This is a genomic window from Palleronia sp. (assembly GCF_042089775.1).
Lineage (GTDB): Bacteria > Pseudomonadota > Alphaproteobacteria > Rhodobacterales > Rhodobacteraceae > Palleronia.
This window is the reverse complement of sequence record NZ_JBELKF010000017.1, coordinates 1-55,352: the sequence shown is the minus strand read 5'-3', so window position 1 is coordinate 55,352 and position 55,352 is coordinate 1. Positions and strand designations below refer to the sequence as shown.

The window sequence follows — 55,352 nt, the reverse complement described above, 5'->3', positions numbered from 1 at the left end:
GTCGCAGGTGGTCAAGATGGTTGTGCTGCAGGGCAAGAACTACGACCCGGCCGAGGGGAACCACGAGTTCACAGATTGGGATCATCTGCGGCGTGTGGTCGGCGATTTCACCGGCGCGGTGGCTCCGGCCTGACCGAGGCCAGATGCGAAAGCGGTCCGTCGCGCGACGGGCCGCGTGTGTCAGCGATGCGCTTGCGGCGCGGGTGCCTCGTCATGCAGATCGCTGAGGGCGCGCGCCTGGTCCCCGTCGGGGTCTTCGTACTGACCGGCACGCAGGCTCCAGACGAAGGCGGTGAGGCCCAAAAGGCCGAGCGTCACCGACACCGGGATGAGAAAGGCGAGGACGTTCATCGAAACCTCCTGACCGCATTGAGCGTGACCGTGATCGACGACAGCGACATGGCGATCGCCGCGGCGAAGGGGGTGGCAAAGCCGGCCATCGCGAGCGGCACCGACACCACGTTGTAGAGAGCGGCCAGCGCGATGTTCTGGCGCATCCGCGCCATCGCCGTGCGCGCCGTGGCCAGCGTCTGCGGCACCCCGTCGAGTCCGCCGCTGAGCAGGATGACGTCGGCTGCGGACCGCGCGGCGTCGAGCGCGGAGCCGGGGGACATGCCGGCATGTGCCGAGGCCAGTCCTCCGGTGTCGTTCAGCCCGTCGCCGACCATCAGGACGTGCCGGCCCTCGTTGGCGCGGCGGTCGAGCCACGCGACCTTGTCCTCGGGCGAAAGGCGCGCCTCGGCCTCGTCGATGCCGGCGCGGGCGGCAATCTCGGCCACCGGGCGCGCGCCGTCGCCAGACAGAAGCGCCGTGGCATAGCCGGTGCGGTGCAGTGCCTCGATCGCGCCTGTCGCCTCGGGGCGCAGGGTTTCGCGCGTGCGGAACGGCACCGGCGCCTCGCCCTCGATCACGAGCCAAGCCGATGCGTCGCCCGCAGCACCACCGGCCCAGCCTTCGCGGCCAAGGCGCACGCGGCGGTTGTCCAACAGGCCCTCGACCCCCTGGCCGGGATGCTCGGTGGTGTCGGTCACCGGGGCAGGGGTAATGCCGCGCGCTTCGGCGGCGGCGAGAATGGCGCGTGACAGCGGGTGTTTGGACGCCTGCGCCAGCCCGGCCGCAACGGCGAGTGCGCGGTCGTCCGGCAACTCGGCAAGGGCCGGGGTGCCGGTGGTCAGGGTGCCGGTCTTGTCGAAGGCCACCGTGTCGATCTCGGACAAGCGTTCGAGCGCGGTGTCGGACTTCACGAGGATGCCGCCCCGGAACAGGCGTGCCGTGGCAACGGTCGAGACGGCCGGAACCGCAAGTCCCAGCGCGCAGGGGCAGGTGATGACGAGGACCGAGATCCCGACGTCGAGCGACCGCCAGAAGTCGCCCGTCAGGCCGAGCCAGCCCAGGAACGTCGCGGCGCCGAGGATGTGGACGAGCGGCGCGTAGATCTGTGCGGCGCGGTCGGCGATCCCGGCATAGCGGGTCCGCTGGCTTTCGGCCGTGGCGACGAGTTCCGCCATGCGCGCAAGCGCCGTGTCGCGGCCGGCGCGGTCGACGCGGATCGTGAGGACGCCGGTCAGGCAGGTCTCGCCACTGGTGACGGTGTCGCCGATGCCGGCAGCCTCGGGAAGGCTTTCGCCGGTCAGGGCCGAGCGGTCCATGTCGCTGCGGCCCGAGACGATGGTGCCGTCGGCGGGCAGCCGGTCGCCGGGGCGGACGCGGATCAGGTCTCCGGGGGCGAGGGCTTCGGCGGCCACCACCGTCTCGTGCGCGCCATCGAGGCGCACCGCCTGCGGGGCTTCGAGCGCGGCGAGGTCTGCGGCGGCCGAACGGGCGGCGGCGCGGCCGGCCCGGTCGAGGTAGCGCCCGATCAGCAGGAAGAAGGTCAGCGCGAGCGCGGCGTCGAACCACCCGGCGCGGTCGCTGTAGCCGAAAGCCGCGGCCAGCGATGCCGCGCAGGCAAGGATGATCGCCAGCGAGATCGGCACGTCCATATTCAGGCGCCGCACCGACAGGCCGCTCCAGGCCGAGGCGAAGAAGGGCTGTGCGGCATAGGCCACCGCGGGAATCGCGATTGCGGCCGAGATCAGGTGGAAGAGCTGCGCCGTGACGCCGGCGGCCCCGCTCCAGACCGCGACGGAGAGGAGCATGACGTTCATCATGGCAAAGCCCGCGACCCCGATCCGGGTCAGCAGGTCGCGTCGCGTGGTATCCTCGGGGCCGAGGCGCCCGGTGTCGAGCCGCTCAGCCCGGTGACCGGCCTGCGCGAGGGCGGTGATGAGGCTGTCCGTGCCGGCCCCCGGAGCGGTCACGAAGACCCGCTTGCGGGTCAGGTTGACCCGCGCCGCCTGCACCTGGGGCAGCGCCGAAAGGGTGCTTTCGACCGACGAGATGCAGAGGGCGCAGTGGATGTCGGGCAGGTGCAGCACATGGGTCGGCTCGGTCGCCGTGACGGGCGAGTCAGGCAGGGGGGCTGCCGCGCAGGCGGGGCAGGCGGCGGTCATCCCTGCACCCGGAACTCGACCGCCTTCTGGAACAGCGTTCCGTCGGGCGCGTGACCTTCGAGGTCGAGCCGCCAGAGGCCCGGCGCGAGGTCGAGCGGCACCGCGCCTCGCGTCAGGTCGAGGTCGAGGTCGTCGCGCGCCTCGGTCGGGCGCCCGATATGCGCAGAGATCGAATCCACCGGGGCCGGCGCGCCGTCACGGTCCAGGATCGCGACATTCAGGACACCGTCGGCGTAGCCCGCCTCGATCCGCCAGCCGAGCGCCTCCTGCGCGTTGCGGCGGGCGTCGAAGGACTGGCTGGCGACGTAGGAGTTGGCGACCTCGAGGCCCGGGAAGGTGCGCACGGCGTTGGTGGCCAGCGCCACGTTCACCGCAATGATGATGCCGAAGCCGCTGACAAAGATCGCGGCGACGTGGCGGCCCGTGAGCTCGGTCATTCGTTTTCCCTTCCGTTGAAGGAGGTGTCCACATGGGCGCGTTCGCCGCTGATCGTATCCTCGACCCAGAGGCGGAGCGCAGTCCGTTCATCCGTCGCGATCCCGGATTCAGGCGGTGCGGTCAGGTAGACGCGGACCCGTTCCTGCGCGTCCGCGGGCACTTCGACTACATTGCCGTCGCGGTTCTCGATGGCGAGGGCGACGTCGGTGGCCGCGGGGCCGGGGGCGAGCCGGAAGGGCCGCGCCTCGCCGTGCTTGTTGCGAAGCCGTACGTCATAGGCGTTGCGGATGCTGCCATCGGCAAGCGTGACGAAGGTGGGATTGCGGATCGGCGCGACGGTCATCTCGATCTCGGGGCGGATGAACAGCGCGAAGAGCAGGCCGACGCCCACGGCTGCCCAGGTGGCGAAATAGGCTATGTTGCGCGGACGCATGACGTGCCGCCATGCAGGGGCCGGAGCACCTCCGGCGGCCTCGCGCGGGGCATCGGACAGCGCCACGTAGTCGATCAGCCCGCGTGGGCGGCCGATCTTCTCCATCACCTGGTCGCATGCGTCGATGCAGAGCGCGCAGGTGATGCACGCCATCTGCTGCCCGTCGCGGATGTCGATCCCCATGGGGCAGACATTGACGCAGGCATTGCAGTCGATGCAATCGCCGGGGCCTGTGAGCGGAGCGGCCTTGGCGGCGGGAGCGCCGGGCATCGGGATGATGGGCGAGCGGCCGCCGATCTGCGGCCCGGCCACGCGCAGGTCGGCGGCGGCCTCGCGGCGGCGCAGGCCCTTGCCGCGCGGTTCGCCCCGCCAGTCGCGATAGGCGACGGTCAGGGTGTTGTCGTCCATCATGGCGCCCTGGATGCGCGGCCAGGGGCACATGTAGATGCAGACCTGTTCCCGCATGAAGCCGCCGAAGACGAAGGTGGTGGCGGTCAGGAGGCCGATCGTCGCATAGGCCACGCCGGGTGCGTCGAGGGTGACGAAATCGCGGGCCAGCGTCGGCGCATCGGTGAAGTAGAACACCCACGCGCCGCCAGTCGCCACGGCAATCAGGAGCCACAGCGCCCAGGTGGCGGACTTCAACCGGACCTTGCGGGCGGACCAAGCCTCCTTGTGGAGGCGCAGGCGCGCGTTGCGGTCACCCTGCACCCAGCGTTCCACCACGAGGAAGAGGTCGGTCCAGACGGTCTGCGGGCAGGTATATCCGCACCAGACCCGTCCCAAGGCCGATGTGAAGAGAAACAGGCCGAGGCCCGCCATGACCAGAAGGCCCGCGACGAAGTAGAATTCGTGGGGCCAGATCTCGATCCAGAAGAAGTAGAAGCGCCGGTTCGCGAGGTCGATCATCACGGCCTGGTCGGGCATGTTCGGCCCGCGGTCCCAGCGCAGCCACGGGGTCAGGTAGTAGATCGCCAGCGTTGCCGCCATGATCCACCACTTCATCCGGCGAAAGAAGCCGGACACGCGGCGCGGGAAGATCGGTTCGCGCGCCGCATAAAGGGATGTCGTCTGTTCGGACATGAGAGGACTTTCCTGTTCGCGCGTGTCTTCTGTCACCTTCGCGGGTCCGGAGCCTTGACGTGGATCAATCGCCCCGTGCTGTGATGGGCGCAGCCGGGGAGGGCGACGATGGTGACGATCCGCAGGGGAGAGGCGCGCGACGTGGCCGCGGTGCAGGCAATCGCGACGCGAGCGTTCGGCGGCCACGTTGCCGCGATCGGACGCCGGCCGGCGCCGATGGAGGCTGACTACGCCGTGCTGGTGGCGCTGGGCGAGGTGCTGGTCGTCGGGTCACCGCGTATCGAAGGTCTTGCAGTCCGGCGCTTTGACGGTGGTCGGGTCCTGGTCGAGATCGTGGCGGTAGAGCCGGACGCGGCGGGGCAGGGCCTTGGGCGGGCGCTGGTGGCGCGGTGCGAGGACGAGGGGCGGCAGCGAGGGTGCACCGTCGCGGCCCTCTATACCAACGCGAAGATGGAGGCGAACCTGCGGATCTGGCCGCGCCTCGGCTATGTCGAGGTCGCGCGCCGGGTCGAGGACGGATTTGACCGGGTGTTCTACGAGAAGCGGCTGGAATGAAGATGGGGCGGCGCCCTTTCAGACGCCGCCCCTGACAGGCCCTCCGCTCATGCGCGAACAGGGATGCGACCGGCCTTACTCGGAAACGTTCTCCTCGAAGGGGACCTCGTCGGGGTCCGAAGGGGCGGCGTCGGTCGCACCGGCGCCTCAGGGCACGTCGTTCTCGCCCACCGTCGGCTCACCGCCGCCGAGGCTGTGGACATAGGTGGCGACGGCGCGGACCTCGGCCTCGGACAGGCGCTCGCCCCATGCCGGCATGACGCCGAACGGCCCCTTCGAAATGACCTCGTTCAGTTGCGCGTCGGAGTCGCCATAGAGCCAGATCGCGTCGGTCAGGTTCGGCGCGCCCATCGTGCGGTCGCCCTTCGCATCGGCGCCGTGGCAGGCCGAGCAGTTCATCTCGAACAGCTCTCCGCCCGGTCCGGCGAGAGGATCGGCGCCCTCGGGCAGGGACTGCACGTGATCGACGAGGGTCGAGATCTGGTCGTTCTCGAGCATGTCTCCGAAGGCTGGCATCTGGCTGTAGCGGGCTTCCGGATCGGTCTCGTTGCGGATGCCGTGGCGGACCGTATAGGCGATGTCGTCGATCGTGCCGCCCCAGAGCCACTCGTCGTCCAGGAGGTTCGGATAGCCCTTGGCCCCCGCCGCGCCCGAGCCGTGGCACTGCGAGCAGTTGGTGCGGAACACCGCCCCGCCGGCATTGGTGGCGAAGGCGAAGAGCTCTTCGTTGCGGTCGATGGCGTGCAGGTCGGTGTTCACCAGCGAGGCGCGCATCGCGGCCTGGCTTGCATCAACCTCGGCGATGGCTGCCGCGACGTCGCTGCGCGTGGACCAGCCGAAAACTCCGCCGGTCGCGCCGTTGATCATCGGGATGGCCGGGTAGAGCACCACGTAGATCAGCGAGAAGACCACGGTGCCGTAGAAGGTCCACAGCCACCAGCGGGGCAAGGGGTTGTTCAGCTCTTCGATGCCGTCCCAGGAGTGCCCCGTCGTCTCGGTGCCCGTGACGGGATCGATGCGGCGCTTGTCGTCGCTCATTTTCGGGTCTCCAGCTTGGGGGAGCAGGTGCAGCCGGTGCGGTTGTGGGCGCACCCGGCGACGGACAGCGGCTCGGGCTCTTCGCGGAAGATGGCGCGGGCGGCGTCGTCGTGGATCGGGCGCGATCCGGGGCGGAAGGCCCACAGGCAGACGCCTCCGAAGAAGGCCGTCAGCGCCAGGAGCATCCAGCTGTCCGCGAACTCGCGCAGAAGGGTGTAGGTGTCGTGCATCTTGGGCCCTCCTCAGCGGGTCGCGTCTGCGGTGAAGGTGGAGAAGTCGACCAGCGTGCCGAGCATCTGCAGATACGCAATCAGCGCATCCATCTCGGTCAGGTCGTCGTTGCCGTCGAAATTGCGGACCTGCGCGCCGGGATAGCGTTCGAGCAGCCCGTCGATGTCGCCATAGGGATCGACCTGGACGCGGAAGTCGGTCTTGGCGGCCGCGATCATCTCGTCGGTGTAGGGCACGCCCACAAAGGCATGGGTTTCCAGCAGCTCGTCGATATGCTCGCCGTCGAGCCGCGTCCGCGCGAGATAGTCGTATTTGGGCATGACGCTTTCGGGCACGACCGTCTGCGGGTCGGCGAAATGGTCCACGTGCCACTCGTCCGAATACCGCCCGCCGACGCGCGCCAGATCCGGCCCTGTTCGCTTCGACCCCCACTGGTGCGGGTGGTCGTACATCGACTCGGCCGCCAGGGAGTAGTGGCCGTAGCGCTCGACCTCGTCCCGCATCGGGCGGATCATCTGGCTGTGGCAGACGTAGCAGCCCTCGCGGATGTAGACGTCGCGGCCCGCCAGCTCGAGCGGCGAGTAGGGACGCATACCCTCGACTTCCTCGATCGTGTTTTCCAGCCAGAACAGCGGCGCGATCTCGACGATGCCGCCGATGGTCACGACGAGGAACGAACAGACCAGCAGCAGCGTGGCGTTGCGTTCCAGGATCGCGTGCTTGTCGAGAAACTTCGAGTGGTGCGGCAGCTCGTTCGGGATTCCGCCGTCACCGGGTTGGGTGACCTTGGGATCGTTCTCGGGAGCGGGGATCTGGTCGTTTTCTTTGGTCATGGGTTCACTCCGCAGGAACGTGAGCGGTGGTGCGCTGAGCTTCGGGTCTGCGGATGGTCATCCACATGTTCCAGACCATGACGAGCGCGCCGGAGAGGTAGAGCACGCCGCCCAGGCCGCGCACGACGTACATCGGGAACTTGGCAGCGACGGTGTCGGCGAAGGAGTTGACGAGGAAGCCGTTCACGTCGACCTCGCGCCACATCAGGCCCTCCATGATGCCGGTCACCCACATCGAGGCGGCGTAGAAGACGATCCCGATGGTCGCGAGCCAGAAGTGCATGTTGATCGCGCCCATCGAGTACATCTGCCGGCGACCCCAGAGCTTGGGCGTCAGGTAATAGAGGCAGCCGAAGGTGATGAGGCCGTTCCAGCCGAGCGCGCCGGAATGCACGTGGCCGATGGTCCAGTCGGTGTAGTGGGACAGCGAGTTCACCGCGCGGATCGACATCATCGGGCCTTCGAAGGTCGACATGCCGTAGAAGGCGAGCGAGGCGACGAACATCCGTATGATCGGATCGGTGCGGATCTTGTCCCAGGCGCCTTCCAGCGTCATCAGTCCGTTGATCATGCCGCCCCAGCTGGGCATCCACAGCATGACCGAGAACACCATCCCCAGGGTTGCGGCCCAGTCGGGCAGGGCGGTGTAGTGCAGGTGGTGCGGACCGGCCCAGATATAGAGGAAGATCAGCGCCCAGAAGTGGATGATCGACAGCTTGTAGCTGTAGATCGGCCGCCCGGCCTGTTTCGGAACGAAGTAGTACATCATCCCCAGGAACCCTGCCGTCAGGAAGAAGCCCACGGCGTTGTGGCCGTACCACCACTGGGTCATCGCATCCTGCACGCCCGCGAAAACCTGCACGGACTTGCTGCCCCAGATGCTGACGGGGATGCTGAGGTTGTTGACCACGTGCAGCATCGCGACGGTCACGATAAAGGCCAGAAAGAACCAGTTGGCGACGTAGATGTGCCGCTCGCGCCGCTTGATGATCGTGCCCAGATAGACGGCGAGGTAGACCAGCCAGACGATCGTCAGCCAGATGTCCACGTACCACTCGGGCTCGGCGTATTCCTTGGACTGGGTGGACCCCAGCAGGTAGCCGGTCGCGGCCAGCACGATGAAAAGCTGATAGCCCCAGAACACGAACCACGCCGCGTTCCCGCCCCAGAGCCGCGCGGCGCTGGTGCGCTGGACCACGTAGAACGAGGTCGCGATCAGGGCGTTGCCGCCGAAGGCAAAGATCACCGCGCTGGTATGCAGGGGCCGCAGGCGGCCGAAATTGGCGAAACCCTCGGACCAATCGAAGTTCAGCACCGGGAAGGCCAGCTGGAAGGCGATGAAGACGCCGACGAGGAACCCGGTGACGCCCCAGAACGCGGTGGCGATGACGCCCGCGCGGATCGGCCCGTCGAGATAGACGTTCGCGTCGGCCGCGGCGCGCGGGGTGTCTACGCGCTGAAGCTCCCACAGGAAGACACCGCCCGCGACCAGCATGATGATGGCCGCGTGGACCGAATAGGCAAGATCGCGCCCCCAATCCGCGGCAATCGCCGCGAAGAGCGCGATCAGCCCGAGTGTGACGAGCCGGAAATACCCCATGAATCACTCCTGCAATGTCCCGACCCCGCAAGAAGCGGGGCATCGAGCGGGGCAGTCGCATGGCTGCAGGCAAGGTGCCTTGACATGGATCAACCCGTAAATTGACGCGGATCAAGGCGCTCGCGAAGGGCCGGGTGCACAGTGCGGCAGGATCGAATTCCAACTCTGGGGGAGCACAGGATGTCCTACAAGACCATCGCCACGGTCGTCATGCCGGATGCAGACGCGCTGGAGGCCGCCATCGGCTGCGCCGCTCGCTGGGGCGCTCACCTGGACGTCACCATGGTTGGTCGCAGCCAGATCGACATTCCGGCGATGATCTCGCCCGATCTTGCTGTCACGGGGGCGGTGTTCCTCGAGGAATCGCGAGCCGAGCTCGACAAGATGGCGCAGCGCATCCGCAAGCGCCTGACCCGCGAGGACATCGCCTGGGCGCTCGACGACGACAGCGGCCGCACGGCGGACTTCATCACCGGCCTGGTCCGGGCCATCCGGATGGCCGACCTCGTGATCCTGCCGCATCCCGGCGCCTCCAAGGGCGACACCGCGGTCAGCGTGCTCGAAGCGGTGCTCTACAACAGTCGCGTGCCGATCCTGCTGGTGCGGGGTGCCGACACGCCGACGCTGGAAAGCGCTGTGCTGGCCTGGGACGGAAACGATGTGGCGCTCGCCGCGATTCGTGCGGCGATGCCGCTGCTGAAGCAGTCCGGACGGGCAGAGATCGTGACGATCGACCCGCCGCACGACACGACGGGTCGAGATCTTGCCGTCATGCTCGAGCGGCAGGGTGTCGATGCGTCAATCGCGACCTTGCCGCGGGGCGGGCGTCGCATCTCGGAGGTGCTGTGTGATCATGTGCGCGAGCAGGGCGCCGACCTGCTGGTGATGGGCGCCTATGGCACGCGGCGTCTGCGCGAGGTGCTGCTGGGCGGCGTCACGCGCGATTTCCTCGACACCGCGCCGGTGCCGCTTCTGCTGGCGCGGTGAATTGGCCGTCCGTTCAGACGATGGGGCCGCCGTCATCATCTTCGGCGGCCTCGAAGGCGAGGGCGTCGAAGTCCGGGATCAGGATGTCGCGCCTGGTCGGCGTCTCGATCAGGCCGTCCTTGCGCAGGGCGGTGATCTGGCGGCTCGTCGTCTCGATGGTCAGGCCAAGGTGATCGGCCAACGCCTCGCGCGAGAGGGGCAGGTGCACCTTCGCATCATGCTCGAGGCTGAGGGCGCCGTGCGCGCCGGCCTGCCGTCGGGCAAGGCTGACGAGGAAGGCGGCGACCTTCTCGCGCGCGGTCATGCGTCCCAGAACCACCGCCCAGTCCCGGGCGGCGTCGAGTTCGTCCAGCGTCATCGTCAGAAGGCGGGCCGCGATATGCGGCGTGCCGCGAACCAGGCGTTCAAACGCGCTCCGTTCGAACCGGCAGAGCCTGACCTCGGTCAGGGCCTCGACGTCGAAGGGGGATTTCGCGCGACCGGGGCGGCCGATGAAATCCGAGGGAAGCAGCAGGCCGACCGTCTGGCGCCGCCCGTCTTCAAGCGTGCGCGAAATGGTGGCGCAGCCCGTGATGATGGACGAGAAATAGTCGAGCGTCTCGCCCGCCTCGGCCAGCCGGGTGCCGGCGGGGACGGTCCTGTAGCTCTTCACGCTTTCCAGCACGGCAAGCTCGTCGGCGTCGCATTCGGCGCAGACGGCGTTGTGGCGGATCGGACAGTTTCCGCAGGCGACGATAGGTGTAAGCTTGACCATAACCTGCCTGATATATTGAGTGTTGATTTCGATCAATGCGAGATCCCTGTGTCAGATGGTCGATGACAACATGACACAGGATTCCCTCCGCACCGCGCTGCTGACGGCCCGCGTACCCCGTTATTCCAGCTATCCACCGGCCGATCGCTTCACCGCGGAGGTCGGGGCCGGCGCGAAGGACGCCTGGTTGCGCGCCATCCCGGCCGGGTCGGCCGTTTCGATCTATGTCCACGTGCCGTTCTGCCGCCGGTTGTGCTGGTTCTGTGCCTGCCGCACGCAGGGGACCCGCAAGGACGAGCCCCTTGATCGATTCCTCGAGCACCTCGAGGTCGAGATTGCGGCGACCCGGGCGCGGCTGCCCGAGGGGGTGGAGGTTTCGTCCCTGCACCTCGGAGGCGGGACGCCGACGCTCTTGTCGCCGGACCGGATCGACCGGATCACGGCAATGCTGGGCGAGGCATTTCCGACCGGCTCTGCGCAGGAAGTCTCGGTCGAGGTCGATCCGTGCGAGTTCGACGCGCCCCGGCGCGATGCGCTGGTGCGGATGGGGCTGAGCCGCGCCTTCATCGGTGTGCAGGATTCCGACCCGATGGTGCAGGCCGCGATCGGGCGCGAGCAGTCGGCCGAGCAGACCACCGCCGCCGTCAGGTTGCTGCGGCAGGGCGGGGTGGAGAGCATCAGCTTCGACCTGCTCTACGGGCTGCCCTACCAGACCGAGGCGCGGCTGTTGCGCACCGTCGACACGGTTCTGTCGCTTGGTCCCGAGAGGGTGGCGGTGTATGGCTACGCCCATGTACCGTGGGTTGCGCGGCGGCAAAAGCTGATCCCAGAGGTGGCGCTGCCCTCGCCCGAGGCCCGTTTTGCCCAGGCCGACCTGGCGCGCACGCGTCTTGTCTCGGCCGGATACGTGCCGGTCGGCATCGACCATTTCGCCCGGCCCGGCGATAGCCTCGTCAAGGCGGCCGAAAGTGGGGGCCTGCGGCGGAACTTCCAGGGCTACACGACCGACACGGCCCCGGTTCTGCTGGGGCTCGGGCCTTCGGCCATCTCGCGCTTGCCGCAGGGCTACGTCCAGAATGCCCCAGCCTCTGACGCATGGCAAAGGGCGGTGCGTGCGCGCGGGCTGCCCGCCGCGCGAGGTATCGCCCTGACAGCGGAAACGGCGGCCGTGGCGGCGGTGATCGAGCGGTTGATGTGCGAGGGCGCCGCAGACCTTGCCGCCTTCGACGTTCCGCAAGCCGAGGCGCTCATGACCACCGCGGGCGAGGCGCTGGCGCAGTATCCGGGCGCAGGTTTGATGGACGGCAGCGTCCTGCGATTGTCGACCTTCGCTGCCGCGCGGCTGGTCGCGCACGTGTTCGACCGGGGCGGGGACGCGACCGCGGCGCGCTACAGCCCCGCCTGCTAACGGCGCGCTTCAGGCCAGCCTGTGCAGCACCTGGACGGCGAGTGCCGAAAGCAGGGCCGCGGCGGGAACTGTGATCGCCCAGGCGGCGACGATGGTCATGAAATGCGACCGGCGCACCAGCTTGCGGCGGCGGCGCTCTTCGCGGGCGAGCAGGCCGTCCTGCACGCGCGGTCGGCCCAGTTTTCGGTCGGCGCGCCATTCGCGGTAGAAGCCGACGCCGAAAAGCCCGCCGATCACGGTGTGGGTCGAGCTGACCGGCAGACCCAGCCACGACGCCCCGATCACGGTCACGGCCGCCGCGAGGGCCACGCAGCAGGCCCGGATCGGGTTCAGCTTGGTGATCTGCTTGCCGACCATGTGGATGAGGCGCGGCCCGAACAGGATCAGGCCAAAGCTGATCCCCGCGGCGCCGATCACCATGACCCAGAGCGGGACCGGGACCGCGAACGGCACGGTGCCCGACGCCTCGGCCCCGACGATCGCGGCCAGCGGGCCCACGGCATTGGCCACGTCATTGGCCCCGTGGGCAAAGGATAGCAGCGCCGCCGAAACGATCAGCGGCAGGCGGAACAGTGTATCGAGCGAGGCGCTCTCTCCGGCGCGCTCGACGAACGGGCGGGAGGCGAGCGCCGCGAGCAACCCCACCGGCAGCCCGACGATCAGTGCGCGACCCGGGCTCGACCGGACCGCGGGGTTCAGCCCCTTCATGGCGAGATAGGTCGAGAACGCCGCCGCCATGATGCCGATCAGGACCGGCACCCATAATCGCGCAGCCGCCACCCGGTCCCTGCGGTCGATGATCGCTGCATAGACCCCGGCCAGCACCAGGGCTGCGACGACCCCGCCCAGGATCGGCGCCGCCACCCAGCTGAGCGCGATGACCGCTATGGTGCTCCAGGAGACGGCCGCGACCCCCGCGGACGCCGCGCCGGCCCCAAGCACACCGCCCACGATGGAGTGGGTCGTCGACACCGGCGCGCCGATCCAGGTGGCGATGTTCACCCAGACCGCGGCGCCCAGCAATCCGCCCATCATGGTCAGGGTGAACGCTTCGGGGCCTTGGAAGCTGGCCGGACCGACGATGCCGCGCGAAATGGTCGCGACCACGTGCGACCCGCCCAGAAGTGCGCCGGCGCTTTCGCAGATGGCGGCGATTGCGATGGCGCCCGTCATCGAAAGCGCCTTGGCGCCGACCGCGGGTCCCATGTTGTTGGCGACGTCGTTGGCGCCGATGTTCAGCGCCATGTAAGCGCCGAACGCAGCGGCCAGCACGACGAGGCTTGAACCCGAGGGGGTGACGATCCCGGCGGCGAGCGCGGCGAGGGCGATCAGGAACAGCCCGATCCCCAGGCCCACCAGGGGGCGCGAGACGAACATCGCCGCGGCCTCGACCCGAGTGACGCGCTTCAGGTCCTTGTCCAGACCGGTCCAGCGCTCCGTTTCGCCCCGGTGGCTCACCGATCGGATCGCATCATGCGACGGAGATCAGAGCGTTGTCGGGGCGGAAGGCCGACAGGATGTCGGACAGCTCGGGCTCGTCCACGAGGCGTGCGGCTTCTTCGGGAGCGACCCAAACCCGCTCTCTCTCGTCGCGCTCGGGGAAGTCGTCGTCGAGGGACAAGGCGCGGAAGGCGAAGACGTCCACCTCGGTGTTGACCGGAACGCCGCCCTTGAGGCGCTTGCGGTAGCAGTAGCGGCCGACAAGCTCGCCCGGCCCCTTCAGACGGGCGCCGGATTCCTCCCAGGCCTCTTCGGCCGCGGTTTCGGCAGCGCTCAGCCCGGTCTTCGGCCAACCTTTCGGCAGAACCCAGCGGCGCGTCTCGCGCGAGGTCAGCAGCAAGACCTGCGGCACGTCATCCTTGATCCGCCAGCACAAAGCGGCGGACTGGTAGTAGGCGGGCCGCCGCAGCATCGGCAGAATGTAGTCGGTCACGATATCGTACAACATTTGACCTCACTCCGCCTGACTCTGCACCCTAAACAAGAAAGGATAGGTCCCGTCTTGCCGTAAGGCAATCTGGTTGACGTAGGGTTGACCAAGGTGGCGGCCCGAGGGCCATGCGCCTGCAGTTACGAACGTGTTGGACGCGGGACGGCGGTCCCCTACATTCCAGCGAACGCGCCTGAGAGACAGGCCAAGGTCAATGAGGCTCGACCCGATTGGTTCCAAGACTGCCGGAAAATCTCGAACGGTACATGCTGAACTCCAAGATCGCGCTCACGGTGTCCTCCGCCGAGGACGACGTGCCGCTGTCTCTGGCGAACCGGGGGTTCTGCAATCTCACCGGGTATGACCGCGAGGAGGTCGAGGGCCGCAACTGCCGTCTGTTGCAGGGCCTGGAGACGAGCGCCGAGTCACAGGCGGCGCTGCACGACTTCGTGCACGATCCGGCGCGGGATGACGGGCGCTTCGCGATCCTCAACTACCGCAAGGACGGCTCGACATTTCACAACCTCGTCTTCATGACGCGCCTGCGCAGCCGCGACGGGGCCGCACGTTTCATTCTGGCCTCACAGTTCGATATGACGACGGCGGAGCAGCGCAAGGCGCTCCGGTCGAACGACGAGAGGCTGTCGCGCAACCTGGCGGACTTGCAGGTCATGGGGCAACAGTTCGGCCTGGCGATGGAGGACTCGGCGCGGGCCATCTTCAACTCGATCGCCATGCTCGCACGGCTGAACCTCGATGAGTAAGGACGGCGTCGTCCACAGGCGACTGGAGATGCAGATGGACAGCAGCGAAAGCCGGGGCCTGTTCGTCGTGGGCGTCGGCGCCTCGGCGGGCGGCCTTGAGGCCCTGCGCGAAATGCTGAGCTGCGCAGGCCCCGACTGCCCGCTTGCCTTCGTCGTGATCCAGCACCTCGACCCCAACCACGAGAGCCTTCTGGCCGAGCTTCTGGCCCGGCATACCTCGCTGACGGTGCGGCAGGCGACCAATGGCGAGACGGTCGAGGCCGGGACGGTCCACATCATCCCGCCGGGCAAAGGGTTGTCGATCAAGGACCGCCGGCTGATCCTGACCGAGTTCGCCCAGCCGCGCGGCCTGCGTCGGCCGATCGACGACTTCTTCGAAAGCCTTGCCGGGGATCAGGCGCGCAACGCGGCCTGCGTGATCCTGTCGGGCACGGGGGCCGACGGCAGCGCCGGGCTGCGCGCGATCAAGGAGCTTGGCGGCGTATGTGTGGTGCAAGAGCCCGACACCGCCAAGTATGACGGAATGCCGACTTCGGCCCAGGCCACCGGGCTGGTGGATTTCGTCCTGCCGCCCGAGGCCATCGTCGAGTCCCTCCAGCAGTTCTTCCTGAAGGCGGGGGTCGACGGCGAGGGCGGCGAGCTTGCCCGCACCGTCGAGGAAACGCTTGACGAAATTTGCGGAGTGGTGCGGACCACGGCGGGGCACGACTTTTCAGGCTACAAGAAATCGACCCTTGCGCGGCGCGTGCAGCGGCGCATTCAGGTCCTCGACCTGCAGGACGCCGGCGCCTACCTGCGCCACATCCGGTCGAAGCCGGACGAGTGCGAGACCCTGTTTCGCGAACTCCTCATTAACGTCACACGCTTCTTCCGCGATACCGAGCATTTCGAGGCCCTGCGCCGCCACGTCATCAAGCCGCTGGTCGAGACGTCGGACAGCGAAGAGGTGCGCGTCTGGGTGCCCGGCTGTTCGAGCGGCGAGGAAGCATACTCCATCGCCATGCTCTTTGCCGAAGAGGTCCGGCTGCAACGGCGCAGCATCGACATTCAGGTGTTCGCCACGGATATCGACGAGCGGATGCTCCGAATCGCGCGGGACGGAGTCTATCCGCAGGCCGCGCTGGCCGACGTTCCCGAGGACATGCGCGACTTCTATACTGTCGCGCACGACGGGAATTTCCAGATTGCCTCGCGCATCCGGGACATGATCCGCTTTTCCGTCCACAGCCTCGTGCGGGACCCGCCGTTTTCGAACATCGACCTGCTGTCCTGCCGAAACCTGCTGATCTATTTCGACGATCAGTTGCAGGCTGCGGTCCTGCCGATCTTTCACTACTCGATCAGGCCGGGAGGCAAGCTGTTCCTCGGCCCGTCCGAGACCCTTGGCCGCAACAACCACCTGTTCCACCCGGTCGACCAGCAGGCCCGCATCTTCGAACGCAATGACGCGCGGCCCGAATACCCGCTGCAACTGCGCAGCCGGTCCGACCACCGCCGCACCCGCCGGCGCAGCGGAGGCGAGGATCGGCCGGCGACGCGGGTGGCGTGGTCCGACAATGCGGCGACCGAGCGGATCCTCGAAGCGTACGGCCCGCCCACACTGCTCGTGACGGGGCAGGGCGAGGTTCTGGCCTCGACCGGCAAGCTCGGTCGCTACCTCGAGATTACGCCGGGCGAGCGGGGCACACACTATGCCCCTTCGATTGCGCGGCCGGGTGTGCGCGAGGCGGTCTCGTCTGCCGTGCGGCAGACTGCGCAATCCCGGCGGCGCACGATCAGCCGCGACCTCATGGCGATCTCGGAATTCGGACGCCAGCCGTTCGACCTGATCGCGGACCCGCTGAAGGACGGCACCGTCCTGCTGGTCTTCCGCGAGCGCGACCGGTTCGAACCGGTGGGCGAGGACGACATCGAGGAGGTCCCCTCGGGCGACAGTCATGTCCAGAGCCTGGAGGACGAACTGCGGTCGACCCGCGCGCGGCTGCACACCACGGTCGAAGAGCTCGAGACGGCGAACGAAGAGCTGAAAAGCTCGAACGAAGAAATGATGTCGATGAACGAGGAGCTCCAGTCGACGAACGAAGAGCTTGCGACCGTCAACGACGAATTGAAGGACAAGGTGGACGAGCTGTCGGTGGCCAATGCCGACCTGTCGAACTTCTTTTCCTCGACCGCGCTGCCGCTGGTGGTGCTCGACCTCGACCGCAAGATCCGGAACTTCACCGACGCGATCCTTTCGATCTATCCCCTTCGCGCGGGCGACCGCGGCCGCCCCCTGTCCGAGATGACGTGCAACGTCGACGAGCCGGCCGATGTCCTCGACGCCATCGAGGACGTCGTCTCGGCTGGCGAAGTTCGGCGCCTGCAGGTGCATAACAGCGCCGCGCAACGCACGTGGGCGCTGATGGTCACGCCCTATCGCGACCGCGACGGCAAGATCGACGGCGTGACGCTGGTCTTCAGCGAACTGACCGAGGCGCTGCAGCTTGAGGACGACCTGCGCACCGAAGGAGAGCGCCTGCGCCTTGCGCTCGACGTTGCCGAGCTGGGCGTGTGGGAGCTGTCGCGCAACGGCCGGCACATCCATTTCGACCACACGGCGATGGGGCTGCTGGGGCTCGACTTTGAAGAGATGCCGCTCGAGACATTTCTGCAGCGGGTGCCGGCGGACAGGCGCGAGGCTGCGGACGAAACCCTGCACGAGGACAGCACCGTGCTGCCCTTCGGCCTGACGTTCGAGCAGGCCAACGGCCCCCACAGCCAGCGCAGCGTACGCATGGTCGGCCGTCGGATCGCCCGCAGCCAAGGACGGCGAACGCTGGGCGTGCTCTTCGACGTCACCGAGGCCGAAGAGGCCAAGCGCGTGCGCGAGATCATGCTGCACGAGATGAACCACCGGGTGAAGAACCTGTTCTCGATCATCTCGGGCATCGTCCGCATTGCCGGCATGTCGGCGGGGTCCGTGCGCGAGCTTGTCGACGGCGTCACCGCGCGGATCGGCGCGCTAGCCCGGTCCCACAGCCTGACCCACCAGGCCCCCGTAGGCACGGTGCTGACCCTGGGCGACGCGGTGCGCAGCGCCATCGAACCTTTCGACGGCCACGCCCGGATCGAGGTGGATGGCCCCCCTGTCGCGGTGACGCCCGAAACCCTGACGACCCTGTCGCTGATGTTCCACGAATTGGCGACGAACGCTGCCAAGTACGGCGTTCTGGGGCCCACGAAGGGGTGGTTGGACGTGACGTGGCGTTCTGGTGACGACGGGCAGGTCCAGCTCGATTGGGTGGAACACTACGACGCGCCGGTCGTTCACACAGATAACGAGGCTACAGGTTTCGGCTCAACGTTGATGCAGATGTCCGCGGCGCAGGTCGATGGGCGGATCGAGATCAAAAGGCGGCCCGAAAAGCGCAGGACTCGATTGATATATGAAAGACACGCTTAACATGACGCCCTCAGAGCGCGGAACGGTTCTTTTGTGTGAGGACGAGCCAATCGTGGCACTCGACGTGAAGATCATGATCGAGGAAGCAGGATACCGCGTCGCCGGCCCCTTCGCGCGTGTCGACATGGCGCTGGCCAAGGTCGACGGCGATTTTGTGGCCGCCGTCCTTGATGTGCGTCTGCGCGACGGAGACGTGTTCCCCGTCGCGGAACGGCTGAGAGAGCGGGGCGTGCCGCTGATTTTCCATTCTGGTCATATCATCGAGGACGACGTGGCATCGCGCTTTCCGCGCGCGCGCCACTGCCCGAAGCCGATTGACAGCCGCGCCATCCGCGCCGTGCTGAGCGAGCTGGCCGCCGCCCCCTAATTCCTTGCGCTGGACCGACAGGAAATCTGCCGAAGGCTCTTGACCTTCCCGTAACTGGAAGCCCCATCTGTTGCCCGTAACGCAACGACCGAGGCCCCCAATGAGCGCGCCTATCGTGACAATCCGCGTGCAGGATCTGTCCTGTGCATCCTGTGTCGGCCGTGCCGAACGGGCCATTCTGTCCGTGCCGGGCGTCCGTTCAGCCGAGGTCAACCTCGCCACCGAAACCGCGCGGGTTGAGCCCGGCGAGGCGGCCTTGCCCGACATCGCACACGCCCTCTCCGAAGCGGGCTATCCGGCCGAATCTACGACGCTGGTGCTGGACGTGGACGACATGTCCTGCGCGTCGTGCATCGGTCGGGTCGAGCGTGCGCTAAAGGCCGTGCCGGGCGTTCTGGACGCGCGGGCGAACCTCGCCTCGGGCACCGCGTCAATCGACATCCTGACCGGCGCGACCACGCCCGAAACTCTGGCCCGCGCAGCCGGCGAAGCGGGCTATCCCGCCCGACCGCAAGCGACGAGCGAACCCGACGCCCCCGATCGCAACGCGGCCGAGGCGCACACGCTCGCGCGGGACGCCATCATCGCAGGCGCCCTGACTCTGCCGGTCTTCCTGGTCGAGATGGGCGGCCATCTGCTTCCGTCCTTCGGCCACGCGCTTCACGGGGTCACGGGGCTGTGGGTCGCGGAATTCCTGCTGATCACGCTGGTTCTCGCGTGGCCGGGTCGGCGGTTCCTGACCAAGGGCCTGCCGGCGCTGTTGAAGGGCGCGCCCGACATGAACTCGCTCGTCGCGCTCGGCACGCTTGCCGCATGGGGCTATTCCACCGTCGCGACCTTCGCGCCCCGCCTGCTGCCGCCCGGCAGCGTCGCGGTCTATTACGAGGCGGCGGGCGTGATCGTCACGCTGATCCTGCTGGGCCGCTGGATGGAGGCGCGTGCCAAGGGCCGCACCGGCGCCGCGATCCGCACGCTGATTGGCCTGCAGCCCCGCACCGCGCGGGTTGAGCGCGACGGCCGTATCGAAGAGGTCCCGCTGGCCGATGTCGCGCCCGGCGACCGCGTGCTGGTTCACCCAGGCGAGCGCCTGCCGGTCGACGCCGAGGTGATCGAGGGGCGGTCCTTCGTGGACGAGTCGATGCTGACGGGCGAGCCGCTGCCGGTGGAAAAGGCCCCCGGCGCGGTGGTGACGGGCGGTACGGTTAACGGCACCGGTGCCCTGACCCTGCGCGCGACGGCCGTGGGCGAGGCGACCGTGCTGGCCGGCATCGTGCGAATGGTGCGGGACGCGCAAGGTGCCAAGCTGCCGATCCAGGGCGTCGTGGATCGTGTCGTCCGCTGGTTCGTGCCGGCCGTGCTGGGCGTGGCGGTGCTGACGGTTCTGGTGTGGCTCATGGTCGGGCCGGACCCGGCGCTCGGCTTTGCGCTCGTCTCGGGCGTGTCGGTCCTGATCATCGCGTGCCCCTGTGCGATGGGGTTGGCGACGCCGACCTCGGTCATGGTCGGGACCGGCCGCGCGGCTGAACTGGGCGTGCTGTTCCGCAAGGGCGACGCACTACAGCGCCTGCAAGAGGTGGCCACCGTCGCCTTCGACAAGACCGGCACACTGACCGAAGGGCGCCCCGAACTGACCGACCTGATCCCGGCCGAGGGGGCAGACGCCGACCGGACGCTGGCCCTTGCGGCGGCGGTCGAGCGGTCGTCCGAGCACCCCATCGCCCGCGCCATCCTGCGCGGCGCCGAGACGCGCGGGCTGCCTGTTGCCGCGCCCGAGGGGTTCGAAAGCCTCACCGGCCTTGGTGCGCGTGCGCGTGTGGACGGCGCCGACGTCTTGGTCGGGGCGGCGCGGCTGATGGCGCGCGAGGCGGTCACGACCGACACGCTGGATGCGGCTGCGGCTGGCATCGCCGAGGCCGGGCGCACGCCGCTGTTCGTTGCTGTGGACGGGCAGATCGCGGCCGTCATCGGCGTGGCCGACCCGGTCAAGCGCGGTGCCCGCGAGGCAATCGTGGCGCTGAAGGTGCGGGGGCTGCGGGTGGCGATGATCTCAGGCGATGCCGAGGCGACGGCGCGGGCGATCGCGCGGGATCTCGGGATCGACGAGGTCGCGGCCGAGGTCATGCCCGACGGCAAGGTCGACGCGCTGATCGGCCTGCACGGACCCGTGGCCTTCGTCGGCGACGGCATCAACGACGCCCCCGCGCTGGCGGCGGCCGATGTGGGCATCGCCATGGGCACCGGGACGGACGTCGCCATCGAGACGGCGGACGTGGTCTTGATGTCCGGCGACCCGGCGGGCGTGGCGAACGCGGTCGAGGTCAGCCGCCGTACCATGCGCAACATTCGCCAGAACCTGTTCTGGGCCTTTGCCTACAACACCGCTCTGGTGCCGGTCGCGGCCGGTGTGCTTTGGCCGGTGACAGGGCACCTGCTGTCGCCCATGTTGGCCGCCGGCGCCATGGCGCTGTCGAGCGTCTTCGTCCTGACGAACGCGCTTCGCCTCAGGACCATGCGCATCGGCGCCCCGACACCGAAGGACCGCCCCCGCACCGCAGCCCCCGTCGCTGCCCCCGCCGAATGAGGAGCACACGATGAACATCAAGGAAGCCGGGGCCCGCGCAGGCCTGCCCGCCAAGACCATCCGCTACTACGAAGAGATCGGCCTCGTCACGCCGCCGCGCGATGCGAATGGCTACCGGGCGTTTCGCGAGGCGGACGTGCACAAGCTGGCCTTCCTCGGCCGCGCCCGTGCGCTTGGCTTCACCATCGAGGATTGCCGCACGCTCCTGTCCCTGTGGGAGGACGACAGCCGCGCTTCGGCCGACGTGAAGTCGCTCGCCCGCGGGCACCTGACCGAGATCGACGCCAGGATCGCAGCCTTGCAGGATATGCGGGCGACGCTGTCGGACCTGGTGGACCGCTGTGCCGGCGACCACCGCCCCGACTGTCCGATCCTGCAAAGCATCGCCGGGGCGTGATCCTTCAGCCGATATAGCCCTCGGTCGTCTGCCGCGCCGACGGCTTCGTCGCGAGGCTGACACCTACGAAGAGGATCGCCGCGACGGGCAGGCCGAGCACGCCGGCGTTGAGGCCCCAGAGGGCGTTGCCAGTCGCGTACATCCACCCGACGAACGCGGCCCCGCCGATGATCGAAGCGAGCGCTCCGGCCGCCGTCCCCCGCCGCCAGAAGAACGCGCCGACGATGGCCGGCACCGCGACCACCAGCCCGGCCGAGGCGGCGACGGACAGGATCGCGATCAGCGAGATCTCCATCGCCGCAAAGATCAGCGCGAGGATCGAAATCGCCGGGATCACGATCTTGCCGACCTTCAGCTGGCTGGCATCCGCCGTCCCGCCGCCGAGGTTGCCCCAGACGTCGCGGGCAAAGATCGACGATAGCGTCAGCAGGATCGAGTCGATGGTCGAAACGGCGGCGGCAAGGATGCCGATCATCACCGCCACGCCCAGGACCGGCGGCACGAGGTCGGACGACAACAGCCGAGCGGTGGCGCGGTCGGCGTTGTCGAGATCGGGGAAGGCAACAAGCGCCGAAAAGCCCCAGACGACCGAGATGACGGTGTAGACCAGCCCGAAGCAGAGGAAGATCAGCAGCATCCGCCTCAGCGCGCCGAGCGAGGCCGGCATGAACAGGCGCTGGCTGACCTGCGGGTTCGAGATCGAGAAGAAGAACCACGGCAGCGTCAGGCCAAGGAAGGTCGTGAAGCTGAAAAGGCCGGGACCGGGAACCTGCAGCATCTCGGGGCGCGTCTCGGCGATGGTGCGGAACATTGTGAAGAAGCCGCCAAGCTCGGACACCACCAGCACGCCCACGATGAGGGACGCGACCATCATCACCAGCGCCTGAAGGCTGTCGGTCCACACGACCGAGCGGATGCCGGCGACGAAGGCAAAGACGATGGCCAGCACGGTCGCCAGCACGATCCCAACGGCGAAGGGGATCGCGTCGCCGGTCATCCCCGCCAGCAGGTAGCCCACGCCCGACAGCTGAACGGCCGAATAGGGGATCAGGAACACGAGGCTCACGACGCCGGCAGCCACGGCGACGAATGGAGAGCCGTAGCGGTGGCCCAGCATCTCCCACGGGGTGACGAAGCCGTGGCGCTTGCCCGCGCGCCAGAACCGTCGACCGAAGATCGCGATGAGCGAGACGCCGGCGAAATAGACGATCTCGAATCCCAGTGCGCCGACGCCGCCGCGATAGGTCAGGCCGGCCAGCCCGACCATCATGAAGGCCGAATATGTGGTGGCCGAGTAAGACAAGGCCGACAGGACTCCGCCAAGGGTGCGGCCGCCAAGGAAATACTCGGACATCGTCGCGGTGACGTCGCGCGGCCCCCGGCGCGAGATCCAGGCGACGACACAGGCAAGGACGACATAGATGACGACGCCCCAGAGGACGAGAGAGGTGCTCATTCGCCGTCCTCCCACCCGCGGGTCGCGAAGATGTTGAGCACGATCACCGCGAGGCCGGCGAGGATCCAGAAGAGGAAGCTGCCCCACCACGCGGCGACCTGACCCAACAGCAGGTAGGGCAACGCGTAGCAGGCGAGAATGACGACGCCGACAAGGGCGAGGGCGATTCTACGGGACATCGGTCTGCGTTGCACTCCGGTTCTCACGGTATCGGGAACCGACTTAGCGACAAACGGCGCAGCTCGCTAGGCCTTGGGGAAGGGATCAGATCGCCTGGAAAAGGTCGATGAACATCCTTAGCGAGGTCACCAGCAGGAACAGGCCGAAGGTCAGGCGCAGCGCCCGGCGCGGGATGCGGTGCGCGATGGCGACGCCGACCCGCGCGAAGAGCACCGTCAGGGGGATGATGATGATCGCCGCGGCAAGGTTCACATAGCCCAGCGACAGGGGCGGCAGCCCTTCGTTCCCGATGCCGGTGAGGACGTAGGTGATCGCGCCGGGCAGGCCGATGATGAAGCCGATGGCAGCAGAGGTGCCGACCGCGCGCCGGATCTCATAGCCGAGGAAGCTGAGGAGCGGGACGCAAACCGTACCCCCGCCGATGCCCATCATGGCCGAGATCGCGCCAGCGAACACGCCGAAGACCGCCCAGACCGGTTTGGAGAAGCTGCGCGGGCTGTCGATCTCTCCGCCGCCGCGCAGGATCATGTCGGCTGCGACGACCAGGGCCACCACGGCGAAGACGGCGATCAGCGCAAAGCCCGATACCAATCCGCCCACGACGCCGCCGATCACCACGCCGACCAGGATCGACGGGCCCCAGAGCTTGAGGAGGTCAAAGTCGATGGCGCCGCGGCGATAGTGTCCGAAGGACGAACTGAGCGAGGTGAAGATGATCGTGGCGAGCGACGTGCCCACGGACACCTGCATAACCTGGGCCGGATCCATCTCGGTCAGGGACAGGGCGAAGTAGAGCGCGGGGACGATGACGATCCCGCCGCCGACGCCGAGAAGCCCGGCCAGCACGCCGCCGAACACGCCGGCAAGGACGGCCGGCAACGCGATGGTCGAAACGAGTGTCGCCAGTTGTCCGTCCATGTCGGCCCTTTCCCGAGTTGCCATCGCCGGCTGCGAAGGTGTTCCTCGCCCTTCGGGGATAGCGCGTCAATCGGCGATCTTGCCGACGCCCTCTCCACAAACGAAGAAGCGCCGCGGGGATAACCACGGCGCTTCTTGAAAAGCTGCGGGCAATTCGATCACCCGCGAATTCTGATCAGGCGGCTTCGGCCTGTGCGGCGTTGCGACGCTCGCTCTCTTCGCGGCTGAGCGCGACAGAGGTCCGGACGCCCTTGCGCACGAACTCCATCAGGCCCGACACGACACGCTCGTTCGGATCGATGCCAGCGCAGCTGAGAACTTCGCGACCATCGCGCGAGCGTGCCCAGCGGGCGATCTGCTCGGGACCGTTGCCATATTTCTTGTCGTCTGCGATCGCATCGTCGAGCGCAGCGAGAACGACGGCCGCAAACAATTTCCGCGCGCGATTGCCTTGCTCGTGGTTGAATGCGGTTCCATCAACGAAGTCGGCCATTCGTCGTTCCTTGTTTTTGGTCTTAGCGGTGGACGTGACGCGCCTTATGAAAGATTTGCGACACGATGTGTTATGCGTTTTCGGAATACCCCATATGCCCGGTTCGCAAGGCAAGGGCGTTCAGCCCGGGATGGCCGTGTTGCGCGGCTTCTTGGCTGCAGATATAGGCATCGCCTTGAAGTCATCAAGCTCGCCCCAAGGTTTTACCCATGCCCAAGATTAACGGAAACGAGATCCGGCCCGGCAACGTCCTGGATCACAACGGCGGTCTGTGGGCCGCCGTCAAGGTCGATCATGTCAAGCCCGGCAAGGGCGGTGCCTTTGCCCAGGTCGAAATGCGCAACCTGCGCAATGGCTCGAAGCTGAACGAACGCTTCCGGTCCGCCGACAAGGTCGAGCGCGTGCGCCTCGAGCAGAAGGACCAGCAGTTTCTCTACGAAACCGACGGGATGCTGGTCTTCATGGACAACGAGACCTTTGAGCAGGTCGAGCTGCCCGCCGAGATCCTGGGCGAGCGTCGCCCCTTCCTGCAGGACGGCATGACGATCCAGGTCGAATACTACGACGCCGAGGCGCTGAACGCGACGCTGCCGCAGAAGGTGCAGTGCAAGGTCGTCGAGACGGAGCCGGTGGTGAAGGGCCAAACGGCCGCGAACTCGTTCAAGCCGGCGATCCTCGACAACGGCGTCAAGGTCATGGTCCCGCCCTTCGTGGGACAGGACGAGGACATCATCGTCGACACCACCACGATGGAATACTCCGAACGCGCGTGAACCGGCACGGGGCCTGATCGTCAGGCCCCGCCGCCCTCGCGCGCGGCTGCGGCCAAGGCTGATCTGGCCTGTGGAAGGCAAGCTGCGGTCTCCGTGCTACGCCTTGCATCGCCTTCGCGATCTGAGCATCGTCATCCCGACCCGCTCCTCTGGCCCGCAACGCGACCGCCGCTATACCCTGCGGGTTTGGCGCCGGTGAAGGGGGCGGGGCCTCAGCCCTGCCACGACACGCGCGCGTCGCCGGCTTCCATGCCGGTGCCTGCGCGATCGAACCGCAGCCAGGCCAGCCCGCGGCCGCCTGACTGGGTGTAGAGTGTGCCGACCGCTTTGCCCTCGGCCGTGATCGGCGTGCCCACGGGGGCGTCGCCCTCGACGTCCACCGTCACGAGCCCCTTCTTCAGCTCGGTCTTGTGTTTCATGCGGGCGGTAACTTCCTGCCCCACATAGCAGCCCTTGCGGAAGTCCACGCCGTGAAGCCGCTCGAACCCCATCTCGAGGATGAAGCTATCGTTCGGAACCAGCTCAACGCCGCTTTCGGGCACGGTCAGGGCAACCCGCAGCGCGTCCCAGGCGGTGCCGTCGTCGGCCCCCTCGCGGTCGATGCGGCGCCAGCCGAGGTCGGTGTGGCGCGGGTCGGGCAGGGCGCCCTCGGGCGGGGTGCCGGTGCCGCGCGACACGGCAAGGTCCGTCAGCTCGATCGCCAGCTTGCGGCGCAGGCGGTACATGGTCAGCCGCTGGGTCAGCGCCTCGGCCATGTCCTCGGCCACGTCGATCAGCAGCGCGTCGCCTCCGTGCGAGACGAAGAAGTCGAACAGGTACTTCCCCTGCGGCGTCAGGAGGGCGGCATAGCTCAGCCGGTCGGGCTTGGTGACGTCGTTGGTGACGAGGTCCTGCAGGAAGTCAGTGCGCTCGGTTCCGGTGATCGAAATGACGCGGCGGGACATGGGCGGCTCCGTTCATGGGTCGCGCAACAGGTCGTCGTGCAAAGGCGATAGGTCAAGATATTGACGGCCTCACGCGGTGGTCCTACGCCTGCCCCATGAGTCTTTCCAACGGTCGCCCCTACATCGCAATCCCCGGTCCCTCGGTCCCGCCCGAGAGCGTCATCCGTGCCATGAGCCGGGGGTCCGTCAACATCTACGAGGGCGAGGTCGTCGACCTTACCCTTGCCTGCGAGCGCGACCTGTCCGCCGTCGCGCGGACTACCGCGCCGGTGGCAATCTACATTTCGAACGGCCACGGGCTGTGGGAAGCGGCGCTGGCCAACGTCCTGTCCCCGGGCGATGCGGTGCTGGTGCCCGCCACGGGTCGCTTCGGCTATGGCTGGGCCGAAAACGCGCGCCGCCTGGGCGCCGAGCTGCGCATGATCGACTTCGGCCTTGCCAGCCCGATCGACCCCGAGCGCGTTCGCGAGGTCCTGCGCGACGATGCCGACCACAAGATCCGCGCCGTGCTCGCGGTCCATGTCGACACGGCGACAGGCGTGCGCTCCGACATCGCAGCACTGCGCCGTGTGCTGGACGAAGAGGGACACCCGGCGCTCCTGATGGCGGACACGATCGCCTCGCTCGGCTGCGACCGGTTCGAGATGGACGCGTGGGGCGTGGATGTCCTGCTTGCGGCCAGCCAGAAGGGGCTGATGACCCCGCCGGGCATCGGGTTCCTTTGGGTGAACGACAAGGCGCGGGCGGTGCGGCAGCGGCTTGGCGATACGGTCAGCCCATATTGGGATTGGGCGCCGCGGCTCGACCCGCAGATGTTCTATCACCGCTTCGGAGGCACCGCGCCGACGCATCACCTCTATGCCCTGCGCGCTGCGCTCGACCTCATAGTGGACGAGGGGATTGAGGCTGTCTGGCACCGTCACGTGGTCCTCGCCGATGCCGTGCGTGCTGCCTGCACCCGCTGGGGCGAGGGCGGTCCGCTGCGGATGAACGCCCCCGAAGGCGCGCGCAGTAATGCCGTGACGTGCCTGTATCTCGGGCAGGACCGGGCCGACCGTCTGCGTGCCTGGACGCATGCGCAAGCCGGTGTGACGCTGGGGCTGGGGATTGGCATGGCCGAGCCAGGCAGCCCCGACGCCGGTGGCTGGTTCCGCATCGGCCACATGGGCCACGTGAACGCGCATATGGTGCTGGGCACGCTTGCCGTGATCGAGGCTGGCCTGACCGCCTGCGACATCCCCCACGGCGACGCCGCCGTGCAGGTCGCGGCAGAGGTCTGTGCCGCGGGATGATCGTCCGTGACGCGCGCCCCGAGGACATGGTGGCCGTGCAGGCGATCTATGCCAGCGAGGTGCTGCGGGGGCTGGCCAGCTTTGAGGAGGTGCCGCCCGGCACGCCAGTGATGGAGGCGCGCCGGCAAGCGGTCGTCGCCTTGGGGCTGCCGTGGCTGGTGGCCGAACGGGACGACCACGTCGCCGGCTACGCCTATGCCAGTTCATACCGTCCTCGGCCGGCCTATCGCTATGCGGTCGAATGCTCGGTCTATGTCGACGCGGCGGCGCGGGGCCTGGGCGTCGCGCGGACGCTGATGTCCGAGCTGATCGCCCGCTGCGAACGGGACGGGTGGCGGCAGATGATCGCAGTGATCGGCGATAGCGGAAACGTTGCCTCAATCGGCCTGCACGCGGCGATGGGGTTCCGCAATGTCGGCACGCTTGAGGCCGTCGGCTTCAAGTTCGGGCGTTGGGTGGATTCGGTCCTGATGCAGCGGGCGTTGGGGGCGGGAGCGTCGACCGGCCCTTAGGCGCCCATGCGGCGCCCGAGCAGGGTTATGCCCTTATCGGCAAAGTACGACACCCCGAGCGCGCCCAGAAGACCGAGGATGACCCAGACGGCGACCAGCGCGATGAACACCAGCGGCGCGAGGGACACCAGGAAGGCCTTCGTGAAATCGGGGGCGGGTTGTCGATCCATGGGCGTAATCTCGTGCGGGGCGCGCGCGTTGTCATGTCAAACCCGCTATGCGCCCTTGGTTCAGCGCTTGCGGTAACGCCTCTGCGAGGACGTCCAGATCCACGGGCGTCCCGCACGAGACGCGCAGGCACCGGTCCAGCGGCGCAACCCCCGGCATCCGCGTGAAGATCCGCGCCTCGGCCAGCGCGGCCAGAACGGCGCGCGTCCGCGCCCCGTCTCTGCCGAGGTCGAGCGCCACGAAGTTCGTCGCCGAGGGGAGGGCGGTCAGCCCGTTCTCGGCCCCGATCCGGACGATGCGGTCACGCGCGTCCGCGATTTTCGCCTGAACCTCTCGTAGGTAGGGCTGGTCCGACAGCGCGGCGAGCGCACCTGCCTGGCTGATCCGGCTGAGGCCGAAATGGTTGCGCACGCGGCCGAAGGCGCCGATCAGGGTCTCGTCGCCGATGGCATAGCCCACGCGGCACCCGGCCATCCCGTAGGCCTTCGAAAAGGTCCGCATCCGGATCACGCGCGGGTCGGCGGGGTTGATCGGAGGGGCCGTATCTTCGTCGGAACACTCCAGATACGCCTCGTCGAGGATCAGGAGGCAACAATCGGGCAGGTCCTCGATCATCCGGGCGATGCGCTCGGCCTTGTGCCACGTGCCCATCGGGTTGTCGGGGTTCGACAGGTAGATCACCTTTGCGCCGGTTTCGTGCGCGGCGGCGATCAGGGCGTCGGGGTCTTCATGGTCATCGCGGTAAGGCACCCGGTGCAGCCGGCCGCCGTAGCCCGTGACGTGGTAGTTGAAGGTCGGATAGGCACCGTCGCTCGTCACCACCGGGTCGCCCGGCGCGACCGTCAGCCGGACCAACGAGCCCAGAAGCCCGTCGATCCCGGCGCCGATCACGATGTTTCCGGGCGCGACACCGGTATGCGCAGCCAGCGCATGACGCAGGTCGTGGCTTTCGGGGTCGGGATACATCCACGCCTCGGCCGCGGCCTGCTGCATTGCCTCGATCGCCTTCGGCGAGGGGCCGAAGACGCTTTCATTGGCGCCGAGCCGCGCCCTGAATCTCGCACCTGCGGCGCGCTCCTGCGTTTCGGGGCCGACGAAGGGCACCGTGGCAGGAAGCGACGCCGCAAGCGCGGTCAGGCGCGGGTCGGTCATATCTCGGCCAGCCGCGCCTCGGCGTCGCGCAGACGCGCGCGGTCGGCGGCCTTCTCATTCAGCAGGGTCTCGGTCTCGACCACGACGTCCTCGGGGGCGCTTTCGCGGAACTTGGGGTTCTTGAGCCTCCCTTCGAGGCCGCGAATATCCTTGTCGAGCTTGCCGAGCGCCTTCTCGATCCGGGCCTTCTCGGCCTCGACATCGATGATGTCCGCCAATGGCAGCGCGAAGGAGCCGCCCTGCACCGGCAGGACCATGGCGCCCTTGGGCGCGGGGCCCTCGCCGACCTCGCCAAGCCGTGCCAGACGCTCGATCAGGGCGCGGTTGCGCTCGAACGCGGTGCGGCCCGTTTCGTCCAGTTCCACCAGCAAAAGCGGGGCTTTCAGGGAGGCCGGCACGTTCATCTCGCCCCGGACCGAGCGGATCTGCTCGATCAGGCCGATGACCCAGGACATCTCGCGGTCGGCGTCAGGGTCGATCATGTCCGAGGCCGTGTAGGTCGGCCAGTCGGCATGGACGAGGCGGGTGTCGCGGTCGGCCTGGCCCCACAGCTCTTCGGTGACGAAGGGCATGAAGGGGTGCAGCAGGACCAGGCACTGGTCGAGGACGAAGCCCATGACTTCTCGGGTTTCTTCGGCCGCGTCGCCCTCGAACAGGGGTTTGGCCAGCTCGACATACCAGTCGCAGACCCGGCCCCAGACGAAGGCGTAGAGCGTGTTCGCCGCGTCGTTGAAGCGGTAGTCGTCGAGCGCCTCCTGCACCGTGTCGCGGGTGCGGCCAAGCTCACCGAGGATCCAGCGGTTGGTCGTCTGAGCGTCGTGATACTTCTGTAGGAGATCCGTATGACTCTTGTCGGAGCCGTGTCGGACGCCGTTCATCTCGGCAAAGCGGAAGGCGTTCCAGATCTTGGTGCCGAAATTGCGATAGCCGGCGACACGGTCCTTCGACAGCTTCAGGTCGCGGCCCATGGCGGCCATCGAGGCGAGCGTAAAACGCACCGCGTCGGTGCCGTATTCGTCGATCAGCGTCAGCGGATCGATGACGTTGCCCAGGCTCTTCGACATCTTCCGCCCCTTCTCGTCGCGGACAAGGGCGTGGACGTAGACGGTGTGGAAGGGTTTCTCGTCCACCATCGCGTATTGCATCATCATCATCCGGGCGACCCAGAAGAAGATGATGTCGAACCCGGTGACGAGGACCGAGGTCGGGAAGTATTTTTGCAGCGCCTCGTTCTGCGCGTCCGTGTCGGGGTCGCCGGTCCAACCCAGCGTGCCCAGCGGCCAGAGGCCGGAGGAGAACCAGGTGTCGAGCACGTCGGGGTCGCGCCAGACCGGATAGATCAGCTTGGTGGAGTCCTGGCTGACATTGTATTCGGCCAGCGAGGTAGCCAGCGCATGGACGGCGGCCTCGCGGTCCTCGACCTCGACCACGCGCGCGGTGTTCAGCGGGTGGGGCAGGCTGGCGAGGTCGTCGCGGAACGGATCGACGATCCCGTCGAAGGCGGCGGCGCAGTGGTGACGGTCGCCGGTATGGACGAGGTGGTCCTTGGTCAGGAGCGACAGCAGCTCGACCTCGTCCAGCGCGTCGTCGCCCTCGTCGTCGCGGAAGCTCGACGTGTGCAGGTCGATGCCGTACCAGACCGGAACCCGGTGGCCCCACCAGAGCTGGCGCGAGATGCACCACGGCTCGATGTTTTCCAGCCAGTGGAAATAGACCTTGGCGTCACGCTCGGGGAGGATGCGGGTGCCCTCGGTCGACTCCGCGGGCCGCTGCTGGCCGGTGCGGACGGCGTCGATGGCGGGGCCGACGATCTGCGCGGCGTCCACGAACCACTGGTCGGTCAGCATCGGCTCGATCACCACCTTGGAGCGGTCGCCGAAGGGCTGGGTGATCAGCTTTTCCTCGACCAGCGGGACGAGGTCGTCGCTGCGGATCTCGCTGCCTTCCTCGGTCTCTTTCGGGGCCTTGGCGGCCGCCTTTCCAAGGCGCGGGTCGGTCGTCTGGACCATGACGGCGAGGCCTTCGGCCGTGATTTCTTCCACGACCTTCGCACGCGCCTCGTAGCGGTCGAGGCCGCGATAGGCGTCGGGGACGAGGTTGATCGGGGTCGCGTCGGCGGGCGGGGCGATCTCGCCACGGGCGATGCGGCCGGCCATCTCGGCGGCCTCGGCATAGGGCAGGCCGTCCTCTCGCATCCGGGCGCGGGTGTCCATCAGCGCGTAGAGCGGGATGTTGTTGCGGGTTGCGACGCCGTAGTCGTTGAAGTCGTGCGCGCCGGTGATCTTGACCGCGCCCGAGCCGAAGGTGGGGTCGGGATATTCGTCGGTGATGATCGGGATCAGGCGGCGGTGTTCCTTGGGTCCGACCGGAATTTCGCAGAGTTGTCCGACGATTGGGGCGTAACGTTCATCCGATGGATGAACTGCGACGGCGCCGTCGCCCAGCATGGTTTCGGGCCGGGTGGTCGCGATCGAGATGTAGTCGCGCTCTTCCTCGAAGAGGGTGTTCCCGTCCTCGTCCTTCTCGACATAGGTGTAGGTGGCACCGCCGGCGAGCGGATACTTGAAGTGCCACATGTGGCCCTGCTGGTCGATGTTCTCGACCTCGAGATCCGAGATCGCCGTCTCGAAATGCGGGTCCCAGTTCACCAGCCGCTTGCCGCGATAGATGATGCCCTTGTCGTAGAACTCGACGAAGGTGCGGATCACGGCGGCGTGGAAATCCTGCTGCCCCTCGCGCGCGTCCGGGTCGCCCGGCGCGCCGCCCATGGTGAACGCCTCGCGCGACCAGTCGGCCGAGGCGCCGAGGCGCTTGAGCTGCCCGATGATCGTGCCGCGTGACTTCTTCTTCTGCTGCCAGACGCGGTCGAGGAACGCCTCGCGGCCCATCTCGGTCCTTGTGGGTTCGCCGTTGGCGGCCATCTCGCGTTCGGTCACCATCTGGGTGGCGATGCCGGCGTGGTCGGTGCCGGGCTGCCAGAGCGTGTCATAGCCCTGCATCCGCTTCCATCGCACCAGGATGTCCTGGAGCGTGTTGTTGAAGGCGTGGCCCATGTGGAGCGAGCCCGTCACGTTCGGCGGCGGGATCATGATCGAGAACGTCTCGGCGCCGGGTTTGGCGTTCGCGCCTGCGGCGAAGCAGCCTTCACGCTCCCAGAGTTCGTAGATGCGGGATTCGGCGCTGGCGGCGTCGAAGGTTTTCTCCATCGGCATGGGATCATCCTCGGTCTCGGGTCGCGAGGTGGATAACGCCTGATCCGGGCGAGGGAAAGCCGCCTTCAGCGGGTCAGGCATCGCGGGCGAGCATGGCGCAGGTGTCGCGGTATTCCTGCGCGAGACGGTCGCACAATTCGGCGGCGGGGAGGATGTCGTCGATGGCGGCGACGCCGTGGCCCGCGGACCAGATGTTCTTCCACGCGCGGGCTTCGTTGCCCATGTCCATCGGGCCGTGGTCGGGCAGGTCGTCGGGATCGAGACCGGCGGCGGTGATGGAGGCGCGCATGAAGTTGGCGTTCACGCCCGAGACCCTTGGCGTGTAGAGGATGTCGTTGGTTTTCGAGCCGACGACCATGTCCTTGTTCGCCTGGCTCACCATGCTTTCCTCGGTCGCGATGAAGCGGGTGCCGAGATAGGCGAGATCCGCCCCCATCGCGCGGGCGGCGGCGATATGCGCGCCGGTCGAGATCGCGCCGGACAAGGCGATGGCTCCGTCGAAGAACGAGCGGATCTCCGGGATGAAGCCGAAGGGCGACAGGGTGCCGCCGTGCCCGCCCGCGCCCGCGCAGACGGCGATCAACCCGTCGACGCCGGCCTCGACGGCCTTTTCGGCATGGCGGGTCTTGATGACGTCGTGGAACACCTTGCCGCCATAGGAGTGCACCGCGTCCACCACCTCTTTCACCGCGCCGAGCGAGGTGATGACCAGCGGCACCTTGTGCTTCACGCAGAGTTCGAGGTCGGGCTGCACCCGCTTGTTGGACCCGTGGACGATGATGTTGACGCCGTAGGGGGCTGGGTTCTCGACCTGGGACAGGCGCTCTTCGATCTGGGTCAGCCAGTCGCCGAAGCCTTCGGTCGTGCGCTGGTTCAGGGCGGGGAAGGTGCCCAGGATCCCTGACCGGCAGCATTCGACCACCAGATCGGGCCCCGACGTCAGGAACATCGGGGCCGCGATGGCGGGAATGCGAAGATTGTCGAATGGTTGCGGCATGGCGTCCTCCCTCGTTGCCGCCATCTAGCGGTGCGGGCGGGAGGACGCCAAGCCCGACGCGGCGTCGGGTTCCTGGTCGGGCGGGTTCAGTCGTCCCAGTCGGGCGCCATGTTGTCGGGCGAGATCAGGCGGCCGTTCCCTTGCCGCAGACCGTCGATGCGGGCGATCTCGTCGTCCGACAGCTTGATCTGGGCCGAGGCGAGGTTGTCGGCCAGGCGGTCCTTGTTCGCCGTCTTGGGAATGGCCACGCCGCCCTTGGCGAGGATCCACGCCACCGAGATCTGCGCGGGGTTCGCGTCATGCGCCGCGGCGATCTCTTTCATCGTGTCGTCCTGCAGCACGTTGCCGCGGGCGAGGGGGGAGTAGGCCTCCCACGGGATCTGCATCGCGTCGAGCGCGGCCATCAGGTTGCGCTGGTCGACGAAGGGGTGGAACTCGACCTGGTTCGCGGCGATCGGGTGGTTCATCACCGACTTCGCCTCTTCGAGATGCGCGATGGTGAAGTTCGACACGCCGCCGAACCGGACGTGGCCCTCGTCGATCAGCGCGTCGAGCACCGGGAGCGTTTCCTTCAGCGGGACGGATTTCGAGGGCCAGTGCAGGAGCAGCAGGTCGATATGGCCGACGTCGAGCGCCTCGAGCGACTCTTCCGCGGCCTTGCGGAAGTCGTCGGCGGCATGGCGGTCGGGCATGATCTTGGTCGTCAGGAAGATCTCGTCGCGGGGCACGCCGGAGGCGCGGATGCCCTCGCCGACCTCGGCCTCGTTGCCGTAGGCCTGGGCGGTGTCGATGTGGCGGTACCCCTCCTTCAGCGCTTGTTCCACGATCTCGGCGGTCTTGCCGGCGTCGGTCTGGAACGTGCCGAGGCCGAGGTTCGGAATCCTGGCGGGGCCGATGTGCTTGATGGGCATGGATGTCTCCTTGATCTGTCGGCGACGGAACGCGGGCCGACGGGGCCAAGGTTCCGTCAGGCCTCGACCCAGGCGTGGTCCTTGACCGCCTGCATCGCCACGTAGGTCGACGTGTGTGCGACGTGGGGAAGGGTCGAGATCCGCGCGGCCAGCACCTCGCGGTAGCGCACCATGTCGGCGGTGCGCACCTTCAGCAGGTAGTCGAAATGCCCGGCGATCAGGTGGCATTGTTCCACCTCGGGGATGCGGCGGACGGCCTCGTTGAAGGCGGCGATCGCGGCCTCGCGCGTTTCGGTCAGCTTGATCTGGATGAAGACGACGTGCTCGCGGTGCAGCCGCACCGGGTCGATCGTGGCGCGGTAGCCGGTGATCACGCCCTCGGCCTCGAGCCGCTTCAGCCGCGCCTGCACCGGGCTTTTCGACAGGCCGACACGCGCGGCGAGATCGGTGATGCTGAGCCGACCCTCGGTGCCCAGAATCTCGAGAATGGCGTGGTCGAACCGGTCCAGGCCGTCCCCCTTCATTTGCATTGTCCGAACCCCCATCTTTGGTCTATCCGCCCTCGAATCGTGGGGCCAACGGTCTGACATCCCGTCACTATCGCCCTAGGTAATGCCGATGAACAAGGTTGAGGAGCGTCCTGATGCCCCGCGATACAATGGTGCCCCCGGCCATTCTGCCGATGAACCCCTATCCCGATCCCGACGCCGTGCTGCAGGCGCTGATCGGCGAGGCCAACCTCGATAGCTCGGACCGCGAGGTGATCCACGAGAAGGCCACGAAGCTGGTCAAGCGCCTGAGGACCGAGGGCGACCCGGGCCTGATGGAGGTGTTCCTGGCGGAATACGGGCTGTCCACCGAAGAGGGCGTGGCGCTGATGTGCCTCGCCGAAGCGCTGCTGCGCGTGCCCGACGACGTGACGATCGACGACCTGATCGAGGACAAGATCGCCCCCGGCAAATGGTCCGAGCACCTGGGCAAGTCGTCCTCTCCGCTGGTCAACGCATCGACCTGGGCGCTGATGTTCACCGGCCGGGTGCTGGACGAGCGCGACACGCGGCCGCTCAGGGCGCTGCGCGGCGCGGTCAAGCGCATGGGCGAGCCGGTGATCCGCCGCGCCACCGACCAGGCGATGCGCGTCATGGGCCGCCAGTTCGTGCTGGGCCAGACGATGGACAAGGCCATGGAGCGCGCCGCCAGGATGGAGGCGAAGGGCTACACCTATTCCTACGACATGCTGGGCGAGGCAGCCCAGACCTATGTCGACGCCGAGCGCTACCGCAAGTCCTACGAGGGCGCGATCGAGAAGATGGCGAAGCGCGCCACCAAGGGCGACATCGCGACGAATCCGGGGATCTCGGTCAAGTTCTCGGCGCTGCATCCCCGTTACGAGGTGGCGCAGCGCGAGCGCGTGCTCGAAGAACTGGTGCCCGTGGTGCGCGACCTCGCCGCGCAGGCGGCGAAGCTGAAGATCGGCTTCAACGTCGACGCTGAAGAGCAGGACCGCCTGACCCTGTCGCTCGAGGTGATCGAGCGGGTGCTCGAGGATGAGCGGCTCGTCGGCTGGGACGGCTTCGGCATCGTCGTGCAGGCCTACGGTCCCCGCGCGGGCGCCGCCATCGACTGGATCGCCCAGACGGCCGAGCGGCTGGACCGCAAGCTGATGGTGCGCCTCGTCAAGGGCGCCTACTGGGACACAGAGATCAAGCTGGCCCAGCAGGAGGGGCTGCCGCTCTTTCCGGTCTATTCGCGCAAGCCCGCGACCGACGTGAGCTTCATGGCCAATGCGCGCAAGCTGTTGCGCTACCGCGACCGGATCTACCCGCAATTCGCCACGCATAACGCCCACACGGTGGCGTCGGTGCTGCACATGGTCAAATCCGAGGGCGCCCGCCGCGACGAGTTCGAGTTCCAGCGCCTGCACGGCATGGGCGAGTCGCTCTACGACATCGTGATGGCGGACGAGAACATCCGCTGCCGCATCTACGCCCCCGTCGGCGCGCATCGCGACCTGCTGGCCTACCTTGTGCGGAGGCTCCTGGAGAACGGCGCGAACTCGTCCTTCGTGAACCAGATCGTCGACGAGGACGTCCCGGCCGAGCAGGTGGCCGAAGACCCCTATGCGGCGCTGGGCTACTCGGCGCCGGTCACGCCGGGGACCGAGATCTTCCTGCCCCAGCGCAGGAACTCGCGCGGGTGGGATCTTGCGAATCCCGGACACCTCGAAGAGATCGAAAACGCCCGCGCCGCGTTCCGGACGCACCGCTTCGAGGCAGCCCCCCTGCTGGCGGGCGAGGCGCAGCCGCACGATCCGATCGAGCGGGTGAACCCCTCGGACCCGTCGGACGTGGTGGGCGTGACCCGCTTTGCCAGCGAGGCCGACGTGGAGACCGCGTTCACCGCGGCGCGCACCTGGACCGCGTCGAAGGAAGAGCGCAAGGCCGTTCTGATGCGCGCGGCGGACCTCTATGAAGAGAACTTCGGCGAGATCTTTGCCGTCCTTGCCCGCGAGGCCGGCAAGACGCTGCCCGACGCGGTGGCCGAGCTGCGCGAGGCGGTGGATTTCCTCAACTACTATGCCGAGCAGATCGACACGCTGGACAGCGAGCCGGTAGGCCGGTTCGTCTGCATCAGCCCGTGGAACTTCCCGCTGGCGATCTTCACCGGCCAGATCGCGGCCGCGCTGGCCGCGGGCAACGCGGTGCTGGCCAAGCCGGCCGAGCAGGCGCCGCTGGTGGGCGCGCTGGGCGCGCGCCTGCTGCACGAGGCGGGCGTTCCGCGCGAGGCGTTGCAGCTTCTGCCGGGTGCCGGCGACATCGGCGCCAAGCTGACCTCGGACTCGCGCCTCGACGGGGCGGCCTTCACCGGCTCGACCGAGGTGGCGCGGCTCATCAAGTGCGCGATGGCCGAGAACGCGCGTCCCGCGGCACCGCTGGTGGCCGAGACGGGCGGGCTGAACGCGATGATTGTGGATTCGACCGCGCTGCCCGAACAGGCGGTGCAGGCGCTGATGGAATCGGCCTTCCAGTCGGCCGGTCAGCGCTGCTCGGCCTGTCGCTGCGTCTATGTGCAGGAGGACATCGCCGATAGTTTCCTCGAGATGCTCAAGGGCGCGATGGACGCGTTCTACCCGGCCGAACCGTGGATGCTGGCCTCGGACAGCGGGCCGCTGATCGACGGCGACGCCCACGAGGAAATCGGCGGCTATGTCGAAAAGATGCGCGCCCGGGGCCGGCTGATCCACCAGGGCTACGCCCCGCGCAAGGGCCACTTCCTTGCGCCCGCGCTGGTCCGGGTGAAGGGCATGCAGGAGATCGAGAAGGAAGTCTTCGGGCCGGTGCTGCACGTGGCGACCTTCAAGGCGAACGACCTCGACCGGGTGATCGACGCGATCAACTCGAAGGGCTATGGCCTGACCTTCGGCCTGCACACCAGGATCGACGACCGCGTGCAGCACGTCACCGACCGGATCAAGGCAGGCAACCTCTACGTCAATCGCAACCAGATCGGCGCAATCGTCGGCAGCCAACCCTTCGGCGGCGAGGGGCTGTCGGGCACCGGACCCAAGGCGGGGGGGCCGTTCTACCTGCCGCGGTTCCAGAAGCCGGTGGCGCCTGAGCCCCCGCAAAGCCCCGTCGACCTGCCGGGGCCCACGGGCGAGTCCAACCGCCTGTACCTGAGCGCCCGGCCCGAGGTCCTGTGCCTCGGCCCGAGCGAAGAGGACAAGGACGCGCAGATTGCCGCGGTCGAGCGTCTGGGCGGTAAAGCCCGCCGTGGCGACTTCGACCGTGGCCTCTCGTCCGAGCCGGCCTTCGGGTCGGTCCTGTGGTGGGGCGACGACGAGACCGGGCGCGACATCGCCCGCCAGCTCGCGCGTCGCGAGGGGCCGCTGATTGCCCTGCAGATGGGCCAGCCCATCGTGGGCGACGTGTTCCACGAGCGGCACCTGTGCATCGACACAACCGCCTCGGGCGGCAACGCCCAGCTTCTGGCCGAAGTCGCCGCGAACGACCCCCGCGCGAAGGGCGAGGCGCCGTCGACCGGGCCGAAGGTGCCAGGCGTCGAATGACATCCCCGCGCGCCCTGCTTGATTGGCGGGGCGCGCGGTCCACCTCTGCCGCATGTTCCCGATCCGCGACCACAACCCCAGCCGCCGGACCCCCTTCGTGGTCTATGCGCTGCTCGTGGCGAACGTGGTCCTCTACTTCGCGTCGGTGCCCTACCTGAACAGCCCGCAATTCCTGACGGACTGGGCGGTGATCCCGGCATTGTCCTATCCCGCGACCTACGTGACCTCGCAATTCCTGCACGGCGGGTTGCTGCACCTCGGGGGCAACATGCTGTTCCTGTGGATCTTCGGCGACAACTTGGAGGATCGGATGGGGCACGTCATGTTCCTCGGCTTCTACCTGCTCTGCGGAGTGGCAGCCGGGGTTGGGCAGACGCTGGCCGATCCCGTGTCCGTCGTGCCAATGATCGGCGCGTCGGGGGCCATCGCGGGGGTGATGGGGGGCTACCTGCTGCTGTTTCCACGGGCGCGGGTCGACGTGCTGCTGATCTTCATCATCTTCTTCCGCATCTTTCCGGTGCCTGCCTGGATCGTGCTGGGCCTCTGGTTCGCGATCCAGGTCGCGTCGGGGGCGGCGATGCCGGCAGATATGGGCGGCGTCGCGTATTGGGCGCACGCGGCGGGGTTCATCACGGGGCTGGTCCTGACGCTGCCGGTGTTCCTGCGCCTCGGCGGGCCGGTCTTCTGGAACCGCCACCACGGCCTGCCGCCATACCCCGAGGCCGAATATCGCTGGCGACGGTCCCCCATCCCGCGGGCGGGGCACAGGCGATGAAGGTGCGGGCGACATGCCATTGCGGCGCGGTGCAGCTTGAGGCGGTGCTCAGCGAGGGGCTTGACGCGGCGCGACGCTGCGACTGTTCGTTCTGCGCGCGGCGGCAGGGGGCGAACGTGTCGGCCCGGGCCGAGGATGTGCGGGTGGTGCGGGGGACCGAGGCGCTGTCGCTCTACCAGTGGGGCACGAAGACGGCCGAGCACTGGTTCTGCCGGATCTGCGGGATCTACACGCACCACAGGCGGCGGTCGGACCCCGGCGAGTTCGGGATCAACGTGGGCTGCATCGAAGGCGTTGATCTGCGCGCGCTGGAGCCGATCCCGATGACCGACGGCCGCAACCACCCCAGCGACGCCTGAGCGTCAGGCGTTCGCGCGCAGCTCCCTGGCGAAGGCCTCGAAGACATTGGCGTTGCCGGCGATCACGGTGCGCGAGGTAAAGACATCCTCGCCCGCCAGCGCCTCGGCGAAACCGCCGGCTTCGCGCACGATCAAGAGGCCGGCGGCGACGTCCCAGGGCTCGATCCCGCGCTCCCAGTAGCCGTCGTAGCGGCCGGCGGCGACGTAAGCCAGGTCGAGGCTCGCCACCCCGAAGCGGCGCACGCCCGAGGTCGCGGGCAGGATGCGGCCGAGATCCCGAAGCTTCAGCGGCAGTTCGGGCTTCGATCCCCAGGGCAGGCCGGTGGCGAAGAGGCTTTCGATCATCCGCGTGCGGCCCGAGACGCGCAGGCGCTGGTCGTTCATGAAGGCGCCTGCGCCACGCTCGGCCCAGAACATCTCGTCCTTGGCGGGGTCGTAGATGACGGCCGACACGATCTCGCCCTTGTGCTCGAGCGCGATCGAGATCGCCCAGTGGGGCAGGCCGTGCAGGAAGTTCGTCGTGCCGTCGAGCGGGTCGACGATCCAGCGGCGGGTCGGGTCCTTGCCCTCGACCGGCTTGCTTTCCTCGCCGACCCAGCCGTAGTTCGGCCGCTCGGTCGTCAGGATGTTGCGGATCGTCTCTTCGGCGGCGGTGTCGGCGCGGCTGACGAAGTCGCCCGTGCCCTTGACGGAAACCTGCAGGTTCTCGACCTCGCGGAAGTCCCGCACGAGTTGACGGGCCGCGGCGCGCGCGGCCTTGACCATGATTGTAAGATTGGCGCTGCCCTGCATCGTCGTCCGCCTTCCGTGATCAGTCCCGCGCTATAGGCCCCGCAGGAACAAATGCCAACCGCTTGTCGTATGTATCACGTGGCAGACCTTTTTGCCGAAGGAAGACCGACGGTGCAGCACATCTGGACATACCACGCCGCGATCCCCCGAAGCCGCCGCAGCGGATTCGAGGCCGCTGCAAAGGACGCCGCGCAGCAGTTCTACGATGCCGGGGCCATAACGGTTCACGACGCGTGGGAGGCGGACACGCCGAACGGTAGCTTCACCTCGTTTCCCGCAGCGCTGGGGAAGACCGAGGACGAGGCCGTCGTGTTCGGCTACGTCATCTGGCCGGATGCCGAAACGGCCGAAAAGTGCATGGAGATCATGGGCAATGATCCCAAGTGGTCCTGCATTCCGTTCATGGAAGGCGACGGGAAAAAGCTGCTCTGGGGCCAGTTCGGCCCCATTGCCAAGACCTAGGCCATGCCGCTTTGCGTGGCCGCGGCCGCCCGGCGGATGGCGGCGATGTTGTCGTGATAGGCCTGCGGGGCGGCGACCGAACCGCCCTTGAATACCGCCGAGCCCGCGACCAGCACGTCCGCCCCGGCCCGCGCCACGCGCGGCGCAGTTTCGGTCGTGATGCCGCCGTCGACCTGAATGTGGATCGGGCGGTCTGCGATCATCGCGCGGATGCGGGCGATCTTGGTGGTCATGTGAATGAAGCTCTGTCCGCCGAAGCCCGGGTTGACCGTCATCACCAGCACGAGGTCCACCAGATCCAGCAGGTTTTCGACCGCCTCGGCCGGGGTGCCGGGGTTCAGGGCGACGCCCGCCCGCATCCCCGCGTCGCGGATCGCCTGCAGGGTGCGGTGGATATGGGGGCCGGCTTCGACATGGGCGGTCAGGCGGTCGGCGCCGGCCTCGGCATAGGCCGGGATCGAGGGGTCCACCGGCGCGATCATCAGGTGGACGTCCATCAGCGTCTTCACATGGGGGCGGAACGCCTTCACCGCCGGGGGTCCGAAGGTCAGGTTCGGGACGAAGTGGTTGTCCATCACGTCGACGTGGACCCAGTCGGCGCCGGCATCCTCGACGGCGCGGATTTCGCGCCCGAAATCGGCGAAGTCGGCAGAGAGGATCGAGGGGGCGATCTTGATGCTCATGGTGTCAGGTCCTTGTGCCGGAGAAGCGCGAGGCCCAATCCTCGCGCTGGTCGTCGGTGATCTTGGCAAAGAGGTTCTCGGGCACGTCGAACGCGTGACCGGCGGGCAGGGCGGCGAGCGCCTGTTCCACGTCGTTGGGCCAGGCCGCGTCGGTGCGCATCGCCTTCAGCATCGCGTCGGCCGCGTCGGGGATGAAGGGCTGCGACAGGATGCCGTAGAGGCGGATCAGGTTCAGCGACAGGCGGATGATCGCGGCGGCGCGGTCCGGGTCTTCCTTGAAGGCGGACCATGGGGCGGTGCGTTGCAGGTACTCGTTGCCCACGACCCAGATCGCGCGCAGCTCGGCCGCCGCTTTCCGGATCTCGATCGCGTCCATGAGGCGCGTGTATTCGGCCACGCGCGTGGTCAGGTCGGCGATCACCGCCTCTTCCTCGGGGCCGTAGGTGCCGCCTTCGGGGACAGTCTCGTCGAATTTCGAGCGGCAGAACTTGGTCACGCGGCTGACGAAGTTGCCCAGCACGTCCGCGAGGTCGCGGTTGGATGCGGCTTGGAATGTCTCCCACGTGAATTCGGAGTCGCCGTTTTCGGGGGCGTTGCGCAGCAGGTACCAGCGCCAGTAGTCGGCCGGCAGGATCGACAGCGCCTGGTCCATGAACACGCCGCGGCCCTGCGAGGTCGAGAACTGGCCGCCATCATAGTTCAGGTAGTTGAACGACTTGATGTAGTCGACGAGCTTCCAGTCCTCGCCCGTGCTGTTGGCACCCATGATCGTCACGGGGAAGGAGAGGGTGTGGAACGGCACGTTGTCCTTGCCCATGAACTGGACATAGCGCACGTCGTCGGCGCCATGCTCGGTGCGCCACCAGCGCTGCCAGTCGGCGTCGCCCAAGCCGTTGGCGTCGGTCCATTCCTTGGCGCAGGCGATGTATTCGATGGGCGCGTCGAACCAGACGTAGAAGACCTTGCCTTCCATGCCCGGCCATTCCGCGTCGCCCTTCTTGACCGGCACGCCCCAGTCGAGGTCGCGGGTGATGCCGCGGTCCTGCAACCCGTCGCCATCGTCGAGCCACTTCTTGGCGATCGAGGTCGTCAGGATCGGCCAGTCTTCCCGTGTGTCGATCCAGTTGCGCAGGTCGTCGCGCATCTTGGATTGCAGCAGGTACAGGTGCTTGGTCTCGCGCACCTCGAGGTCGGTCGAGCCCGAGATGGCCGAGCGCGGCTCGATCAGGTCGACCGGGTCAAGCTGCTTGGTGCAGTTCTCGCACTGGTCGCCGCGCGCCTTGTCGTAGCCGCAGTTCGGGCAGGTGCCCTCGATATAGCGGTCGGGCAGGAAGCGGCCGTCGGCGTTGGAGTAGACCTGCGTTTCGGTCCGCTCCTCGATCAGGCCGGCCTCGTAAAGCTTGGCGGCGAAGTGCTGGGTCAGCTGGCGGTTCTGCGCGCTGGAGGAGCGGCCGAACTTGTCGAAGGACAAGAGGAACCCGTCGCTCAGGTCCTTCTGGGTCTGCCACATCTCGGCGCAATATTCGGCGACCGGCTTGCCGGCCTTCTGCGCGGCAATCTCGGCGGGGGTGCCGTGCTCATCGGTGGCGCAGAGGAACAGCACCTCGTCGCCGCGCCCGCGCCGGTAGCGGGCATAGAGGTCCGCGGGCAGCATCGAGCCGACGAGGTTCCCGAGGTGCTTGATGCCGTTGATATAGGGGATCGCCGAGGTGATCAGGACGCGGGACATGGGGGCCTCGTTTCAGGTGTCGCGCCCGTTTAGCCCCAAGGTGCGACGATATCCAGCGTTTGACCGGGGCGGGGCGCGGCATAGCTGCTGAGCCATGAAACATGCACTCGTCACAGGCGGCGCCAACGGGATCGGCAGGGGGATCACAGCCCACCTGCTGGACCTTGGCTGGGCCGTCCACGCGCTGGATCGCGACGCCAGCAGCCTCGCCGATCTTCCCGATCACGAACGTCTGTCGCGCGTCGAGGCGGACGTCTCGGACGAGGCCTCCGTTCAGGCTGCGGTCGAGGGGCTGGAGCGGCTCGACCTGCTGGTGTCGAACGCCGGTATCGCAAACCCGGAAAGCGGTCCGGTCGAGGATCTGGCGCTCGAGGATTGGAACGCGTGGATCGGGACGAACCTGACAGGCAGCTTCCTGATGGCCAAGCACACGGTGCCGCTGCTGCGGGCGTCGAACGGGTCGATGATCCTGATGTCCTCGACCCGCGCCTTCATGTCCGAGCCGAATACCGAGGCCTATGCCGCGACGAAGGGCGGGCTGGTGGCGCTGACCCACGCGCTTGCGGTGTCGCTGGGGCCGGCGGTCCGGGTGAATGGCATCGCGCCCGGCTGGATCGTGACGGGAGACTTCGCCAGCTTGCGGGACGTGGATCACGAGCAGCATCCTGCGGGCCGGGCGGGCAAGCCCTCGGACATCGCGAAGGCGGTGGAGTATCTTTCCGGGGCCGAGTTCACCACCGGCCAGATCCTGACCATCGACGGCGGGATGACGCGCAAGATGATCTATGCCGAATAGCCGCGCGCTGGTGATCGGCGCGTCCGGCGGCGTCGGGGCGGCGGTGGCGGACGAGTTGACCAAGCGGGGCGCCGGGGTCACGCGGCTGTCGCGACGTGCGGACGGCTTGGACCTGACGGACGAGGCGTGCGTCGCGGAGGCGATCGGGGCGCTGGACCACTCGTTCGACCTTGTGTTCGTGGCGACCGGGGCGCTGACCTCGACCCGCGCGGCGCCAGAGAAGTCGCTGGCGGAGCTGGGTGCGGAGGAGCTGATCGCGCAGGTCCGGTTGAACGCGCTGGGGCCGGCGCTGGTACTCAAGCACCTCAAGCCGCACATCCCGCGCCGCGAGCGGTTCGTCTTTGCCGCCCTGTCGGCGCGGGTGGGGTCGATCGGGGATAACGGGCTGGGCGGATGGTATTCCTATCGGACGTCGAAGGCGGCGCTGAACAGCCTGCTGCATGGCGCGGCGGTCGAACTGGCGCGGACCCACCGGCAGGCCATCGTCGCCTGCCTGCACCCCGGGACCGTCGCGACCGACTTCACCGAAGGCTACGACCGCAACAAGGTCGGCCCCAAAGACGCCGCCGCCAGCCTGATCGACGTGATCGAAGGGCTGACGCCGGCGCAATCGGGCGGCTTCTTCGACTATGCGGGGCGCAGCATCCCCTGGTAGCGCGGCTCAGGCGGCCAGCGCCGATTGTTCCTGCATCGCCTCGGCCGCGATCTCGAAGCTGCGCATCCGGTCGGCATGGCCGTGGATGTTGCCGGTCAGAATCACCTCGTCGGGTCGGTGCCGTTCGAGGATTGCCGCGATCTGGTCGGCGACCTCGGACTTCGTGCCGGTGGCGGTGATGCGCAGCGCGTGGTCGACGGCCTGCGTCATTTGAGTGCCGATCGCGGCCTCGATGTCATCGACCGGGGCGGGCAGCTTGCCCGGCTGGCCGGTGCGCAGCCGGGCGAAGGCCTGCTGCATCGACGTCCGCATCCGTACCGCCTGCTCGCGCGTGTCGGCGGCGAAGACGTTGATCGCGATCATCGCGTAGGGGTTGGGGTGCGCCTCGGACGGCTGATAGCTTTCGCGGTAGAGGCGCAGGGCGTCCTCCATCGCGTCGGGGGCGAAGTGCGATGCGAAGGCGTAAGGCAGGCCGTTCTGCGCGGCGAACCCGGCGCCGAAAAGCGACGATCCCAGGATATAGAGCGGCACGTTCGTTCCTTCGCCCGGCACGGCGATGATCGGGTCGCCGGGCTGCGCGGGGCTGAATAACTGCTGGAGCAGGGCGACGTCCTTGGGGAAGTCGTCGCGGCCGGGGCGGTAGAGCGCGCGCATCACGTTCATGTCGCCGCCCGGCGCGCGGCCAAGGCCAAGGTCGATCCGGCCGGAATACATCGTCTCCAGCGTGCCGAACTGCTCGGCGATGGCCAGCGGCGCGTGGTTGCCCAACATGATGCCGCCCGCGCCGACGCGCATGGTCTTGGTGGCGCCCGCGACGTGGCCAATCAGAACCGAGGTTGCGGCCGAGGCGATGCCGGGCATGTTGTGATGCTCGGCCAGCCAAAAGCGGTGGTAGCCCAAGGCTTCGGCATGGCGGGCAAGGTCGACGGTGTTCGCGATGGCCTCGCGCGCATCGGAGCCTTCGGCAACGGGCGACAGGTCGAGTAGGGAATAACGCATGAGACTGCTCCTTTTCCCGACATATGGGGCAGGGGCAGGGCGGTCGAAAGGGGTCAGCCGTCCTCGCTCGGGTCGACGTCGGCCGCCGGTTCGGCCTCGACCTCGGCGGCGGGCTCGGCCCGCGCTGTCAGCGCGCCCGAGACCCAGGTGCCCGACTCTTCCTCGCCCGAGGCATAGGTCAGGGTGCCTTCGCCCTGGCGCTGGCCGTCGACGAACGCGCCGCGATAGACGTCGCCGCCCGAATAGGTCGCCACGCCTTCGCCCTGGATCTCGCCGTCGGTGAACTCGCCCTCATAGACCGTGCCGTCGGGGAAGGTGATGCGGCCCTGGCCGTCGCGCTGATCCTCCGCGTACTCGCCCTGGTAGACGGTGCCGTCGGGGTAGGTGGTGGTGCCTTCGCCCTGGCGCATCCCGTTCTCGAACTGGCCCTCGTAGATCGTGCCGTCGGGCAGCGTCAGCACCCCGCGCCCCGAGCGGGCGGCATCGGCGAACTCGCCCTCGTAGACTGCGCCGTTCGGATAGGTCGCGGTGCCTTCGCCCTGGATCACGCCGCCTTCCCAGGCGCCGTCGTAGATGGTGCCGTCGGGATAGGTAATGGTGCCTTGCCCCTCGGGCAGGTCGTTGCGGAACTGGCCGGTATAGATCGAGCCGTCGGGATAGGTCGCCGTCCCCTGGCCCTCGATCCGGCCCGCGACCCAGTCGCCGGTATAGCTGTAGCCGCTCGCGCGGGCGAACGTGCCCGTGCCCTCGCGCAGGTCGTTGTTGAAGTCGCCCTCGTAGGTGTCGCCGTTGGCGTAATCGACGCGGCCCGTGCCCTGACGCAGGCCGGCGACGAAATCGCCGGTATAGACGTCGCCGTTCGCCAGCGTCAGCGTGCCTTCGCCGGTGATCTCGCCCTGATCCCACTCGCCTTCATAAACCAGCCCCTCGGACGTCTCGAGCCGCCCTTGCCCGTCGCGCCGCCCGTCCGCCAGCCTCCCGGTATAGACCGAGCCGTCCACATAGGTGATCGTGCCTTGCCCGGCTTTCTCGCCGTAGACCCACTCGCCCTCGTAAGTATAGCCGCTTTCAGTCGTCAGGGTGCCTTGGCCGTGGCGCTGGGCGTTGCGGAAGCTGCCCTCGTAGCGGCTGCCGTCGGGATAGGTCGCGACGCCCTCGCCCTCGATCACGCCAGCCAGCCAGTCGCCCTCGTAGGTCGAGCCGTCGGCGAAGGTGATCCGGCCCTGCCCGTGGGGCTTGCCGGACAGGAACTCGCCCTCATAGATCGATTCATCGGGGAAGTGCGCGACGCCCTGGCCGCGGATCTCGCCCTCGACCCACTCGCCCGAGTATTCATAGCCGTTCGGCAGCCGATAGGTGCCCTGACCGTGCTGGCGGCCGTTTTCGAACGTACCTTCGTAGACGCCGCCATCCTCGTACTGCTTGGTCACGATCTCGCCGTCCTGCGAAAGGGCAGGGGTCGCGGCCAGGATCATCAAGCCGATCAGCCCGTGTCGCATGGGGTCCCTCCCAAGAAATGCGCGCAATCGTCCGTTTCCGTGGGAAATTAGCCGCCTGCCCCTCGGGTCGCAACGCTTTTCGCCGCCGCGCCCTTTCCCCCGCCGCGCCGCCCGTTACGTCGCGCCCAGCACCGGAGAGACGCATGACCGACCGCTTCCGCTTTACGCTCGCGCAACTGAACCCCGTGGTGGGTGACCTCCGGGGCAACGCCGCCAAGGCCCGCGCCGCGTGGGAGGCCGGGCGCGCGGCGGGCGCCAACCTTTTGGCGCTGCCCGAGATGTTCGTGACGGGCCACCCGGTTCAGGACCTGGCGTTGAAGCCGGGGTTTCGTGCGGCGGCGATGGAGGCGGTGGAACGTCTCGCGGCAGACTGCGCCGACGGTCCGGCGCTGGCCATCGGCGGGCCCTGGATGGAGGGCGGCCAGCTGCATGACGCCTACTGGGTCTGTCAGGGCGGGCGGGTGACGGCGCGGGTGCTGAAGCATCGGGTGTCGGGTGACGAACGGCGCCTCTACGAGGCCGGTCCGATTTCAGGCCCCGTCGCGGTGGGGCCGGTGCGGATCGGCTTTCCCATCGGCGAGGACGCCTGGTCCGAGGACGTGGCCGAGGCCCAGGCCGAAAGCGGCGCCGAGATCCTGCTGGTCCCGAGCGCGGCGCCCTATCACCGTGGCACGCACAACGTCCGGCTGTCCCACATGGTCGCGCGCGTGGTCGAGACGGGCCTGCCGCTGGCCTGTCTCAACATGGTCGGCGGTCAGGACGAGATGGTCTTCGACGGGGCGAGCTTTGTGCTGAACCCCGGCGGCGCGCTCGCCCGGCAGATGTCGTTCTGCGACGAAGACATCGCGCACGTCGATTTCCTGCGGACCGAGAGCGGCTGGCGCGCGGAAAAGGGCGCGTGCGCCAGCCTGCCGGACGAATGGCAGGCCGACTACCGCGTCATGGTCGAAGCGCTGCGCGACCACGTGCGGAAGTCCGGCTTCAGCAAGGTGCTGCTGGAACTGTCGGGCGGGCTGAGCAGCGCTCTCGTCGCGGCAATCGCTGCCGACGCGCTGGGGCCTGCGAATGTGCGTTGCGTGACGCTGCCGTCGAACGACACGCCGCAGGATGCGCGCGACGCCGCGGCAGAACTGGGCCGCTTGCTCGGCTGCCATCTGGATGAGGTGGGGATCGACGGTGCGCTCGGGGCGATGCACGAGGCCCTTGCGACTGCCGAAGCAGGCGGCGGGGCTACGACGGCTCGCCTGCGCGCGGTTGTCCTGATGGCGTTGTGCGACACGTCAGGCGAAGTGCTTTTGTCCGCCGTCAGCAAGTCCGACATCGCAGTGGGCGAGGGGGCGCCCTACGGCGGCTTTGCCCCGCTCAAGGACCTCTACAAGACTCGCGTGACCGAGATCTGCCGCTGGCGCAATGCCAATCACCGCCCGTGGATGCAGGCTCCCGCGGGCGAGGTGATCCCGCCCCGGCTCCTCGACTCCCTGCCGACCAAGGCGCTCGACGACATCGTCGAGCAGCTTGTCGAGCGCGACGCCAGCATCCGGGATGTCGTTGCGCGCGGGCACGACCGAGAGATGGTGTGTGAGGTCGAGCGGCTGATCCATCGGGGCGAGCACCTGCGCCAGCAAGCCCCGCCCGGTCCGCGCCTCACGTCGGGGGCCTTCCGGACCGACCGGCGCTATCCGATCGTCAACCGCTGGCGCGACCCGTCGTGACCGCCCGCCTGGGTCACGCGCTACTGCGGGCGGCGCCGACGCAGACCACGCGGCCGGGCAAGGTGATCTGGACCGTGGCGCCGCGACCGATCCGCGGCGGCAAGGGCGTGACGGTTCCGCCCACGCCGCCCACGAGCCGCAGGACCGCCCCAAGACCATAGCCGCGCCCGTCGGTGCGAAGGCCCCCCTCGTCGTGGGACAGCGGGTTCCGGCCCTTGCCGAAGCCCGGTCCGTCGTCGGCGACCACGAAGGACAGGCAGGCGTCGCCAGGGCCGGTATCAAGGAACACCTCGACCACCCGGTCGGCGTAGCGCACCGCATTGTCGAGAAGGTTGCGCAGCCCGACCAGGAGGATCGCGGCGTCAGCCTCGACCAGCGCCTCGGGGAACACGATCTCGAGCCGGTGGGACGGGTCGACGAGGGCGGCGACATCGCGGCAGAGGTCGCCGAACGGCACCACCTCGATCCGCGGGACAAGGGGATCGGCGGTCGAGAGCCGCTCCATCAGCGTGTCGACCGATTGCAGCGCACTGCGGGCCACGGCAGCGCAGGTTTCCGCCAGTTCGCGGCTGTCGTCATGGTCCTGCAACTCGTCCAGCATCATGTCCGACAGCGACACCAGATTGGCCAGCGGCGCGCGGATGTCGTGGATCGTGAGGCCGGCCATCGACCGGGTGAGCGAGATGGTCTCGGTCTGACGCGCGATCTCTTCGGATTGACGGAAGGAAAGGACCTTCAGGTCGGCCACGTTCACGGCCGTCCCGATCAGGCGGTCCGGCGCGAACGGGCGCAGGGTGATGCGCCACCACAGGTCCTTCCCCGAGGCCGACAGGCGCAGGTCCCGTGTCACCGGCCCGCCGGTCGTCAACGCGACATGCGCCTGCGCCGTCAGCCGACGGGCAAGGGGCGGGGGCAAGGACGAGGCGCCGTCCATGCTGGCCTCGGCCAGGACCGCGCGGAACGGGGCGTTCATATGCGAGAAGGAGAACATGCCGTCCTCTGCGCGCGTCAGGATGACCGCGGGAACCCCCAGATCGTCCAGCTGCACCGCAACCGGCTGGGGTCGGGCGCAGGCGCGCGCATGCTGCATGATAAGGGCCCCCTCGATCGTCTTTCCGCGACACTAGGCGCGGGTTCTGAACAATCGGTTTCCCGCGACGTGTCTCTTGCGCCGAATTCGTTGCGAATGAACAAGAAAAAGCCCGCCGGAGCGGGCTCCGGCGGGCGCAACATTGTCCGTTCAGGCGAGGGTCACTCGCGATTGCCGAGGAAGCTCAGAAGGAACATGAACAGGTTGATGAAGTCGAGATAGAGGTTCAGCGCCCCCATGATGGCCGACTTGTGCAGCCACTCCTGGTCCATCGACTGCGCGTGCTGGATGTAGTCGGTCTTGATCCGCTGCGTGTCGTAGGCGGTCAGGCCGGCGAAGATCAGGACGCCCAGCGCCGAGATAGCGAAGGCGATGGCCGGCGAGCCGAGGAAGATGTTGACGATGGACGCGACGATCAGGCCGATCACGCCCATGATGAGGAATGATCCCCAGCCCGAGATGTCCTTCTTGGTGGTGTATCCCCACAGCGACAGGCCGGCGAAGGCGATCGCGGTGATCAGGAACGTCTGCGCGATCGAGACGCCCGTGTAGACCAGGAAGATCGAGCTCAGCGACAGACCCATCAGAACGGCGAAGGTGTAGAAGAACAGCTGCGCGCCGGCCGCCGAGATGCGGTTGATTGCCGCACCGAAGGCGAAAACCATGATGAGCGGCGCGAACATGATCAGCCACTTCAGCGGCGACGCGTATAGCGCGACACCGAGCTGGGTCGGCCCATCCTCGGTCATAGCGAGGCCCGAGATCGCCCACGCCGCGAGCGCGGTGATGACCATGCCCACGGACATCGTGCCGTAGACCTTGTTCATATGGGCGCGAAGCCCCTCGTCGATCTGCGCGGTGCGCGTGCCCGCACCCGCGCGGATCGTCTGGTAGTCTGCCATTGTGGTTGCCTCCAAACCAAATCCGCAAGACCGGAGCCTTCCGGTCCTCGGACATGAATATCGGCAATCAGGGCGCCCCGTTCAAGACGTTGTTCCGGGTTGCAGATTTATTTCCGCCAGTGTGCGGGTGCGTCCCAGACGGGGCGGCCGGCTTCGGCCTCGGCCTCGATGCGCGAGCAGCCGATGTCGCTCAGCATGCGCGCGTCCAGCTCGCCCAGCTGGCGGCGCTGGCGATACAAACCCCACCACTCGAGAAGGCTGGTCCGGCGCAGTATTCCGAGGCGCCGCGCCCGGATGGCGCGGGTCGAGAGGGCGGTCATCGATCTGTGTCCTTCTGTTATGTGACAGAGCTGTGGCATCATTTCGATTGATGGATAGCCCGGTCGGGACTAAGATGTGAAACGAATAGAATTGTGTTCTCCCATCACAAAGGCTGATATGCCCCGCAATCTGGATCTGACCGCCCTGCGCTCTTTCGTGGCCGTCGCGGATGTCGGCGGCGTCACCCGCGCCGCTGGGCACCTGCACCTGACGCAATCGGCGGTCTCGATGCAGTTGAAACGCCTCGAGGAATCGCTCGGGACGCGGCTTCTGGACCGCACCACGCGCAGCGTTGCGCTGACGCCCGCGGGCGAGCAGCTGGTCAGCTATGCCCGCCGGATGCTGACGCTGAACGACGAGGCGATCGCGCGGATGACCGACGACGTCTATGAGGGCGAGATCACGCTCGGGGTGCCGCACGACATTCTCTACCCGGCGATTCCCCCCGTGCTGGCCGCCTTCGCCCAGCGGTTCCCGCGGATGCGCGTCCACCTTCTGTCGCTCGGCACGCGCACCCTGCGCGAGATGTTCGCGCGGGGCGAATGCGACGCGATCCTCACCACCGAAGAGACACTTGGCGAGGGGGGCGAGACGCTGGCCGTCCTGCCGCTGATCTGGGCGGGGGCGATGAACGGCGTGGCGTGGCGCCAGCGGCCGCTGCGTTTTGCCTTCACGCGGACCTGCATCTTCAGCCCAATCGCGCGGGCACGGCTGGACGCAGCGGGGATCGACTGGGTCGCTGTGGTGGACTCGGCCTCGGATCACCGGGCCTCCGAGGCGGCGGTGATGGCCGACCTCGCGCTTTACGTGATCCTCGACAACACGCTGCCCCAGGGTGTCGCCTCGGTTCCCGCGGTGGCGGGGTTGCCGCCGCTGCCGGACCAGAAGATCAACCTCTACCGTTCGGGCGCACTGCAGTCCGACATTTCGGCCGCGCTGGGCGAACTGCTGCGCAACAGCTACGCCGGGCTCGGGCGGGGCGCGAGCCAGAACATCGCGGCAGAATAGCCGTCAGTCCATCGTGACGACCACCTTGCCCGTCGACTTCCGGCCCCGCAGGAATTCCAGCGCCTCCTCGGCCTGGTCAAGCGGGAAGGTGCGGCTGACATGGGGCGTCAAGCGCCCGTCGAGGTACCAGCCGACCAGCTCCTTCAGACTGTCGGTCAGCGCCTCGGGGGCGAAAAGGCGGTAGGCACCCCAGTAGAAGCCGATGACCTCGACATTCTTCACCAAGAGGTGGTTCGCCGCCAGCTTGGGCAGCTCGCCGCTGGCAAAGCCCACCAGCAGCACTCGCGCCTCGGGTTTGCAGGCGCGGATCGCGGCGACCGTCAGCGCGCCGCCGACTGCGTCATCGACGACGTCCGCGCCGCCCAAGGCCTTCACCCGCTCGCGCAGGTCCTCGGTCTCGCTGTCGATCAGGTGGTGCGCCCCGGCCTCGCGCGCGATGGCCAGCTTGTCCGGCCCGCGCGCCACCGCGACCACCTCGGCGCCCAGTTGCGCACCGATCTCCACGGCCGTCAGACCCACGCCGCCCGCCGCGCCGAGCACGACCAGCCGCTGGCCCGGCTGCAACCGCGCGCGGCGCGTCAGGCCCAGGTGGGACGTGCCGTAGGCGACGGCGAAGGCCGCGGCGTCGGTGAAGGGCATCTCGTCCGGTATCGGCATTGCGACCTGCGCGGGAAAGCAGCCGTACTCGGCCAGCCCGCCGTGACCCGCGTTGACCGCCACCCGCTGCCCGACCGAGAACCCCTCGACCTCCGGACCTATCCCGACGACCTCGCCCGCCAGTTCCAGGCCCAGCGTGAAGGGTAGGGGCGGCGTGTCCTGGTAGGTGCCCTTTGCCATCAGGAGGTCTGCGAAGTTCAAGCCGCAGGCGCGGATGCGCAGCTCGATCTCGCCGCTTTGCGGCGTTGGGCGGGGAACCTCGGTCAGAATCGGGGGCGAGTCGTGGCTGATCGCCTGAAATGCCCGCATGTGTGGTCCCCTTTCCCTCGCGCATGTCGCGTTCCATTACGCCCGGAAGCTGCGGAAAATGAAAGTCCGACCCCGCAGATGCAACCTGAGCGGTCGCAAACTCACGGGTATTCCCGCACTTGCCCGAAACGGCAGGTTGTTTGGGCGCTCAACTGGGGGGAGTAAAGCGGCGTTCAAAAGGGGAAAAGACATTGAAGCATCCAGTTGACGTCCATGTCGGGTCGCGCGTGCGCCAACGACGTTGGATGACGGGCATGACGCAGCAGCAGCTTGCGGAACGCGTCGGCATCAAGTTTCAGCAAATCCAGAAATACGAAACCGGCATGAACCGGATCAGTGCCTCCCGGCTTTGGGACATCGCCGAGGCCCTGGGTGTTCCCGTCGCCTTCTTTTTCGAAGGCCTTCAGACCGAAGCCGAGACCGAGGTGTCGTCCCAACCCGACATCATGGCCGATCGCGAGGCGATGGAGCTTGTCCGCTCGTACTACGCGATTCCCGAGACCCAGCGTCGCCGCCTGTTCGACCTGGCGCGCGTTCTTTCCGACGTCGCCTGAAGCCGGTTGACGTTCCCGTCCCGCGCGATACCGATGGGGCGTGACATATTCCAACGAACTCATTGAAGAGCTGACTGCGGCCGCCCAAGCGGCCGCAGACGCCGCGCGCCCCGAGACGCTGCGGCACTTTCGCACCGATCCCTATACCGACAACAAGGACGGCGCGGGCTTCGACCCCGTGACCGAGGGCGACCGCGCGGCCGAACGGGCCATGCGCGAGGTGCTGTCCAACCTGCGTCCCGACGACGCCATCCTCGGCGAAGAGTTCGGCGCGCAGCCGGGCACCAGCGGGTTGACATGGGTGCTCGACCCGATCGACGGCACGCGGGCCTATATCGCCGGCGCACCCACCTGGGGGGTGCTGGTCGCGGTTTCCGACCAGAACGGCCCGATCCTTGGCCTGATCGACCAGCCCCACACGCGCGAACGGTTCTTCGGTGGCCCCCACGGCGCCACGCTCGACGCTCCGGGCGGTCGGCGCCGACTGGCGACGCGGGCGCCGCGGCCACTGTCGCAGGCGCTCGTCATGACCACCTTCCCCGAGGTCGGCACCGCCGAGGACGGCGCCGCCTTCCGCAGGGTCTCGGCCGCCGCGAGGCTGACGCGCTACGGGCTCGACTGTTATGCCTACGGCCTCGTGGCGCTGGGACTTGTGGACCTTGTGATCGAGGCGGGCTTGCAGGCCCACGACATTCAGGGACCGATGGCCGTGATCCAGGCCGCGGGCGGGATTGTCACCGACTGGCAGGGCGGCCCGGCGCATCAGGGCGGCCGGGTGCTCGCCGCCGCGAACGCGGCGATCCACACCGAGGCGATGCAGCTTCTCAAGGGCTGAGACGATGACCCACACGCTGATCCGGGGCGCCGACCTCGTGCTGACGATGGACGACGCGGCGAGCGAACATGCCCGCGCCGACATCCGCCTGCGGGACGGCTGCGTGGTGCGGATCGGGCAGGCGCTGCCGGCGGAGGGGGCCGAGATCGTGGATGCGACCGGCTGCCTCGTGACGCCCGGCCTCGTGAACACGCACCACCACCTGTTCCAGACGATGACGCGCGCGGTGCCCGCAGCACAGGACGCCGCGCTGTTCGGCTGGCTCAGGACCCTCTACCCGATCTGGGCGCGGATGGGGCCGGACCACATCCGCGTTTCGGCGCTGACGGGGCTGGCCGAGCTTGCGCTGTCGGGCTGCACGACGAGCTCGGACCACCTCTATCTCTTCCCGAACGGCGCGCGGCTGGACGACACGATCGACGCGGCGCGCCAGATCGGCCTGCGCTTTCACGCGACGCGCGGGGCCATGTCCATCGGCGAAAGCGACGGCGGGTTGCCGCCAGATAGCCTGGTCGAACGCGAATCCTCGATCCTCGACGACACGATCCGCGTGATCGACGCGTTCCATGATCCTGCTGCGGGCGCGATGGTGCGGATCGGCGTGGCCCCGTGCTCGCCCTTTTCTGTCAGCCGGGAGCTGATGCGCGAGGCCGCGATCCTCGCCCGCGACAAGGGCGTGCGGCTGCACACCCACCTTGCCGAGAATGACGAGGACGTGGCCTACTCGCTCGAAAAGTTCGGCTGCCGCCCCGGCCAGTATGCCGAGGATCTGGGCTGGACCGGCGACGATGTATGGCACGCC

At 67.9% G+C, this 55,352-nt stretch carries 53 protein-coding genes; 22 read left to right on the top strand and 31 right to left on the bottom strand.

Annotation, left to right across the window (positions count from 1 at the left end; all coding sequences use genetic code 11):
• Window positions 1-180: 180 nt before the first annotated feature.
• Genes ccoS through ccoG form a run of 4 tightly spaced genes read right to left on the bottom strand, consistent with a single transcriptional unit; the run spans window position 181 to window position 4,446 of the window.
• Window positions 181-351 (bottom strand): cbb3-type cytochrome oxidase assembly protein CcoS, encoded by a 171-nt coding sequence (gene ccoS, locus ACFDS3_RS06805; protein ID WP_375261594.1) that lies wholly within the window; start codon window positions 349-351, stop codon window positions 181-183.
• Window positions 348-2,492 (bottom strand): heavy metal translocating P-type ATPase, encoded by a 2,145-nt coding sequence (locus ACFDS3_RS06800; protein WP_375261593.1) that lies wholly within the window; start codon window positions 2,490-2,492, stop codon window positions 348-350. Before ACFDS3_RS06800 ends, ccoS begins: the two co-directional genes overlap by 4 nt.
• Window positions 2,489-2,929: a FixH family protein gene (locus tag ACFDS3_RS06795; protein ID WP_375261592.1), complete on the bottom strand. Its 441-nt coding sequence runs from the start codon at window positions 2,927-2,929 to the stop codon at window positions 2,489-2,491. Before ACFDS3_RS06795 ends, ACFDS3_RS06800 begins: the two co-directional genes overlap by 4 nt.
• Window positions 2,926-4,446 (bottom strand): cytochrome c oxidase accessory protein CcoG, encoded by a 1,521-nt coding sequence (gene ccoG, locus ACFDS3_RS06790; RefSeq protein ID WP_375261591.1) that lies wholly within the window; start codon window positions 4,444-4,446, stop codon window positions 2,926-2,928. Before ccoG ends, ACFDS3_RS06795 begins: the two co-directional genes overlap by 4 nt.
• A gap of 108 nt (window positions 4,447-4,554) precedes the next feature.
• Between ccoG and ACFDS3_RS06785 the strand changes: the two genes are divergently transcribed.
• Window positions 4,555-5,001, top strand: a complete 447-nt coding sequence (locus tag ACFDS3_RS06785; RefSeq protein ID WP_375261590.1) for a GNAT family N-acetyltransferase — start codon at window positions 4,555-4,557, stop codon at window positions 4,999-5,001.
• Window positions 5,002-5,148: 147 nt separating this feature from the next.
• Here ACFDS3_RS06785 and ccoP read toward each other — a convergent pair whose 3' ends face one another.
• The 4 genes from ccoP to ccoN are packed head-to-tail and all read right to left on the bottom strand — an operon-like array spanning window position 5,149 to window position 8,703.
• Entirely contained in the window at window positions 5,149-6,039 is an 891-nt protein-coding gene (ccoP, locus tag ACFDS3_RS06780) for a cytochrome-c oxidase, cbb3-type subunit III (RefSeq protein ID WP_375261589.1), read from the bottom strand.
• Entirely contained in the window at window positions 6,036-6,269 is a 234-nt protein-coding gene (locus ACFDS3_RS06775) for a cbb3-type cytochrome c oxidase subunit 3 (protein ID WP_375261588.1), read from the bottom strand. Before ACFDS3_RS06775 ends, ccoP begins: the two co-directional genes overlap by 4 nt.
• 12 nt (window positions 6,270-6,281) lie before the next feature.
• Window positions 6,282-7,103: a cytochrome-c oxidase, cbb3-type subunit II gene (gene ccoO, locus ACFDS3_RS06770; protein WP_375261586.1), complete on the bottom strand. Its 822-nt coding sequence runs from the start codon at window positions 7,101-7,103 to the stop codon at window positions 6,282-6,284.
• A gap of 4 nt (window positions 7,104-7,107) precedes the next feature.
• Complete coding sequence (gene ccoN / locus ACFDS3_RS06765) at window positions 7,108-8,703, bottom strand: cytochrome-c oxidase, cbb3-type subunit I (protein ID WP_375261585.1); 1,596 nt, start codon at window positions 8,701-8,703, stop codon at window positions 7,108-7,110.
• Between the two features lie 180 nt (window positions 8,704-8,883).
• Here ccoN and ACFDS3_RS06760 point away from each other — a divergent pair, with 180 nt between their 5' ends.
• On the top strand, window positions 8,884-9,690 hold the full coding sequence (locus tag ACFDS3_RS06760) for a universal stress protein (RefSeq protein WP_375261584.1): 807 nt from the start codon (window positions 8,884-8,886) through the stop codon (window positions 9,688-9,690).
• Window positions 9,691-9,703: 13 nt separating this feature from the next.
• Here the strand turns inward: ACFDS3_RS06760 and fnrL are convergent, their stop codons facing one another.
• Window positions 9,704-10,444, bottom strand: a complete 741-nt coding sequence (fnrL, locus tag ACFDS3_RS06755) for a transcriptional regulator FnrL (RefSeq protein ID WP_375261583.1) — start codon at window positions 10,442-10,444, stop codon at window positions 9,704-9,706.
• A 70-nt stretch (window positions 10,445-10,514) separates the two neighbouring features.
• On the opposite strand from fnrL, the gene hemN reads away from it, so the two are divergent.
• Window positions 10,515-11,852 (top strand): oxygen-independent coproporphyrinogen III oxidase, encoded by a 1,338-nt coding sequence (gene hemN, locus ACFDS3_RS06750; RefSeq protein ID WP_375261582.1) that lies wholly within the window; start codon window positions 10,515-10,517, stop codon window positions 11,850-11,852.
• Between the two features lie 9 nt (window positions 11,853-11,861).
• On the opposite strand, the gene ACFDS3_RS06745 is transcribed toward hemN, so the two are convergent.
• Entirely contained in the window at window positions 11,862-13,310 is a 1,449-nt protein-coding gene (locus ACFDS3_RS06745) for an inorganic phosphate transporter (protein ID WP_375261581.1), read from the bottom strand.
• A gap of 13 nt (window positions 13,311-13,323) precedes the next feature.
• Complete coding sequence (locus ACFDS3_RS06740) at window positions 13,324-13,800, bottom strand: NUDIX hydrolase (protein WP_375261580.1); 477 nt, start codon at window positions 13,798-13,800, stop codon at window positions 13,324-13,326.
• A gap of 248 nt (window positions 13,801-14,048) precedes the next feature.
• Between ACFDS3_RS06740 and ACFDS3_RS06735 the strand changes: the two genes are divergently transcribed.
• The 5 genes from ACFDS3_RS06735 to cueR all read left to right on the top strand — a co-directional run bounded on the left by ACFDS3_RS06735 (window position 14,049) and on the right by cueR (window position 21,336).
• Entirely contained in the window at window positions 14,049-14,546 is a 498-nt protein-coding gene (locus tag ACFDS3_RS06735) for a PAS domain-containing protein (protein WP_375261579.1), read from the top strand.
• Entirely contained in the window at window positions 14,539-17,991 is a 3,453-nt protein-coding gene (locus tag ACFDS3_RS06730; protein WP_375261578.1) for a chemotaxis protein CheB, read from the top strand. The genes ACFDS3_RS06735 and ACFDS3_RS06730 overlap by 8 nt, the downstream gene beginning before the upstream one ends.
• A gap of 52 nt (window positions 17,992-18,043) precedes the next feature.
• The gene (locus tag ACFDS3_RS06725; RefSeq protein WP_375261577.1) at window positions 18,044-18,358 is read left to right on the top strand and encodes a response regulator; all 315 of its coding nucleotides are present in this window, start codon (window positions 18,044-18,046) and stop codon (window positions 18,356-18,358) included.
• 100 nt (window positions 18,359-18,458) lie between these two features.
• Window positions 18,459-20,939: a heavy metal translocating P-type ATPase gene (locus tag ACFDS3_RS06720; RefSeq protein ID WP_375261576.1), complete on the top strand. Its 2,481-nt coding sequence runs from the start codon at window positions 18,459-18,461 to the stop codon at window positions 20,937-20,939.
• 10 nt (window positions 20,940-20,949) lie between these two features.
• Complete coding sequence (cueR, locus tag ACFDS3_RS06715; RefSeq protein ID WP_375261575.1) at window positions 20,950-21,336, top strand: Cu(I)-responsive transcriptional regulator; 387 nt, start codon at window positions 20,950-20,952, stop codon at window positions 21,334-21,336.
• 4 nt (window positions 21,337-21,340) lie between these two features.
• On the opposite strand, the gene ACFDS3_RS06710 is transcribed toward cueR, so the two are convergent.
• The 4 genes from ACFDS3_RS06710 to ACFDS3_RS06695 all read right to left on the bottom strand — a co-directional run bounded on the left by ACFDS3_RS06710 (window position 21,341) and on the right by ACFDS3_RS06695 (window position 24,383).
• Complete coding sequence (locus ACFDS3_RS06710; RefSeq protein WP_375261574.1) at window positions 21,341-22,792, bottom strand: sodium:solute symporter family protein; 1,452 nt, start codon at window positions 22,790-22,792, stop codon at window positions 21,341-21,343.
• Window positions 22,789-22,971, bottom strand: coding sequence for a hypothetical protein (locus tag ACFDS3_RS06705; RefSeq protein WP_375261573.1), 183 nt, complete (start codon window positions 22,969-22,971; stop codon window positions 22,789-22,791). The genes ACFDS3_RS06710 and ACFDS3_RS06705 overlap by 4 nt, the downstream gene beginning before the upstream one ends.
• Window positions 22,972-23,056: 85 nt before the next feature.
• Window positions 23,057-23,890: a sulfite exporter TauE/SafE family protein gene (locus tag ACFDS3_RS06700; protein WP_375261572.1), complete on the bottom strand. Its 834-nt coding sequence runs from the start codon at window positions 23,888-23,890 to the stop codon at window positions 23,057-23,059.
• Between the two features lie 175 nt (window positions 23,891-24,065).
• Window positions 24,066-24,383 (bottom strand): DUF6280 family protein, encoded by a 318-nt coding sequence (locus ACFDS3_RS06695; protein ID WP_085852632.1) that lies wholly within the window; start codon window positions 24,381-24,383, stop codon window positions 24,066-24,068.
• A 209-nt stretch (window positions 24,384-24,592) separates the two neighbouring features.
• Here ACFDS3_RS06695 and efp point away from each other — a divergent pair, with 209 nt between their 5' ends.
• Entirely contained in the window at window positions 24,593-25,156 is a 564-nt protein-coding gene (efp, locus tag ACFDS3_RS06690; protein WP_375261571.1) for an elongation factor P, read from the top strand.
• 212 nt (window positions 25,157-25,368) lie between these two features.
• Here efp and ACFDS3_RS06685 read toward each other — a convergent pair whose 3' ends face one another.
• Window positions 25,369-26,100, bottom strand: a complete 732-nt coding sequence (locus ACFDS3_RS06685; protein WP_375261570.1) for a YgfZ/GcvT domain-containing protein — start codon at window positions 26,098-26,100, stop codon at window positions 25,369-25,371.
• A gap of 95 nt (window positions 26,101-26,195) precedes the next feature.
• Here ACFDS3_RS06685 and ACFDS3_RS06680 point away from each other — a divergent pair, with 95 nt between their 5' ends.
• Both ACFDS3_RS06680 and ACFDS3_RS06675 read left to right on the top strand, forming a co-directional pair.
• Window positions 26,196-27,392 (top strand): pyridoxal-phosphate-dependent aminotransferase family protein, encoded by a 1,197-nt coding sequence (locus ACFDS3_RS06680; RefSeq protein WP_375261569.1) that lies wholly within the window; start codon window positions 26,196-26,198, stop codon window positions 27,390-27,392.
• On the top strand, window positions 27,389-27,904 hold the full coding sequence (locus tag ACFDS3_RS06675; protein WP_375261568.1) for a GNAT family N-acetyltransferase: 516 nt from the start codon (window positions 27,389-27,391) through the stop codon (window positions 27,902-27,904). Before ACFDS3_RS06680 ends, ACFDS3_RS06675 begins: the two co-directional genes overlap by 4 nt.
• Here ACFDS3_RS06675 and ACFDS3_RS06670 read toward each other — a convergent pair.
• From ACFDS3_RS06670 to ACFDS3_RS06645, 6 genes are all read right to left on the bottom strand, one after another.
• Entirely contained in the window at window positions 27,901-28,074 is a 174-nt protein-coding gene (locus ACFDS3_RS06670) for a hypothetical protein (protein WP_375261567.1), read from the bottom strand. The two genes, ACFDS3_RS06675 and ACFDS3_RS06670, sit on opposite strands and share 4 nt — an antisense overlap.
• Before the next feature lie 31 nt (window positions 28,075-28,105).
• Window positions 28,106-29,224 carry a pyridoxal phosphate-dependent aminotransferase gene (locus tag ACFDS3_RS06665; RefSeq protein ID WP_375261566.1) on the bottom strand — a complete coding sequence of 373 codons (1,119 nt, stop codon included), beginning with the start codon at window positions 29,222-29,224 and terminating at the stop codon, window positions 28,106-28,108.
• Window positions 29,221-32,436 carry a valine--tRNA ligase gene (locus tag ACFDS3_RS06660; RefSeq protein ID WP_375261565.1) on the bottom strand — a complete coding sequence of 1,072 codons (3,216 nt, stop codon included), beginning with the start codon at window positions 32,434-32,436 and terminating at the stop codon, window positions 29,221-29,223. Before ACFDS3_RS06660 ends, ACFDS3_RS06665 begins: the two co-directional genes overlap by 4 nt.
• Before the next feature lie 73 nt (window positions 32,437-32,509).
• Window positions 32,510-33,433: an NAD(P)H-dependent flavin oxidoreductase gene (locus ACFDS3_RS06655; protein ID WP_375261564.1), complete on the bottom strand. Its 924-nt coding sequence runs from the start codon at window positions 33,431-33,433 to the stop codon at window positions 32,510-32,512.
• 86 nt (window positions 33,434-33,519) lie between these two features.
• A complete protein-coding gene (locus ACFDS3_RS06650) occupies window positions 33,520-34,344 on the bottom strand; it encodes an aldo/keto reductase (protein ID WP_375261563.1) in 825 nt (274 codons plus the stop codon).
• 56 nt (window positions 34,345-34,400) lie between these two features.
• Window positions 34,401-34,874 (bottom strand): Lrp/AsnC family transcriptional regulator, encoded by a 474-nt coding sequence (locus tag ACFDS3_RS06645; RefSeq protein ID WP_375261595.1) that lies wholly within the window; start codon window positions 34,872-34,874, stop codon window positions 34,401-34,403.
• A 113-nt stretch (window positions 34,875-34,987) separates the two neighbouring features.
• Here ACFDS3_RS06645 and putA point away from each other — a divergent pair, with 113 nt between their 5' ends.
• The 3 genes from putA to ACFDS3_RS06630 are packed head-to-tail and all read left to right on the top strand — an operon-like array spanning window position 34,988 to window position 39,547.
• Complete coding sequence (gene putA / locus ACFDS3_RS06640) at window positions 34,988-38,413, top strand: bifunctional proline dehydrogenase/L-glutamate gamma-semialdehyde dehydrogenase PutA (RefSeq protein ID WP_375261562.1); 3,426 nt, start codon at window positions 34,988-34,990, stop codon at window positions 38,411-38,413.
• 52 nt (window positions 38,414-38,465) lie between these two features.
• Window positions 38,466-39,188 carry a rhomboid family intramembrane serine protease gene (locus ACFDS3_RS06635; protein ID WP_375261561.1) on the top strand — a complete coding sequence of 241 codons (723 nt, stop codon included), beginning with the start codon at window positions 38,466-38,468 and terminating at the stop codon, window positions 39,186-39,188.
• Between the two features lie 2 nt (window positions 39,189-39,190).
• Window positions 39,191-39,547 (top strand): GFA family protein, encoded by a 357-nt coding sequence (locus ACFDS3_RS06630; RefSeq protein WP_375261560.1) that lies wholly within the window; start codon window positions 39,191-39,193, stop codon window positions 39,545-39,547.
• A gap of 3 nt (window positions 39,548-39,550) precedes the next feature.
• Here ACFDS3_RS06630 and ACFDS3_RS06625 read toward each other — a convergent pair whose 3' ends face one another.
• The gene (locus tag ACFDS3_RS06625; protein ID WP_375261559.1) at window positions 39,551-40,339 is read right to left on the bottom strand and encodes an inositol monophosphatase family protein; all 789 of its coding nucleotides are present in this window, start codon (window positions 40,337-40,339) and stop codon (window positions 39,551-39,553) included.
• A 111-nt stretch (window positions 40,340-40,450) separates the two neighbouring features.
• Between ACFDS3_RS06625 and ACFDS3_RS06620 the strand changes: the two genes are divergently transcribed.
• Window positions 40,451-40,801 (top strand): DUF1428 family protein, encoded by a 351-nt coding sequence (locus ACFDS3_RS06620; protein ID WP_375261558.1) that lies wholly within the window; start codon window positions 40,451-40,453, stop codon window positions 40,799-40,801.
• Here ACFDS3_RS06620 and rpe read toward each other — a convergent pair.
• Together rpe and metG are read right to left on the bottom strand one after the other, a co-directional pair.
• Window positions 40,798-41,484, bottom strand: coding sequence for a ribulose-phosphate 3-epimerase (gene rpe / locus ACFDS3_RS06615; protein ID WP_375261557.1), 687 nt, complete (start codon window positions 41,482-41,484; stop codon window positions 40,798-40,800). The two genes, ACFDS3_RS06620 and rpe, sit on opposite strands and share 4 nt — an antisense overlap.
• A gap of 4 nt (window positions 41,485-41,488) precedes the next feature.
• On the bottom strand, window positions 41,489-43,213 hold the full coding sequence (metG, locus tag ACFDS3_RS06610; RefSeq protein ID WP_375261556.1) for a methionine--tRNA ligase: 1,725 nt from the start codon (window positions 43,211-43,213) through the stop codon (window positions 41,489-41,491).
• A gap of 94 nt (window positions 43,214-43,307) precedes the next feature.
• On the opposite strand from metG, the gene ACFDS3_RS06605 reads away from it, so the two are divergent.
• Window positions 43,308-44,009 (top strand): SDR family oxidoreductase, encoded by a 702-nt coding sequence (locus tag ACFDS3_RS06605; RefSeq protein ID WP_375261555.1) that lies wholly within the window; start codon window positions 43,308-43,310, stop codon window positions 44,007-44,009.
• On the top strand, window positions 43,999-44,664 hold the full coding sequence (locus ACFDS3_RS06600; protein WP_375261554.1) for an SDR family NAD(P)-dependent oxidoreductase: 666 nt from the start codon (window positions 43,999-44,001) through the stop codon (window positions 44,662-44,664). The genes ACFDS3_RS06605 and ACFDS3_RS06600 overlap by 11 nt, the downstream gene beginning before the upstream one ends.
• A 6-nt stretch (window positions 44,665-44,670) precedes the next feature.
• Here ACFDS3_RS06600 and ACFDS3_RS06595 read toward each other — a convergent pair whose 3' ends face one another.
• Entirely contained in the window at window positions 44,671-45,663 is a 993-nt protein-coding gene (locus tag ACFDS3_RS06595) for an LLM class flavin-dependent oxidoreductase (protein ID WP_375261553.1), read from the bottom strand.
• Window positions 45,664-45,716: 53 nt separating this feature from the next.
• A complete protein-coding gene (locus ACFDS3_RS06590; protein ID WP_375261552.1) occupies window positions 45,717-47,162 on the bottom strand; it encodes an MORN repeat-containing protein in 1,446 nt (481 codons plus the stop codon).
• A gap of 143 nt (window positions 47,163-47,305) precedes the next feature.
• Here ACFDS3_RS06590 and ACFDS3_RS06585 point away from each other — a divergent pair, with 143 nt between their 5' ends.
• Complete coding sequence (locus ACFDS3_RS06585) at window positions 47,306-48,874, top strand: NAD+ synthase (RefSeq protein ID WP_375261551.1); 1,569 nt, start codon at window positions 47,306-47,308, stop codon at window positions 48,872-48,874.
• A 13-nt stretch (window positions 48,875-48,887) separates the two neighbouring features.
• On the opposite strand, the gene ACFDS3_RS06580 is transcribed toward ACFDS3_RS06585, so the two are convergent.
• The 3 genes from ACFDS3_RS06580 to ACFDS3_RS06570 form a co-directional block, all read right to left on the bottom strand.
• A complete protein-coding gene (locus tag ACFDS3_RS06580; protein WP_375261550.1) occupies window positions 48,888-49,964 on the bottom strand; it encodes a sensor histidine kinase in 1,077 nt (358 codons plus the stop codon).
• Between the two features lie 161 nt (window positions 49,965-50,125).
• Window positions 50,126-50,866 carry a Bax inhibitor-1 family protein gene (locus ACFDS3_RS06575; RefSeq protein ID WP_375261549.1) on the bottom strand — a complete coding sequence of 247 codons (741 nt, stop codon included), beginning with the start codon at window positions 50,864-50,866 and terminating at the stop codon, window positions 50,126-50,128.
• Window positions 50,867-50,973: 107 nt separating this feature from the next.
• On the bottom strand, window positions 50,974-51,186 hold the full coding sequence (locus tag ACFDS3_RS06570; protein ID WP_375261548.1) for a DUF1127 domain-containing protein: 213 nt from the start codon (window positions 51,184-51,186) through the stop codon (window positions 50,974-50,976).
• 118 nt (window positions 51,187-51,304) lie between these two features.
• Between ACFDS3_RS06570 and ACFDS3_RS06565 the strand changes: the two genes are divergently transcribed.
• On the top strand, window positions 51,305-52,195 hold the full coding sequence (locus ACFDS3_RS06565; protein WP_375261547.1) for a LysR family transcriptional regulator: 891 nt from the start codon (window positions 51,305-51,307) through the stop codon (window positions 52,193-52,195).
• A gap of 3 nt (window positions 52,196-52,198) precedes the next feature.
• On the opposite strand, the gene ACFDS3_RS06560 is transcribed toward ACFDS3_RS06565, so the two are convergent.
• Complete coding sequence (locus ACFDS3_RS06560; protein WP_375261546.1) at window positions 52,199-53,161, bottom strand: NADPH:quinone oxidoreductase family protein; 963 nt, start codon at window positions 53,159-53,161, stop codon at window positions 52,199-52,201.
• 191 nt (window positions 53,162-53,352) lie between these two features.
• Here ACFDS3_RS06560 and ACFDS3_RS06555 point away from each other — a divergent pair, with 191 nt between their 5' ends.
• The 3 genes from ACFDS3_RS06555 to ACFDS3_RS06545 form a co-directional block, all read left to right on the top strand.
• A complete protein-coding gene (locus ACFDS3_RS06555) occupies window positions 53,353-53,715 on the top strand; it encodes a helix-turn-helix domain-containing protein (RefSeq protein WP_375261545.1) in 363 nt (120 codons plus the stop codon).
• A gap of 40 nt (window positions 53,716-53,755) precedes the next feature.
• On the top strand, window positions 53,756-54,550 hold the full coding sequence (locus ACFDS3_RS06550; protein WP_375261544.1) for an inositol monophosphatase family protein: 795 nt from the start codon (window positions 53,756-53,758) through the stop codon (window positions 54,548-54,550).
• Between the two features lie 4 nt (window positions 54,551-54,554).
• On the top strand, window positions 54,555-55,352 hold a 798-nt coding region (locus ACFDS3_RS06545; protein WP_375261543.1), incomplete at its 3' end, for an amidohydrolase family protein.

Bases quoted from the DNA above. Each gene is read 5' to 3' on its own strand.
- ccoS (WP_375261594.1), bottom strand. From the start codon at position 351: ATGAACGTCCTCGCCTTTCTCATCCCGGTGTCGGTGACGCTCGGCCTT.
- ACFDS3_RS06800 (WP_375261593.1), bottom strand. From the start codon at position 2,492: ATGACCGCCGCCTGCCCCGCCTGCGCGGCAGCCCCCCTGCCTGACTCG.
- ACFDS3_RS06795 (WP_375261592.1), bottom strand. From the start codon at position 2,929: ATGACCGAGCTCACGGGCCGCCACGTCGCCGCGATCTTTGTCAGCGGC.
- ccoG (WP_375261591.1), bottom strand. From the start codon at position 4,446: ATGTCCGAACAGACGACATCCCTTTATGCGGCGCGCGAACCGATCTTC.
- ACFDS3_RS06785 (WP_375261590.1), top strand. From the start codon at position 4,555: ATGGTGACGATCCGCAGGGGAGAGGCGCGCGACGTGGCCGCGGTGCAG.
- ccoP (WP_375261589.1), bottom strand. From the start codon at position 6,039: ATGAGCGACGACAAGCGCCGCATCGATCCCGTCACGGGCACCGAGACG.
- ACFDS3_RS06775 (WP_375261588.1), bottom strand. From the start codon at position 6,269: ATGCACGACACCTACACCCTTCTGCGCGAGTTCGCGGACAGCTGGATG.
- ccoO (WP_375261586.1), bottom strand. From the start codon at position 7,103: ATGACCAAAGAAAACGACCAGATCCCCGCTCCCGAGAACGATCCCAAG.
- ccoN (WP_375261585.1), bottom strand. From the start codon at position 8,703: ATGGGGTATTTCCGGCTCGTCACACTCGGGCTGATCGCGCTCTTCGCG.
- ACFDS3_RS06760 (WP_375261584.1), top strand. From the start codon at position 8,884: ATGTCCTACAAGACCATCGCCACGGTCGTCATGCCGGATGCAGACGCG.
- fnrL (WP_375261583.1), bottom strand. From the start codon at position 10,444: ATGGTCAAGCTTACACCTATCGTCGCCTGCGGAAACTGTCCGATCCGC.
- hemN (WP_375261582.1), top strand. From the start codon at position 10,515: ATGACACAGGATTCCCTCCGCACCGCGCTGCTGACGGCCCGCGTACCC.
- ACFDS3_RS06740 (WP_375261580.1), bottom strand. From the start codon at position 13,800: ATGTTGTACGATATCGTGACCGACTACATTCTGCCGATGCTGCGGCGG.
- ACFDS3_RS06735 (WP_375261579.1), top strand. From the start codon at position 14,049: ATGCTGAACTCCAAGATCGCGCTCACGGTGTCCTCCGCCGAGGACGAC.
- ACFDS3_RS06730 (WP_375261578.1), top strand. From the start codon at position 14,539: ATGAGTAAGGACGGCGTCGTCCACAGGCGACTGGAGATGCAGATGGAC.
- ACFDS3_RS06720 (WP_375261576.1), top strand. From the start codon at position 18,459: ATGAGCGCGCCTATCGTGACAATCCGCGTGCAGGATCTGTCCTGTGCA.
- cueR (WP_375261575.1), top strand. From the start codon at position 20,950: ATGAACATCAAGGAAGCCGGGGCCCGCGCAGGCCTGCCCGCCAAGACC.
- ACFDS3_RS06710 (WP_375261574.1), bottom strand. From the start codon at position 22,792: ATGAGCACCTCTCTCGTCCTCTGGGGCGTCGTCATCTATGTCGTCCTT.
- ACFDS3_RS06705 (WP_375261573.1), bottom strand. From the start codon at position 22,971: ATGTCCCGTAGAATCGCCCTCGCCCTTGTCGGCGTCGTCATTCTCGCC.
- ACFDS3_RS06700 (WP_375261572.1), bottom strand. From the start codon at position 23,890: ATGGACGGACAACTGGCGACACTCGTTTCGACCATCGCGTTGCCGGCC.
- ACFDS3_RS06695 (WP_085852632.1), bottom strand. From the start codon at position 24,383: ATGGCCGACTTCGTTGATGGAACCGCATTCAACCACGAGCAAGGCAAT.
- efp (WP_375261571.1), top strand. From the start codon at position 24,593: ATGCCCAAGATTAACGGAAACGAGATCCGGCCCGGCAACGTCCTGGAT.
- ACFDS3_RS06685 (WP_375261570.1), bottom strand. From the start codon at position 26,100: ATGTCCCGCCGCGTCATTTCGATCACCGGAACCGAGCGCACTGACTTC.
- ACFDS3_RS06680 (WP_375261569.1), top strand. From the start codon at position 26,196: ATGAGTCTTTCCAACGGTCGCCCCTACATCGCAATCCCCGGTCCCTCG.
- ACFDS3_RS06675 (WP_375261568.1), top strand. From the start codon at position 27,389: ATGATCGTCCGTGACGCGCGCCCCGAGGACATGGTGGCCGTGCAGGCG.
- ACFDS3_RS06670 (WP_375261567.1), bottom strand. From the start codon at position 28,074: ATGGATCGACAACCCGCCCCCGATTTCACGAAGGCCTTCCTGGTGTCC.
- ACFDS3_RS06665 (WP_375261566.1), bottom strand. From the start codon at position 29,224: ATGACCGACCCGCGCCTGACCGCGCTTGCGGCGTCGCTTCCTGCCACG.
- ACFDS3_RS06660 (WP_375261565.1), bottom strand. From the start codon at position 32,436: ATGCCGATGGAGAAAACCTTCGACGCCGCCAGCGCCGAATCCCGCATC.
- ACFDS3_RS06655 (WP_375261564.1), bottom strand. From the start codon at position 33,433: ATGCCGCAACCATTCGACAATCTTCGCATTCCCGCCATCGCGGCCCCG.
- ACFDS3_RS06650 (WP_375261563.1), bottom strand. From the start codon at position 34,344: ATGCCCATCAAGCACATCGGCCCCGCCAGGATTCCGAACCTCGGCCTC.
- ACFDS3_RS06645 (WP_375261595.1), bottom strand. From the start codon at position 34,874: ATGCAAATGAAGGGGGACGGCCTGGACCGGTTCGACCACGCCATTCTC.
- putA (WP_375261562.1), top strand. From the start codon at position 34,988: ATGCCCCGCGATACAATGGTGCCCCCGGCCATTCTGCCGATGAACCCC.
- ACFDS3_RS06635 (WP_375261561.1), top strand. From the start codon at position 38,466: ATGTTCCCGATCCGCGACCACAACCCCAGCCGCCGGACCCCCTTCGTG.
- ACFDS3_RS06625 (WP_375261559.1), bottom strand. From the start codon at position 40,339: ATGCAGGGCAGCGCCAATCTTACAATCATGGTCAAGGCCGCGCGCGCC.
- rpe (WP_375261557.1), bottom strand. From the start codon at position 41,484: ATGAGCATCAAGATCGCCCCCTCGATCCTCTCTGCCGACTTCGCCGAT.
- metG (WP_375261556.1), bottom strand. From the start codon at position 43,213: ATGTCCCGCGTCCTGATCACCTCGGCGATCCCCTATATCAACGGCATC.
- ACFDS3_RS06605 (WP_375261555.1), top strand. From the start codon at position 43,308: ATGAAACATGCACTCGTCACAGGCGGCGCCAACGGGATCGGCAGGGGG.
- ACFDS3_RS06600 (WP_375261554.1), top strand. From the start codon at position 43,999: ATGCCGAATAGCCGCGCGCTGGTGATCGGCGCGTCCGGCGGCGTCGGG.
- ACFDS3_RS06595 (WP_375261553.1), bottom strand. From the start codon at position 45,663: ATGCGTTATTCCCTACTCGACCTGTCGCCCGTTGCCGAAGGCTCCGAT.
- ACFDS3_RS06590 (WP_375261552.1), bottom strand. From the start codon at position 47,162: ATGCGACACGGGCTGATCGGCTTGATGATCCTGGCCGCGACCCCTGCC.
- ACFDS3_RS06585 (WP_375261551.1), top strand. From the start codon at position 47,306: ATGACCGACCGCTTCCGCTTTACGCTCGCGCAACTGAACCCCGTGGTG.
- ACFDS3_RS06580 (WP_375261550.1), bottom strand. From the start codon at position 49,964: ATGCAGCATGCGCGCGCCTGCGCCCGACCCCAGCCGGTTGCGGTGCAG.
- ACFDS3_RS06575 (WP_375261549.1), bottom strand. From the start codon at position 50,866: ATGGCAGACTACCAGACGATCCGCGCGGGTGCGGGCACGCGCACCGCG.
- ACFDS3_RS06570 (WP_375261548.1), bottom strand. From the start codon at position 51,186: ATGACCGCCCTCTCGACCCGCGCCATCCGGGCGCGGCGCCTCGGAATA.
- ACFDS3_RS06565 (WP_375261547.1), top strand. From the start codon at position 51,305: ATGCCCCGCAATCTGGATCTGACCGCCCTGCGCTCTTTCGTGGCCGTC.
- ACFDS3_RS06560 (WP_375261546.1), bottom strand. From the start codon at position 53,161: ATGCGGGCATTTCAGGCGATCAGCCACGACTCGCCCCCGATTCTGACC.